The following is a 55,529-nucleotide window of genomic DNA, read 5'->3' as shown; positions in this document are numbered from 1 at the left end:
GGAGTCGTCGCCGGAGCCGGCGATGGCCTTCTGGAAGATGGTCGGGTTGGTGGTCACGCCCACCACGTGCTTGTTCTGCACCAGTTCGGCCAGGTTGCCGGAGTTCAGCCGCTTGCGGCTGAGGTCGTCCAGCCAGATCGCAACGCCTTCGTCGCTGAGGCGCTTCAGTGCGTCAGTCATGGTGCTTCAGTCCCTTGTTCTTGCTTCGTGGGGTGGTCGGGAGGGGGCCGCGTGCCCGCGTGCGGGCGGGCACGCGGCCCGGGGGCCGCTAGCGGTTGACGGCCTCGAGGGAGCGCAGGGCGTTGTGGGCCTCGGCCACCACGCGCTCGGTGGTGATGCCGAACTCCTCGAACAGCACCTTGTAGTCGGCGGAGGCGCCGAAGTGCTCCAGCGAGACGATCCGGCCGTGGTCGCCGACCAGCTCGCGCCAGCCCTGGGCGATGCCGGCCTCGACCGAGACACGGGCCTTGACCGACGGCGGCAGCACGCTGTCGCGGTAGGCCTGGTCCTGCTCCTGGAACCACTCGAAGGACGGCAGCGAGACCACCCGGGTGGCGATGCCCTCGGCCTCCAGCGCCTCGCGGGCCTGGACGGCCAGCTGGACCTCGGAGCCGGTGCCGAGCAGGATCACCTGCGGGTCGCCGGTGGAGGCCTCGGCCAGGATGTAGCCGCCCTTCGCGGTGCCCTCGGCGGAGCCGAAGACCTCGCGGTCGAAGGTCGGGACGCCCTGGCGGGTCAGCGCCAGGCCGACCGGGCCGGGGTGGCTGGTGTGGCGCTCGACGATGGTGCGCCAGGCGACGGCGGTCTCGTTGGCGTCGGCCGGGCGGACCATGGCCAGGCCCGGGATGGCGCGCAGCGAGGCCATGTGCTCGACCGGCTGGTGGGTCGGGCCGTCCTCGCCGAGGCCGATCGAGTCGTGCGTCCAGACGTAGGTGACCGGCAGCTTCATCAGCGCGGCCAGGCGGACGGCCGGGCGCATGTAGTCGGCGAAGACCAGGAAGGTGCCGCCGTAGACCCGGGTCTTCCCGTGCAGGGCGATGCCGTTCATGGTCGAGCCCATGGCGTGCTCGCGGATGCCGAAGTGGATCGTCCGGCCGTACGGGCTCGCCGACTTCAGCGGGTTGCCCTCGGGCAGGAAGGAGCTGTCCTCGTCGATGGTGGTGAGGTTGGACTCGGCGAGGTCGGCCGAGCCGCCCCACAGCTCCGGGATCACCGCGCCGATCGCCTTGAGGGTGTCGCCGGAGGCCTTGCGGGTGGCGACGTCCTTGCCGGCCGGGAAGGACGGGACGGCCTTCTTCCAGCCCTCGGGCAGCTCGCCGGCCTCGATGCGGTCGAACTCGGCCGCGCGGTGCGGGTTGGCGGCGCGCCAGGCCTCGAAGCCCTGCTGCCACTGGTCGCGGGCGGCCTTGCCGCGCTTGATGACCTGGCGGGCGTGCCCGATGACCTGGTCGCTGACCTCGAAGGTCTTCTCCGGGTCGAAGCCCAGGACCTTCTTGGTGGCGGCGATCTCGGCGGCGCCGAGCGCGGAGCCGTGGGCCTTGGCGGTGTTCTGGGCGTCCGGGGCCGGCCAGGCGATGATCGTCCGCATCGCGATCATCGACGGGCGGGAGGTCTCGGCCTTGGCCGCGGCCAGCGCCTCGGCCAGGGCGGCCACGTCGATGTCGCCGTTGGACTTCGGGGTGACGCGCTGGACGTGCCAGCCGTACGCCTCGTAGCGCTTGAGGACGTCCTCGGAGAAGGCGGTCTCGGTGTCGCCCTCGATCGAGATGTGGTTGTCGTCGTAGACGGCGACCAGGTTGCCCAGCTTCTGGTGGCCCGCCAGCGACGAGGCCTCGGCGGAGATGCCCTCCTCCAGGTCGCCGTCGGAGACGATCGCCCAGACCGTGTGGTCGAAGGGGGACTCGCCGGCCGGGGCCTCCGGGTCGAACAGGCCGCGCTCGTAGCGGGCGGCCATCGCCATGCCGACCGCGTTGGCGATGCCCTGGCCCAGCGGGCCGGTGGTGGTCTCCACACCCGCGGTGTGGCCGTGCTCGGGGTGGCCGGGGGTACGGCTGCCCGCGACGCGGAAGGCCTTCAGGTCGTCCAGCTCCAGGCCGTAGCCGGCGAGGTAGAGCTGGGTGTAGAGCGTCAGGCTGGTGTGGCCGGGGGAGAGGACGAAGCGGTCGCGTCCGACCCAGGACGGGTCGGTCGGGTCGTGGCGCAGGAACCGCTGGAAGATCAGGTACGCGGCCGGGGCCAGCGACATGGCCGTCCCGGGGTGTCCGTTACCGACCTTCTGGACAGCGTCCATGGCCAGGACGCGCGCCGTGTCAACGGTGCGCTCATCCAGATCGGTCCACTCGAATGCGTTCGTCGGCGCAGTGCTCACCCTGTCTCAGGGCTCCTTCCATTGTGAAGAGTGACCCCGTGAATGGGGACCGGGTCGGCCACGGCGCTGTGGTCCCGACGCTGGGTGGTGCCGGTCACGGAGGGTAGATCCCGCTTCTGTCCGCGAGCCTACCGTCCGGGGTGCGGCTCACCCTCCGTGCTGGGACAACCGGCAATTCCGCATGCAGATTCCCACTGGAGCGGTGCGGATGGATTTGTCCCAGACTCTCCCGGTTCGCGCCGTCGCGCCGCTCCGGTGGTCAGGACGGGCTAGCGGACCCGCCGGAGGCGCTCGACGGCCCCGCCCGGGCGGTTCACCCGGGGGTGTGCGTTCCGCCTCGCCGGGGGACCCCGGAGCCGGATGGGATATATGGAACGTCTATGGTGTCGTGGTACGCGCAGAGCGGACGATTCGGGACCCTTCGTTCCTGTGGACGCCTGCGAAGATTCATCTTCAGTTGGGGTGTTAGTGACCGCCGTCGAAACCCGTCCCGCCGGGGTCACCGGGGCGACTCCTGCGCACCGGCCGTTCGGGGCCCGTGTCGGCGCGTTCGTCGCATTGACCAAGCCGCGGATCATCGAGCTGCTGCTGATGAGCACCGTGCCGGTGATGTTCCTGGCCCAGCAGGGCGTGCCGAACATGCTGTTGGTGCTGAAGGTCGTCGTCGGCGGCTACCTCTCGGCCGGCGGCGCCAACGCCCTCAACATGTACATCGACCGCGACATCGACGCGGTCATGTCGCGCACCGAGCGGCGTCCGATCGTCACCGGGATGGTGTCGCCGCGCGAGGCGCTGGTGTTCGGCATCGTCCTCGCCGTCGTCTCGACGCTTCTGCTGGGCTTCGGGGTCAACTGGCTGTCGGCCTGGCTGGCGCTCGGCGCGCTGCTGTTCTACGTGTTCGTCTACACGCTCGGGCTCAAGCGGCGCACCTCGCAGAACATCGTCTGGGGCGGCATCGCCGGCTGCATGCCCGTCCTGATCGGCTGGTCCTCGGTGACCAACTCGGTGTCCTGGGCCGCGGTGATGCTGTTCCTGGTCGTGTTCTTCTGGACGCCGCCGCACACCTGGGTGCTGTCGATGAAGGTCCGCGACGACTACGAGCGGGCCGGCGTGCCGATGCTGCCGGTCGTCAAGGGCAACGTGGCCGTCGGCAAGCAGGTCGTCGCCTACTCCTGGGTGATGGTGGCGGTCTCGCTGGCGGTCTGGCCGCTGGGCCACATGAGCTGGCTGTACCCGGTCGCCGCGGTGCTGCTGGGCGGGGCCTGGCTGCGCGAGGCGCACGCGCTGTACGGGCGGGCCAAGGCCGGGATCGTGGGCGCGAAGCTCAAGGAGATGCGGCTGTTCCACTGGTCGATCACCTACCTGTCGCTGCTGATGGTGGTCTGCGCGATCGACCCGTTCGTCAAGTAGAGGCTTACGAAGTAGAGGCTTACGCGAAGAGCCCCGGTCCGGGCGGACCGGGGCTCTTCGCGTTCTCAGCGGGCGGGCAGCTCGGAGGGGCCGACGTGGCCGTCCAGCCAGTCCCGCAGCGGCTGGGAGGCGTGCAGGAAGCCGGCGATCCGGGTGTGGGCGGCGCGGGTGCCCAGCCACTTCGCGGGCTCCCACTCCTGCCAGGCCACCAGGCCCTTGTGGCGCAGCAGCCCGATCCGGGGGTGGTCCTTGGGGTAGCCGCGCGGGGCCGACTTGAGGGAGTCCCGGCCCACGACCAGCGGGCCCTGCTGCTCCACCCGGGCGATCACGCGCTCCAGCTCCGCGCCGGTGACGTCCTCCGCGACGGCGGCGCGGTAGCGCTCCAGCTGGTCGGGGGCGAGCTGGTAGAGGCCGTTGCCGCAGGCCAGTCCGTCGGCGGAGAGCTGGATGTAGCCGCCGCTCTCCAGATGGGCGCCGATGTGGGTCTTGTACGGGGACTTGTCGGCGCTGAACCGGACGTCGCGGTTGGGCCGGAAGATCTTCCCCGGCCCGAACTCCGGCTCCAGCTCGGCGAGCAGCAGCTCCATCGGGGCCCGGACGACGCCGTCGTAGACGTCCTTGTGGGCCTGCCAGAAGGTCTTGGAGTTGTCGGCTTCCAGGTGCTCGTAGAAGTCGAGCGCCTCGGCCGGCCAGCCGGAGAAGGTCACCCCTCCAGTATGTGGCCCGGTGCACAGGGCGCTCCCGTCGCCAGCGGCGCTACCGGTGGGTAGCATGCGGGACATGAGCAGCGCAGAGACCGCCACCGCCGCGCCGGACGCCCGCACCGAGCGCCGCGCCAAGCGCATCGCCAAGCACCTCACCAGCTTCGCCCGCGAGCACGGGGGCGGCGACGCCGTCGTCGAGTACGTCGGCTCCGTGGCCACCCGCATCGTGGTCGTCGGCGCGGACGGCGCCTGGGGCGACCAGGTGGCCCCCAGCTACGCCGTGGGCAAGCGCGCCGCCGAGCTGGCCGGGCTGACCCTGCACGACGACTTCGAGGGCGAGCTGGGCCTCAAGGTCAAGACCGGCGCGTACGAGTGGAAGCGGATGGCCGGCATCCAGATCTGACCGGCATCTCGGTGTCACGACGGCCCGGTTCCCCCGTGCGGGGGAACCGGGCCGTCGGCATGACCTGGCCGCCCGGTGGCGCCGCTGTCGTAGGGCACTGACGCACCGCGTCTACGGGATGGGCGCGCTGGAAGTCGGCGGGGTCGACTTCTTGTGCTTGGCGGCCTGGGTGCGGCAGTGGGCGAGGGCGTACGCGAGGCGGGTGTCGGGGTGAGGGGTGGTGGTGAGGAGTTCACCGGCGGTGACGAGGGTCTCCCAGTAGAGGACGGGGCTGCCGGTGCGGGGCATGGGCCGGACGGCGGTGAGGGAGAGGTAGGCGGTGGTGAGGTTGCCGGTGGTGAACCAGCGCTGCAACCCGTGCCGGTGGCCGGGGCGGATGCCGCCCATGGCGTCGATGGCGACCAGGAAGTGTTCGACGACGGCGAGTTCGGCGTCGGTGAGCGACTTCGGGATGTCGAAGACGCCGAGGGCTTCGAGGAGTTCGCCGGTGTCGGTCTCGGAGTCGGGTCGGGGGTCGGCGAGCAGGGCGTCGTAGCAGTCGTCGAGGCGGCGGGTGGTTTCGGCGAGGGGGATGGTGAGGGCGAGGCAGACGGCGCGGGCGGAGGGGAGGGGCTCGCGGGTGCGCTTGGCGAGGAGGGCGTACGTCTCGGAGGGGGTGCGGCCGCGGGAGAGGGCGTGCCGGGCCAGGGTGGCGAGGTTCATGGGTGGTCGGACTTTCAGGTGAGGGTGGGGGCGGCGACGGCCCAGACGATCGGGGCGAGGCGGAGGAGGACGGCCGGGCATCGGCTGGATCGGCCGATGCAAGGCCGTAGTCGGCCTGGCGGCGCGGACGGGAAGAGCTTCAGCGGGAGCGGTTGAGCGGCGTGGGCGTCGTGAGGTCGGCGTGGACGACCTTCCCGAACGGGAGGAGCGTGACGCCCCAGTGGCCATGGGTGAGCCGGTGGACCATTGCGAGACCCCGGCCGGACGTGGCGTCGGGCCCGGCCTGGATCATTACGGGCATCGACCGGGAGCCGTCACCGACGAGGATGCGGACGATGCGGTCGGTCGGACGGCGGACGCCGACGAGCATGCGGGTATGGCAGCCGGTCTTGGAGGAGTTGGTGGCCAACTCGCTGACGATCACGGCAGAGTCGTCCACCAGATCGTCCAGCCCCCACTCCCGCAGCTTCACGCGGATGAAGCGGCGAGCAGCGCTCACCGACTCGGGCCGATAAGGCAGGCAGATCGTCGCCGGCGTGGTGAGTCGATCGGCAGCAGGCACTGATGCTTCCCCGGTGTTGTCGATCACCCGGGGCGGCACGGCAGTGGGTTGAGGCATCGGACTGGCTCCCGTAGATGGATCAGGGCGGCTGATCCTCATTCAAGGCCGCGCCGATGTTCCCAAGAGACTCCAAGTAGGTGACTCCAAAACGGAGTCAGGATTCGCTCCATGAGCCTACGATCGATACGCATCGTGAGGAGAGTGAAACGATGGGTTCCCAGCCGGGTCTGCATGAGGTGATCGCAGGTCTGCTCCAGGACCAGCGTCTGCTGAGAGCATGTGGGGCTCGCGACATGGGCGCCGTGTTCCGGCTCCTCAACGTGCGCGGTGTCAGTACCCGGCGCATTGCCGCAGCCGTGGAGATCAGCCAAGGGCGGCTGTACGACTACATGAATGGTAAGACCAGGGTCGAGAAGTTGGCGCTGTTCGAGCAGATTGCCGACGCCTTCCACATCCCCGGAGAGTTGCTTGGTCTTGCCCGCAGGTCCTGGGAACCAGATCTCGCTTTCGAGCCCCCAAGTCCTGCACCGGCTCCGCCAGAGGCTGCGGGTGGCGCCGACTTGGCCACTGTGGAGGCCTTCCGTCGCGCAGATCGGCAGACGGGAGGTGGGCGCCTGTACTCGGCTGTGATCCACCATCTCTCGGGCCAGGTGGCGCCGCGTCTGGTTGATGTCGAGAGCGGCCCACACGTCTTCGCCGCAGCTGCTGCGCTCACCGAGATGGCCGGTTGGATGGCTCACGACTCCGGCCGTGACGACCTTGCCGCTCGGCACTTCGCCCATGCGCTACCCCTCGCGCGTGCCTCCGGTGACCTGCCGTTGACGGCGCACGTGGCAGCCAGCACCAGCCATCTGTCCCTTCAGACCGGCGACCCGGCGAAGGCCGTGCACTGGGCCACCGTCGGTATTGAACTGGTCGGTCGGGGCCCGCACTTGCCAGGCCTCATGGCTCGACTGAACACCATGCTGGCCCGAGCCCTGGCAGCCTCCCTGCATCACGGTCCGGCAGCGCAGGCGCTCGATCATGCTCAGGCCGCTCTTGTGGCTGGAGCTGATGACGAGCATCCGTGGTTGAGCCCGTTCGACGACGCCACCCTTGCCAGCGAGTCGGCGCTGGCGTTCAGTGACCTCGGCCGGTCCAAGGAGGCTCTTCGCCAGGGGGAGCAGGCAGTGGCACTGCGGGAGGAAGGCCGCACGCGTTCGCTCACCTTCAGTCGCATCACCCTTGCGCGTATCCATGTCGATTGTGGCGACTTGGATTCCGCGATCGGCGTCGGAGCCGAGCTTCTCGACACCAGTCCCACACTCGGGTCTGTCCGGGTCGTTCATCAGATGGATGACCTCCGTGAACTCCTCGGGAGGCACCGCGACTACGGACCGGTCGGTGAGTACCTGGCACGATTCGATGAGGCGTGCAGAGCCCGGCAGCTCTTGCTCGCTGACATCGTCCCGTTGCCTCGGGGAGGTTCAACATGAGGCCCGTTTCCACCGATACCGAAGCCTGGAACGCCTACCTTGCCGAGGGGAATGCCAGGCAAGCCCGCAAGCGTGTCTCAGCGGACGTGATCCTGCGCGACCGGGGTGGTCGTATCCTGACCGTCAACCCTACCTACAAGGAGGGTTGGGACCTCCCTGGCGGAATGGCTGAGGCCAACGAGCCACCGGATGAGGCCGCAGTGCGGGAACTGCGCGAGGAATTGGGCTTGGACATCACCATCCGCCGCCTGTTGGTCGTGGACTGGGTTGCGCCGCACGGCCCGTGGGACGACCAGATCGCGTTCATCTTCGACGCGGGAACCCTCTCACCCGCTCGGGCCGCGAGGGTTCGCCCACACGACGACGAACTGTCCGAGGCCGTCTTCCTCCCCGTATCGGAGGTCGCCAACCGACTGCGGATTCGCCAGCGGAACCGGCTGGACGCCGCTGTCAGGGCAATCGCAGACGGCGGCGCACGGTATCTGCGTGACGGGGCGGAGGTCTGGTGACGCCAGGGGCAGTGAACGGGGCAGAAGGGTGGCGAGGAGCATGCGGGTTTGGCAGCCCGTCTTGAAGGAGTTGGTGACCAACTCGCTGACGATTACGGCAGAGTCGTCCACCAGATCGTCCAGCCCCCACTCCCGCAGCTGCGCACACAGGTGGCGGAATGTGTTCCTGCGAACAGGAGTTCAGGTTTGACCGAGCATCATGAGCCGTTCCTCTACGTCATCGTCTGTGCCTCGGGAATCGCTGACGGCGTGAGCGGACTGATCACTGCCGCCCATGCCGAGGGATGGAAGGTCGGGGTGATCGCCACTCCCAACGCACTCGGCTTCCTGGATCAAGAAGCCATCGAGGCCCAGACCGGCTATCCGATCCGCTCGGCCTGGCGTACGCCCGGCAGTTCTCGGCCGCTGCCGGAGGCCGATGCCGTCGTGGTCGTCTCCGCGACCTTCAACACCATCAACAAGTGGGCCCTCGGGATCGCTGACACGCTCGCGTTGGGCATCCTCTGCGAGTCGTACGGGCTGGGCATTCCTGTCGTCGTCCAGCCCTATGTCAACTCCGCCCTGGCGGCCCACCCGGCCTATTCGGAGAGCCTGGCCCGGCTGCGCTCGATGGGCGTCCTGGTCGGTGACTCCGTTCCCCACAGGCCCAAGTCCGGCGGAGCGCGCGACGAGTACAACTGGACCCATGTCCTCGACGTGCTTCGTCCTACCCTCGGCAGCCGTTCGAAGCCGACCGCGTGACGGGCGATTCCGCGAGGCGAGATCCACAGGAGGTGGGGATGCCGCCGCCGTCCCACTCGGTGTCCGTCGCGGGGGTGGTGGTGCGCGAGGACGGCCGGGGGCCGGCGATTCGGCTCTTGGACGGCGGGGAGGCGGTCGAGCTGGAGGGCCAGTTGAAGGAGGTGTTCGCGGAGGCGTTTGCGGAGCCTCCCTACGGCGAGGGGCCGAGCGATGTGGAGCGGGCGTTCCGCCGGTTCCGCTCGCAGGCGCGTCGGCGGGGGTTCCGGGCCGCGATCGCCTTCGACGGCGACTCCGTTGTGGGTATGGCGTACGGCTACCCGCTGTCGGCGGACACCGGATGGTGGGACACCCTGGTCGATCCCGTGCCGGGGGATCTCAGGCTCGAGGACGGAAGGCGCACGTTCGGTCTCTTCGAGCTGGCGGTCCGGCCTCGATGGCGCCGCCAGGGGATCGCCACCCGTATGCATCGCGTCCTCATCGACGGAATCGACAACGTCCGGGTGATGCTGAACACGCAGCCGGAGGCGACTGCGGCCCAGGCGTCCTACCGAGCGTGGGGCTATACGCGCGTCGGGTCGGCGATCCCGTGGGAGGGCGCGGCCCGGCACGACGTGATGCTGCTCGAACTGGCCCGCCCGGTGGCGTGAGCGTGAGATTCCAGGTTGTGCTGCGGGGTGGCACGACATCGAGCGCCCGGACGTACGACGGGCGACGGCTGCTGTGACGACACGGCGAAGGCCCCCATCGTGGGATGGGGGCCTTCGCCTGTGTCCTGCTTCTGCTCAGACCGAGGCGGGCTGCGGGGTCTGGGCGGGGAGCTGGTCGGTGACCGCCTCGGCCCCGCGGGTGCGCAGGGCGAGGGGGACGCGCAGGGCGGCGATCCAGGTCAGTGCCGCGAGGAGCATGTGGAGGCCGACCATCAGCTCGGGGGCGTCGGTGAAGTACTGGATGAAGCCCAGGACGCCCTGGAGGAGGAGGACGGCCAGCAGCTCCTTGGTGCGGGACCTGGCCGCCTGGGGGGCCTTCACGGCGGCGAGGACGAAGATCACCGCGATGGCCAGGCCCACGGACACGAACGCGAAGTCGGCGTGGAACTGGGCGAGGCGGTCGTAGTCGATCGGGATGCGCGGGACGATCTTGTTGTCCTTGGGCGTGCCGGGGTGGTGGCCGGCGCCGGTCACCAGGGTGCCGGCCGCGACGAGCAGGCCGATCACGGTGACCAGGACGTAGGACAGCTGGTGGACCGGACGGGGCACCACGAGCGTCGGCGGGCCGTCGCCCTCCTTGGACCGCTCCCACATCAGCAGCGCGACCCAGACCAGGGCCATCGCGGCGATCATGTGCAGCGCCACGGTGTACGGGTTGAGGCCGGTCAGCACGGTGATGCCGCCGAGCACGGCGTTGCTCATCACCAGCCAGAACTGGGCCCAGCCGAGCCGGGTCATGCTGTGCCGCCAGGGCCGGTGGCAGCGGGCGGCCAGGATGGCCCAGCCGACGGCGGCGCTCAGCACGTAGGTGAGCATCCGGTTGGTGAACTCGACGATGCCGTGGAAGCCCATCTCGGCGGTGGGCGTCAGGCTCTCGTCGGTGCACCGGGGCCAGGTCGTACAGCCGAGGCCGGAGGCGGTGAGGCGGACGGCGCCGCCGGTGACGACGATCACCACGCTCATCACCAGCGCGGCGAACGTGGCACGCCGGACCATCTCGGCGGATGGCTGCCAGCGCTCGGCGAGCAGGGAGAAGGGATTAGGCACGCGGTCAATCGTAGGCGGCCTTACAGGCGATCTTGGGGCGGGGCACGGGCCGCGCGGCGGTGTGGCGCGGGTGGTGCGGCGGGAGGCGGCGGAGCCGGCGGGCGGCGACACGCTGGGGTGCGACACGCGGACAAACCGGGGTGGTTCGGTCAAGGAGGTTATTGGTCTTGACCAATCACCCGTTTGGCCGAAAGAGTGCGGATTGGTCCATACCTTTTTGAGGACCCCTCCCCCCATCTACGCCCGCACGCAAGCGGAGACCTGCACATGCGCATACCCATTTCCGCCGCCGCGCTCGCGGTAGGCGGCTCGCTCGCACTGGCCGGGCTCGTCGCGCCGGCCGCCCAGGCCGTCGGCACCGACCAGGAGTGCCGCAGCCTCGGGGTCGCCAACCTCTACGGCGAGTTCATCGAGGGCGACGACACCCACACCCCCGACGCCGAGGGCGCGGTCGCGGTCGGCGGCAACGCCGACTTCACCGGCGGCTTCTCGGTCGGCCAGGAGCTCACCCAGGCCCAGGTCGACGCGCTGCCGGGCAAGAACGCCCTGGTCGTGGCCGGCAAGCTCACCGGCCACAACACCCAGGTGATGAAGGGCAACGGCGTCTTCGGCTCCAAGGCCGACGGCGCGGTGGCCCAGGCCCACGCCGGCACCGTCAACCAGGGCCCCTCGCCGATCGACTTCAAGGCCGAGTTCGCCAAGCTGCGCGCCGCCGCCACCTCGCTGGCCGCCGTCCCGCAGACCGCCGGCGCCACCGTCCAGGCCGAGGGCGCCAAGCTCACGCTCACCGGCGGCGACGCGAAGTACAACAGCTTCACCGTCGACGCGGCGAAGCTGCAGGGCGCCAAGGACGTCTACCTCAAGGTGCCGGCCGGCTCGGTGACGGTGGTCAACGTCACCGGCGGCTCGTACGACATGGCGGCGGCCGGGACCACCGGCTTCCACCTGTGGGACGAGGGCAAGAAGGCCTTCGTGCTGGACGACAAGCTCCAGAGCGCCGCAGGCGGGGCGATCCGGTCCAGGCTGCTCTGGAACTTCCCGACCGCCACCAAGGTGGTCAAGAACAGCCAGGCCGCCTGGGCCGGCACCGTGCTCGCGCCGAACGCCGCCTTCGACCTCGGCAGCGGCGGCCCGGTCAACGGCTCGGTGATCGCCGCCTCGCTGACCGGCAAGGGCGGTGCCGAGACGCACCACTACCCCTTCACCGGCTGCCTGCCGGGCACCACCGTCCCGACGCCGTCCGGCACCCCGACGGTGCCGCCGACCGTCCCGCCGACCGTGCCGAGCGGCTCGCCGTCGGCCACGCCGAGCGCGTCGACCGCCCCGAGCGGTTCGGCGAGCCCCTCGGGCGGCCCGTCCGCGTCGACGAGCGGCAAGCCCGGCGCGAGCGGCAGCCCGTCGGCCGGCGGCTCGACGGCCGCTCCGACGGCCTCGGGCAGCCCGTCCGCCCAGCCGGACGCCGGGGGCAACCTGGCGCACACCGGTTCCGGTCCGGTGCTGCCGCTGGCGATCGGCGGCGCGGTCGTGCTCGCGGCCGGCGGCGCGATCGTGGTGGCCGCCCGGCGCAAGGCGGCCCGGAAGGCCTGAACCGGCTGAGCCCGGCGATCCGGACGGGAACGCCGGAAACGCGGGCGCGTCGGGGGCACGGGAGTGTCGGAAAGAACGGAAAGGTCGGAAACGACGGAAAGGCCGGAATGGCCCGGCGTTCGTCGGCTGACCGAATCGGAGCCCTCGGTGATTGAACCTGATCACCGGGGGCTCCGTTCTTCCCTGAAGTGGCGAAGTCCATTCAGGTTTGCCGAATCCGCGTTCTGCGAGGTGACGGCTGTGATGGGCTGGCCCAAGCACATCGGAAGACGGACGGACAGTCGATATCCGGTCGTGCGGCGGGGTGTGGCGGGGTGCGGGAGTGCCGGTAGAGTCCCCCGGACAGTCGTAGCGGGCCACCGCGTACCACTCAACACGCCTGCTGCGCACGACCGTTCGGAGGGGAACAAAGTAATGGCGCGACAGCAGCGGCACTTCGCGATCGGCGCGACGGCACTCGCCGGCACGGCTGCGGCCGGTTTTCTCCTGCCTCTGGCACTGGCCACCAATGCCTCGGCGCACGTGCCGAGTTGGTCGGTGACCTGCGACAAGATCGTGATCGATCTGATCAACTACAGCCCCAAGGCCGACGTGAAGAACACCGTCAGCCTCACCATCGACGGCGAGAAGGTCCTGGACGCCAAGGCCTTCCCCGCGGAGTTCCACGGCTCCTTCCCGGTGAAGGACCACGATGCCCCGATCAAGGCGAACCTGGTGGTCACCACCACGGAGAACCCGAACGAGAAGGGCTGGAACATCAACGAGACCAAGACCATCGAGCCGTGCCACACGCCGACTCCGACCCCGACCCCGACCCCCACCAAGACCCCGACCCCGACTCCCACCCCGACGCCCACCGCGACCCCGACTCCCACCCCGTCGGCGACGCCCCCGGCCACCCCGACCCCGTCGGTCACCCACACCCCGAGCAAGACCCCGACCCCGTCGCCCTCCGCCAGCGCGCCGGCGCTCGCCCAGACCGGTAGCAGCGACGCGACCCCGATGATCGCGGCGGCCGGCGGCGGCGTGCTGCTGGTCGGCGGCGCGCTCGTGCTGCTCGCCCGCAAGCGCCGTGGCGGCAGCGAGAGCTGACGCCAGGTCAGCCGACTACGGCAACGCCCCCCGGCCGCCAAGTGGCCGGGGGGCGTTGTGCGTTGCCGCCGCCGGTCACTCCCAGCGGAAGAAGCGGGCGGCCGCGGCCAGGCCGAGCACCGACCAGCCGGCCAGGATGCCGAGGTCCGCCCACGGCACCCCGGCGCCGGCCTGGAGTACCGACCGCAGGCCGTCCGAGAGCGCCGAGATCGGCAGCAGCTCCAGCACCGGGCGCACCGCGTCGGGGAACTTGCCCAGCGGCACGACCACCCCGCCGGCGAGCAGCAGCAGGATGAACACCAGGTTGGCGCCGGCCAGGGTGGCCTCGGCCTTCAGGGTGCCGGCCATCAGCAGGCCGAGCCCGGAGAAGGCGGCGGTGCCGAGGACCAGCAGCGCGGCGACCGTCAGGGGGTTGCCCTGCGGGGACCAGCCGAGGGCCAGGGCGATCACCGACAGCAGCGCGACCTGCAGCGCCTCCGTCACCAGGACGCAGCCGGTCTTGGCGGTCAGCAGCGCCCAGCGCGGCAGCGGGCTGGCGCCGAGCCGCTTCAGCACGCCGTAGCGGCGCTCGAAGCCGGTGGCGATGGCCTGGCCGGTGAAGGCGGTGGACATCACGGCCAGCGCGAGCAGGCCGGGGGCCAGGAAGTCGACCCGCTTGCCGGGGCCCTCGACCGCGACGATGTCCACGGCGGAGAACAGCACCAGCAGCACGGTCGGGATGACCACGGTGAGCAGCAGCTGCTCGCCGTTGCGCAGCAGCATCCGGGTCTCGAACGCCGTCTGGGCGAGCAGCATCCGGCCGACGGGAGCGGGGCCCGGTTTGGGGGAGTAGTCCGTCGTGGCGGCGCTCATGGTTCCCTCACTGCGTTCGCTCATGAGCGGAGCTCCCGTCCGGTCAGGTCGAGGAAGACGTCCTCCAGGCTGCGGCGCTGGACGGACAGCCGTTCGGGCAGGATGCCGGAGGCCGCGCACCAGCCGGTGACGGCGGCCACCAGCTGCGGGTCGACGGGCGCCTCGACGCGGTAGTTGCCGGGGGCGGTCTCGGTGGCGGTGGCGCCCTCGGGCAGCTCCTTGAGCAGCGGGCCGAGGTCGAGCCCGGGCGGGCCGTCGAAGTGCAGCGCGCTCTCGGCGCCGCCGCGGCACAGCTCCTCGGTGGTGCCGTCGGCGATCACCTTGCCGCGGTCGACGATGGCGACCCGGTCGGCGAGCTGCTCGGCCTCGTCCATGTGGTGGGTGGTGACGACCACGGTGACGCCGTCCCGGCGCAGGTCGCGCACCAGCTCCCAGGTGGCCCGGCGGGCCTGCGGGTCGAGGCCGGCGGTGGGCTCGTCCAGGAAGACCAGCTCGGGGCGGCCGACCACGGCCATCGCCAGGGCGAGCCGCTGCTGCTGGCCGCCGGACAGCCGGCGGTAGGTGGTGCGGCCGCAGGAGCCGAGGCCGAGGCGTTCGACCAGGGCGTCCACGTCCAGCGGGTGGGCGTGCAGCTTGGCGGTGTGCCGCAGCATCTCGACGGCGCGCGCGCCCGCGTACACGCCGCCGGACTGCAACATGACGCCGATCCGTGGCCGCAGCGCGGCGCCCTGGGTGACCGGGTCGAGGCCGAGGACGCGGACGGTGCCGCCGTCCGGACGGCGGTACCCCTCGCAGGTCTCGATGGTGGTGGTCTTGCCGGCGCCGTTGGGGCCGAGGACGGCGGTGATCGCGCCGGCCGGGATGGTGAGGTCGAGGCCGTCCACCGCGAGCTTGTCGTCGTAGCGTTTGACCAGCCCGGCGATCTGGACCGCGGGTTCGGAGTGCATACCGGCGAGTGTAAGAGGGCCTGACGCGCCGGCCGGACGGCGGCTCGGTGATCGTTTTCCCAGGTCAGGTAAGGCTAACCTGCGTGACAGATGACACCGGTGAGGCCTGGGTCACGGCTTGTCCCGGCGGAAGTAATTACGCAACACTGGTGTTGTGAAAAACATGCGCGAGCACGCCCAGCAGCGGGAGGCCGAGTCGGCCTCCTCCTGTGACGTGCCCGTGACGGCGGCCGAGGTGCTGCTGGAGGGCCACCGGGCCACCCGGGACCGGGTCGCGCGGTCGATCCTGGACCACGGCCCGTCGTCCGCCGCCGACCTGGCGAACCGGCTCGGCCTCACCGCCGCCGCCGTCCGCCGCCACCTCGACGGCCTGGTCGCCACCGGTCTGGTCGAGTCCCGCGAACAGCGGGTCTACGGCAGCCGCGGCCGGGGCCGTCCGGCCAAGGTCTTCGCCCTCACCGACGCCGGCCGGGACGCCTTCTACCAGGCGTACGACCAGCTCGCCGCCGACGCGCTGCGCTGGATCGCGGACTCGGTGGGCGGCGGCAAGGCGGGCGAGGAGGCGGTCGCCGCCTTCGCCCGCGCCCGGTTCGGCAAGCAGGCCGAGAAGTACCTGGAGGCCCTGCGCCTGGCCGCCGCCGGAGAGCGCCCCGAGGCGCTGGCCCAGGCGCTCAGCGCGGACGGGTACGCTGCCACGGTGCGGCGTGTCCCGTCGGCCGCGGCCAAGGCCCCGGCGGGCGCCCAGCTCTGCCAGCACCACTGCCCGGTCGCGCACATCGCCGAGCAGTTCCCGCAGCTCTGCGAGGCGGAGACCGAGGTCTTCTCCCAGCTCCTGGGCACCCATGTGCAACGGCTGGCCACGATCGCCCACGGCGACGGGGTCTGCACCACCTATGTGCCGGCACCCGGTGCCGCATCGTCGTCCGCCCAGCCCCCGGCGGGACGCGGCTCCGATGCGATGCCGACTGCCAGTACATGAAAAATTCCGTGTCCACCGAAGATTCAGCGTCCGCGCGTTAGGAAGCTCGCATGACTGACACCGTTTCGCACCCCGAGCTCGAAGGCCTCGGCAATTACGAGTACGGCTGGGCCGACCCGGACACCGCCGGTGCCGCGGCCAAGCGCGGGCTCAGCGAGGACGTCGTCCGCGACATCTCGGCGAAGAAGAACGAGTCCGAGTGGATGCTGAACCTGCGGCTCAAGGGCCTGAAGCTGTTCGGCAAGAAGCCCATGCCGACCTGGGGCTCCGACCTCACCGGCATCGACTTCGACAACATCAAGTACTTCGTCCGCTCCACCGAGAAGCAGGCCGAGTCCTGGGAGGACCTGCCGGCGGACATCAAGGCGACGTACGACAAGCTCGGCATCCCGGAGGCGGAGAAGCAGCGCCTGGTCGCCGGCGTCGCCGCCCAGTACGAGTCCGAGGTCGTCTACCACCAGATCCGCGAGGACCTGGAGGAGCAGGGCGTCATCTTCCTGGACACCGACACCGCGCTGCGCGAGCACCCGGAGATCTTCAAGGAGTACTTCGGCACGGTGATCCCGGCCGGCGACAACAAGTTCGCCGCGCTGAACACCGCGGTGTGGTCCGGCGGCTCGTTCATCTACGTGCCGAAGGGCGTGCACGTCGACATCCCGCTGCAGGCCTACTTCCGGATCAACACCGAGAACATGGGCCAGTTCGAGCGGACGCTGATCATCGTCGACGAGGACGCCTACGTCCACTACGTCGAGGGCTGCACCGCCCCGATCTACTCCTCCGACTCGCTGCACTCGGCGGTCGTGGAGATCATCGTCAAGAAGGGCGGCCGCTGCCGCTACACGACCATCCAGAACTGGTCGAACAACGTCTACAACCTGGTCACCAAGCGTGCCGTGGCGTACGAGGGCGCGACCATGGAGTGGGTCGACGGCAACATCGGCTCCAAGGTCACCATGAAGTACCCGGCCGTCTACCTGATGGGCGAGCACGCCAAGGGCGAGACCCTCTCGATCGCCTTCGCGGGCGAGGGCCAGCACCAGGACGCCGGCGCCAAGATGGTGCACATGGCGCCGAACACCTCGTCCAACATCGTCTCCAAGTCGGTGGCGCGCGGCGGCGGCCGGACCTCCTACCGCGGTCTGATCGAGATCGGCGAGGGCTCCAAGGGCGCCAAGTCCAACGTGCTGTGCGACGCGCTGCTGGTGGACACCATCTCCCGCTCGGACACCTACCCGTACGTGGACGTCCGCGAGGACGACGTGTCCATGGGCCACGAGGCGACCGTCTCCAAGGTCAGCGAGGACCAGCTCTTCTACCTGATGAGCCGCGGCATGACCGAGTTCGAGGCGATGGCGATGATCGTCCGTGGCTTCGTCGAGCCGATCGCGCGCGAGCTGCCGATGGAGTACGCGCTGGAGCTCAACCGGCTGATCGAGCTGCAGATGGAGGGCGCGGTCGGCTGACCTCCGGCCGCCGCCGTCCACTCATTTCCGAGGAAGAGAGCACTACGAACAGCCATGGCTGAGCAGAACACCACCGGCTCCACCACCGCCGGTTCGATCGAGGTCGGCACGGCCGGCGCGGGCGCGCAGCTCGCCGGCCCCGGCACCGGCCGCACCACGGTCCAGCAGCCGATCGACGCGCGCGTCGCGGTCAAGCCGTCCTTCGACGTGAACGACTTCCCGGTGCCCACCGGCCGCGAGGAGGACTGGCGGTTCACCCCGCTGCACCGCCTCGGCGGGCTGCACGACGGCACCGCCGCCGCTGCCGAGCGCGGCGAGGACAAGGTCGAGTTCACGCTGCCGGACGGCGTCACCGCCGAGACCGTCGGCCGGGACGACGCCCGCCTGGGCAAGGCCGGCAAGCCGGTCGACCGGGTCGCCGCGCAGGCGTTCAGCGCCTTCGACCAGGCCCTGGTCGTCACCGTCCCCAAGGAGTCGGTGCTGGCCGAGCCGGTCCGGATCGACGTGCGCGGCGAGGGCGGGGTCCGCTTCGCCCACGTGGTGATCGACGTCAAGCCGTTCGCCGAGGCCGTCGTGGTGCTCAACCACGCGGGCACCGGGACCCGGGCCGCCAACGTCGAGCTGCTGGTCGGCGAGGGCGCCAAGCTCACCTTCGTCTCCGTCCAGGACTGGGACCGCGACGCCGTCCACGTCGCCCAGCACAACGCGCTGGTCGGCCGGGACGCCTCCTACAAGTCCGTGGTCGTCACCTTCGGCGGCGACCTGGTCCGGCTGCACCCGCGGGTCAACTACGCCGGCCCCGGCGGCGAGGCCGAGCTGTTCGGCCTCTACTTCGCCGACGCCGGCCAGCACCTGGAGCACCGCCTGGTCGTCGACCACGACACGCCGCACTGCCGGTCGAACGTGGCGTACAAGGGCGCGCTCCAGGGCCAGGACGCCCACGCGGTCTGGGTCGGCGACGTGCTGATCCGCGCCGCCGCGCTCGGCACCGACACCTACGAGCTCAACCGGAACCTGGTGCTCACCGACGGCGCCCGGGTCGACTCGATCCCGAACCTGGAGATCGAGACCGGCGAGATCGTCGGCGCCGGCCACGCCTCGGCGACCGGCCGCTTCGACGACGAGCAGCTGTTCTACCTGCAGGCCCGCGGCATCCCGGCCGACGAGGCCCGCCGCCTGGTGGTGCGCGGCTTCTTCGCCGAGCTGCTCCAGCAGATCGGCGTGGCCGAGGTCCAGGACCAGCTCATGGAGAAGATCGACGCCGAGCTGGAATCGGCGGTCTGAGCCCGATGACCTTCCTCCGTGCCTGCGCGCTGAACGACCTCCAGGAGGACGTTCCCAAGCGCGTGGACCTCAACGGCGTGCCGGTCTCCGTCGTCCGCACCGACGAGGGGGTGTTCGCGATCAACGACACCTGCTCGCACGCGAACGTCTCGCTCTCCGAGGGCGAGGTCGAGGACTGCATGATCGAGTGCTGGCTGCACGGCTCCAGCTTCGACCTGCGCACCGGCAAGCCGTCCGGCCTGCCCGCCACCAAGCCGGTCGCTGTCTACCCCGTAAAGATCGAAGGGGACGATGTGCTCGTCTCCGTCAACCAGGAGTCCTGAGTACACATGGCAACCCTTGAAATCCGCGACCTGCACGTCTCCGTGGACGCCGAGAACGGCCCGCGCGAGATCCTGAAGGGCGTGGACCTGACCGTGAAGCAGGGCGAGACCCACGCCATCATGGGTCCGAACGGCTCGGGCAAGTCCACCCTCGCCTACTCGCTGGCCGGTCACCCCAAGTACACCGTCACCGGCGGCTCGGTGCTGCTCGACGGCGAGGACGTCCTGGAGATGTCCGTCGACGAGCGCGCCAAGGCCGGCGTCTTCCTGGCCATGCAGTACCCCGTCGAGGTCCCGGGCGTCTCGGTCTCCAACTTCCTGCGCACCGCCGCCACCGCCGTCCGCGGCGAGGCCCCCAAGCTGCGGCTGTGGGTGAAGGAGGTCAAGGAGGCGATGGCCGCCCTCCAGATGGACCCGGCCTTCGCCGAGCGCAACGTCAACGAGGGCTTCTCCGGCGGCGAGAAGAAGCGCCACGAGATCCTCCAGCTGGAGCTGCTCAAGCCGAAGATCGCGATCCTCGACGAGACCGACTCCGGCCTGGACGTCGACGCGCTGCGGATCGTCTCCGAGGGCATCAACCGGGTCCGCTCGACCGGCGAGGTCGGCACCCTGCTGGTGACCCACTACACCCGCATCCTGCGGTACATCAAGCCCGACTACGTCCACGTCTTCGCGGGCGGCCGCATCGTCGAGTCCGGCGGCGCCGAGCTGGCCGACAAGCTGGAGAACGAGGGCTACGAGGCGTATGTGAAGGGGGGCGCGTCCGAGTGACGCATCCGTTCGCGGGACTGCTCGACACCGACGCGATCCGAAAGGACTTCCCGGTCCTCCAGCGGGTGCTGCACGACGACAAGCCGCTGGTCTACCTGGACAACGCGGCGACCTCGCAGAAGCCGCGCCAGGTGCTGGAGGCGCTGAACGCCTACTACGAGCGGCACAACGCCAACGTCCACCGCGGCGTGCACGTGCTCGCCGAGGAGGCCACGGCGCTGTACGAGGGCGCCCGGGACAAGGTCGCGGCGTTCGTCAACGCGCCGAGCCGCAACGAGGTGATCTTCACCAAGAACGCCTCGGAGTCGCTCAACCTCGTCGCCAACATGCTGGCCTGGGCCGACGAGCCGTACCGGGTGGACGCCGACTCCGAGATCGTCATCACGGAGATGGAGCACCACTCCAACATCGTCCCGTGGCAGCTGCTCTCGCAGCGCAGCGGTGCGAAGCTCAAGTGGTTCGGGCTGACCGACGAGGGCCGGCTCGACCTGTCGAACATCGACGAGCTGATCACCGAGAAGACCAAGGTGGTCTCCTTCACCCTGGTCTCCAACCTGCTCGGCACCGTCAACCCGGTCGAGACGATCGTCCGCAAGGCCCAGTCGGTCGGCGCGCTGGTCGTCATCGACGCCTCGCAGGCCGCGCCGCACATGGTGCTGGACGTGCAGGCGCTGGAAGCCGACTTCGTCGCCTTCACCGGGCACAAGATGCTGGCCCCGACCGGCATCGGCGTGCTCTGGGGCCGCCAGGAGCTGCTGGAGGACCTCCCGCCGTTCCTCGGCGGCGGCGAGATGATCGAGACCGTCACCATGGGCTCGTCCACCTACGCCCCGGCGCCCCACAAGTTCGAGGCCGGCACCCCGCCGATCGCCCAGGCGGTCGGACTCGGCGCGGCCATCGACTACCTCCAGGGCATCGGCATGGAGAAGATCGCGGCGCACGAGCACGCGATCACCGAGTACGCCGTCGAGCGGCTGCTGGAGGTCCCGGACCTGCGGATCATCGGCCCGCGCACGGCCGTGGACCGCGGCGCCGCGATCTCCTTCACCCTCGGCGACATCCACCCGCACGACGTGGGCCAGGTGCTGGACGAGCAGGGCATCGCCGTGCGCGTCGGCCACCACTGCGCGCGGCCGGTGTGCCTGCGGTACGGAATTCCGGCGACCACGCGGGCGTCGTTCTATCTGTACTCGACGCCGGGCGAGGTCGACGCGCTGATCGACGGCCTGCACCACGTCCGGAACTTCTTCGGCTGAGGGACGGGGCAGGACGACCATGAAGCTCGACTCGATGTACCAGGACATCATCCTGGACCACTACCGCAACCCGAAGGGCAAGGGGCTGCGGGACGGCGACGCCGAGGTGCACCACGTCAACCCGACGTGTGGCGACGAGATCACCCTGCGGGTGAAGCTCGACGGCGCCAAGGTCACCGACGTCTCGTACGAGTCCCAGGGCTGTTCGATCAGCCAGGCCAGCGCCTCGGTGCTGAACGAGCTGGTGGTCGGCAAGACCGTCGGCGAGGCGCAGGCCGTCCAGGAGGCCTTCCTGGAGCTGATGCAGAGCAAGGGCCAGGGCGAGGGCGACGAGGAGGTGCTGGAGGACGCGGTCGCGTTCGCCGGCGTCTCCAAGTACCCGGCCCGGGTCAAGTGCGCCCTGCTCAGCTGGATGGCCTGGAAGGACGCCACCGCCCAGGCGCTCGCCAAGAACCCCGCCGTGAACGACTGACCCGCAGAGGAGGACAAGACCATGAGTGACGAAACCCCCTCCACTGCGGAGGAGCAGACCGGCACCGTCATCGTCGGCACCACCGCCGGCACCGTCTCGGTCGAGGACCTGACCGAGGCCCTGATGGACGTCGTCGACCCCGAACTGGGCATCGACGTCGTCAACCTGGGCCTGATCTACGGCATCCACATCGACGAGTCCGACGTGGCCACCATCGACATGACGCTCACCTCGGCGGCCTGCCCGCTGACCGACGTCATCGAGGACCAGGCCAAGACGGCCACCGACGGCCTGGTGCAGGACCTGCGCATCAACTGGGTCTGGATGCCGCCGTGGGGCCCCGACAAGATCACCGACGACGGCCGCGACCAGCTCCGCGCCCTCGGCTTCAACGTCTGAGGCCTGCCGTACGGTACGCCGCTGCCGCGCGAACCCTTGGGGGTCGTGCGGCAGCGGCGTTTTTGCGCAAACACCCGCGCGCCATCTGCTGTGCTGCACAGGTCCCCCGCCGTTCCCCACCATCCACCCCCCACCCGCCTGCCGGCGGGTGCCCGCCCCCGCCCTGCGCTGTGCGCCGCCGGGCCGGGCAGCGCGCGGCGCAGATGGAGCAGGGCGGCTACCTGCCGGAGTCCCTTCGGGCCGGTGGGACAGCGTGTCTCAGGCGGCGATGTGTGCAGGCCGACTGCCGGTCATCGCGGAGCGCAGAGCGGTTCGGACTCGGGCAGCACCTGCGGCTGCCACGTCCGCTCCCTGGCCGACCGTGAGGGTTCGGGTGGCCAGGCCGGCGCACGGGCGGCAGATGCCCGGTCGGGGCACGGGGTCGTGGCACTTGGCGCACTCGGCGTACCGGGCCGGTGGCCGTGCGGCGGGCCGGGCGGGTGGCAGCTTGTGCTCCAGGCGGTAGCGGAGCACGGCGGCTGCCGAGTGCATCGGGGTGGGCAGGCCCGGAAGCAGGGCGTGGGCCAGGTCGGCGGCGGTGCTGCCGCGGGCCAGCCACTGGGCGACCAGGGGAGCGAGTTCGCGTGCTTCGGTCTCGCCGAGGCGCAGGCGGGGTTCGGGTCGGATCACCCGGAACAGGGTGGCCACCGCTTCGCGGACCTCTTCGGTCTCGGAATCCTCCTCCTGTCCTTTCGACGTGAGGTCATCGGCCGGACTCGCGGGGAGGGTGGGTTCTTGCTGCCGGTCCTTTACAACAGGGCTGCCAGCAGCGCCGGTTGCCGCTCCACCGGGCGCCGGACGGGTGGCATCCGGCGCGAACCATGGTGTGTCGTACACGTGGGTCTCGGTGCGGATCGTGCCGTCCGGCATGCGGATCTTCTCGACCCGGTAGTAGCCGGCCTCGGTCAGCTCCTTCAGGGCCCTGCGGACGGCGCCGCGCCCCTGGGGACTGGTGTCGGCCATGTGTCGACCGTCCTCGCGCCAACCATCGGGGCGGGAGAGGAGGTCCGCGAGCAGGCCGCGGGCCGTGTAGGAGAGCCGTCGGTACTGCAGGACGGCGTTGGGCAGCACGGTGAAGTTGCGCACGGGGGCGCTACGATGGACGCGCATCGGGAGGTTGGACTCCTGTTGCCGGACCCCGGGGTGTTCCAGCACCGCCGGGGTCGCCTGTTTTCGATTGGATTACAGAACGTATCACGGCAATTGACACTGCGTGAGACGTTTGGGGTTGGTGGGTAGCTGCCGGCTGCGGCTACCTGGTGGCCGGGAGGATCCCGCGTTCGACGGCCGCGCGCAGGACGCTGGCGAAGTCCTGGGGCAGGAGGTTGACCGCGTCGAGGGCTTCGGCGGTGAGGGGGATCTCTTCGAGGATGTACTCGCCTCGGCCTTCCTGGCTGAACTCGGGGCCGGTGCGGTCCTCGAAGCTCCACTTGTCGACGGTGGCGAGGTAGAAGTCCTGGCGCTCGTCGTCGGTTTGGATGGTGTGGAGGAGGCCGACGATCTCGGCTTCGCCGGCGATCTCCTCACGGACCTCGCGCAGCAGGGCCTCCTCGGGGCCGGCGTCGGTGGGCTCGATCTTGCCGCCGACGATCACCCAGTACGGGGCGATGCCGGGGCGGATGCGCTTGATCAGCAGCATGGTGTCGTTCGGGGTGAGGAGGACGGCGCGGACGCGGTGCTGCATGGTGGGCTGCTTCCTGTTCGATGGGACGGGCGGTCAGTGGAGGAGCCAGCAGCCGTCGACGTGCAACGACTGGCCGGCGATGAAGGACGCGCTGGGGCCTGCGAGGAAGGCGACGGCGCGGGACGCACTGACGGCGGATCTGGTCCTCGGGTCGGGCGTCAGGGGTGGTGGTCCGACGAATCGATTGTGGATGTTCGGCATCGTCCGCCCCTCGATGAGCTCGTCGTCTCAGCGGGGGAATCCGAGGATGTGGTTGCGTGCGGCACGGGCGAGGGTGGCCTGATGCGGGGTGGGGATCGCGGCGCGGTTCCAGTGGAAGGCGATCATGTGCGCGAGGACGTCGCGCAGTCCACGGGTGAGGCTTCCACACAGCGCGAGGTCGGCCAATTCACGGCCCGCGCGGGCGAAGGCGTGGACGCGATCGGTTTCTGCGTGGATGGCTTGGCCGGGGGCGCTCATGGTGAGGGTGTCGGCGGACAGCAGCACTCGGATCCTATCGGTGACCGGTTGCGGTGGCTCTGCTGGTGCCGGGCGCATGGCGGCGACCCGGGCCCAGATGTCGCCCTGTTCCGTCCACTCCTGGCCGGCGGCACGGAGCATGGTGCTGCACAGGAGGATGGATAGTTCTCGCCGCCCGACGCGCCGGGTGACCGGCCGATGGCCTTCGGCCAGGATGGCACGGCTGTCGGCGTGGAAGAGGGCGTGTGCGGCGTCGATGCCCAACGGACCGCCGAGGGCTTCGGTTTCGGGTTCGTAGATGCCGGGTGACCAGGACGTGATCGTGCCCTGGTGCCGGAGTCGGTCCAACTGCTCGGCCAGGTGGGTACGAAGGGCGGGACGGTCTGTGTGCAGGCGCAGCCGCCAGTGCGGGTGCTTGCGGACGTACCACCAGGAGGTGACAGCGCCTCGGGTCTCGGCGTCGCGCAGCGTGGGGGCGAGATGGGCGGCCATGGTGGCCTCGGCGGTGTGCCAGTCAGTGGGCTGGATGTTGACCTGGACCCAGGCGTCGGAAGGGGTTGAGATGGCGGAGCGTCCGGCGGCGCGGTAGGTCTCGGCGGCGGTGGCCAGGTCGGCGGCGTCGATGCCGAGGCTGGCGGCGGCTCGAGTGGTGTCGGCTCCGGTAAGGACGGCGAGGATCGCCTGTTCCAGATGCGGGTGTTCGCCGTGGCGTGCCATGGGTGGTTCAGCCGAGGAGCAGGCAGGCGTCCCAACCGGTGGCGGGGGCGCCGCCGCGGTCGGCCGCGTGCAGGGCCAAGCGCACTCCGGTGGTTCCGTTGAGGAATCCCGGTTCGCGGGCGGAGAGCCGGGCGTGGAGGAGGGCGCGCAGGGCGGGCAGGTGGGCGGTGAACTGGTCCGGACTGGTGGCGTCGTGGGCGACGCGGTGGACGCTGTGCAGGAGGCCGGCGGCTCCGTGACACAGGCCGGCATCGGTGACCTGGTCGAGTTGGGCGGGGTCGGCGATGCAACGCAGTAGGGCGTGTTCGGCGGAGCGTTTGCGATGGGGGTCGCCGAGGGCGATGGCGGCGAGTTGCTGGGCGCGGGCCTGGCCGGGAATGCCGTAGCACCAGCTGGGCCGGGGCGGGCCTTCTTGGAGGACCGCGCCGAGGCGGTGTTCGTCGGCGGTGACCCATTGCGGCCACCAGGGCCCTCCGGAGCGGCCGGGCTGGCGGAGGGCGTCGAGCCAGCTGAGGATGCGCAGCATGGCGTCGGTGTGTCCTTCGACGGTGGCACCTGCGCGCTTGGCGAGGGCGAGGAGGGCGAGGGGGCCGGTGATGCCGTGGGCGAGGCCGAGGTTGCCGTGGCCGTCGGGGAAAGCGGCGGAGGTTCGTCCGGCGGGGTCATAGCGCACCCACCAGCCGGGTAGGTCGGTGCCGGGCAGCGGCTGGGTCAGGCGGACGAGGTAGGTGAGGACATCGTGCAGGGAGTCGCCGCGCGGGTCGCGTTTGAGCAGATGGGCGCCGAGGCCGGTGAGCCCGTACAGCAGGTCGTACTCGGCGGCGCGGGCGAACTCGCCGGAGTCGATGCGGGCGTGGGCCCGGTCGAGACGGCAGCGGACGAGCTTGTGGATGGCCCGGTCCAGGGTGAGCAGTGTCTTCGCGTAGCGCTCGCTGCCTGCGGCGGCGGTGTGGAGGGTGAAGGCCAGGGCCGGTGCGCCGATGAACAGGGCGGCGTCGCCGGAGCCGATGAGGGCCTGGCCGGTCACGCCGGTCAGCCAGTTCTGGACGGTGCGCCAGGAGGTGTACCCGAGTGCGGCGCGTTCGGCATGGAGCAGGGTGATACCGACGGCGCCGGCGGCCAGGGACTGGGCGGCGCCCGCGTCGGCGGGGCCGCACGGCGCGGCCCTGCGGGTGGTGGCGGGGTTCATCGGGGGCGGCATCCTTGGTGTCGGTGGACGAGGGTGAGCGCGGTGGCGCGGGCGAGGCGGAGGCAGTCGCGCTCGCTGTCCTGGTCGATCCCGGCGGCACGGATGTGGTGCATGTGCAGGAACGAGGCCAGGATGGAATCCGGGTCGGGCCCGGCGTGGGCGTGCAGGGCGGCACGGTAGGCGCGCACGGCTGTGCGGCGTATCGCCCAGGCACGGGCGATCTCGGTTCCGGTCTCGGCGCGCAGCCCTGCCCAGGCGTTGGCCGGTTCGGCGAGGCGAAGCGTCTGCGCGAGTACGGCTCGATCGAGGCCCGGCGCGCCGTCGGCGCGGGTGATGCGTTCGACCAGCCAGGCAGCGCCGGTCCTGGTGTCGCCGGTGAAGGCGGCGGCGAGGTCGATGAAGCCGGCGGCGATGAGGGCCTGCCGGGGCAGGCGGCCCGGGCCGGTGTGGCGTTGCTGGGCGAGGGCGACCGTGGAATCGGCGACGAAGACGGATTCGGCCAGTTCGAGGAGGCGGCCGGTCCCGTAGCGTCCGGTCTCGGGCTGGTAGGTGTCCCACTGGAGGCGGCCGGGGGCCAGGCCGGCGGCGTGCAGTCCGCTGGTCCAGGCGGCGAGCTTCCGGGTGAGGTCTTCGAACGGGCCGCGCAGGCGGAAGCGTAGGCGCAGGTGCGGGTCCGGGTCGCGGTAGGGGACGAACCAGCAGTCCGGGTCTGCGAGGGTGGCGAGCAGTTCGGGGAGGCGGGCCAGGATCGCGCTGTGCCGGGCCGACTGCGCGTAGACCTTGGCGAACGCCCAACGCGTCTGCGGATCGGCCGGGTGCTCGCCGGGAGACTCGGCGACGGCCGCCAGGTTCACTGCCGGTGGCCGGTGTGCTTCCCGGACACAGACGAGTGGCAGGACGATCTCCGTTGCCCGGCCGTCTGCCCACCCGAGGTCCGTCGGCTCGGGGGCCTGCCGTAGGACGGCCTTGCCGCTGCGGTTGAGGTGGGCGCGAAGCAACTGCCGGTGTGGGCGCTGGTCGAGGTCGATCCGTAGGCGCTGGTCACCGTCACCGAGGTCGACGTGCGCGGGGATCCGCAGGCGGTGCCGTACGCCGTCGAAGGCCCGCTCCCACTCCAGCGGGCCGTGTCCCTGGGCGGGGAGATCGGCGGCGTTGAGCCGCCACCGGGCGGTGGCCAGGATGATGCGTCCGTGCCGGACGGCCGGCAGCACCGGTAGGGCCTCGGCCATCGCACCCCAGGAGAACGGTGCGAGGACGGCGGCGCGAGCGCGGGGCAGCTCGGAGAGGAACCGGGCAAGCGGATGGGTGAAGTTCACCGCCTCGACGGCGTTGAACACCGTCGGCTCGATCACGTGCCCGCTGGTCCTGGAGACCAGGTGCATTCGCCGGGCGTCGGAGGTCACCAGCAGGTCCCGCAGAGGCAAGGCCTCGGGTGCGTGCTCGGCGACGGCGATCACGTCGTCCAGGACCCGGGGTGCGCGGGCGACATTGTCGGTGCCGACCCACAACGGAGGGCAGGAGACCTGGGCGCGGCGGGCGCCGGCGGTCACGGTGGGGGCGCCGCGCAGCTGGGCCGAGAGACAGTGCAGGTCGGCATGGGGAAGGTGCAGGAACCGGCCGATGGTGGTGCCCGCGCCCTGCGACAGGCCGGTGACCACGAGCCGGAAGTCGCGGTTGTCAAGGTGCTGTCGGCTGGTGGCGTGTATCTGGACGCACATGTCCAGGTGGGGCGGCAGGTGGTCGGCCTGTTCCGCGCCGAGACCGGGCGCCAGCACGGCGAGGTCGACGGAGTCCGTCGCGTCGAGGGCGGCGAGGTGCGCGGCCTGGAGCAGGTGCCTGTCGCGGGTCGTGACCGGGGCGGTTGGCGGCTCCTGGGTGCTGGTGCGATACCCGGCAGGGAAGCCCAGTCCGGTATCGGGGTTCACCAGGTCCAACACCGGTACGAGCGCGCCGATGCCGTACCGCTCCAGGAACCGGAGCTGGTAGTCGCGCCAGGCCGGGGAGCCGCTCGGGTGGGGGCTGGCCCGGACGAGCAGCACGGCAGCGGTCTCTGCTGCGCGGGCCACCGTGTGCGGGATGGCCAGGTCGACATCGAGCTGGAGGTCGACGGCGAGAGTGGGACGCCCGGCTCCGTCGGTCGACTCCCGCAGGCGGGCGCGCTCCTCCCGCTGCGCGCGGCTCGGAGCCACGTTGTGTTCGACGATCCTGCGGCCGAGGTCGCAGAGCAACTGGGCAAGGCCTGCAACCGTGGGAATCGACTCGGCTTCGGCTTCCGTGAGCCGCTCCCAGACGTGGTTGAGCGGGTCACGCGCGTCCATCGGGGGCCGCAGGGCGGTGATGAGGACGCCGTGGTGGACGAGCTGTGTCAGCATGCGGTGGGCCTGTTCGGGAGCGGCGCCCGGGTGGGCGTCGAGCACGAGCTCGGCCAGGCGGTCGAGGCGGATCGGCTGCCTGGCCGCATCGATCGCGGTACGGACGGGTCCAGTGCGTCGCACGGCGACTTCGGCGGGTGCTGCGGCGGGCTGGCGCTGGCCGACTCGGCGAAGCGGTACCACCACGTGGTCGCCACGCACCGTGCAGGTCTGATCGACTGTTACGGGCAGGCGCCGCAGCAGCTCCGGGTCGCGCTCGAGTCGGTCCACCACATCGGTGAGCCACCGGGCGTCCGGCCGGGCGATCGCGCGGTGGTCCGTGCTCCAGACGCCCTCCAGCGTGCGGCCGATCCGGACCGGGGCGACGCCGGCGAACATGCCGAAGGGAGTGGCGCGGTGGCGTTGGCGCAGCAGGTAACGGGCGAGCGTTCCAGCGGCCTTGCGAACGACACGAGGGGCGCGTACCCGGCCGTCGATGATGTCCTCGACGCGCGCGGCGTAGGCGGGATTGGCCAGCTGGACGGCCTCGGCGAGTTGCGGGTCCGCCCAGGTGTCGGACATCCAGGACCGCCATGCCTCCGTCGCATTCGGGCCGGCGTCGAGGTCCGGCCACGGGCGGACTTCGGGCGTGCCGGTGTGCGCGGCGGCGCGTAACAGCGCCATGTCCAGAGCCCGGTACATACGCGCCTTCCTCTCGGGGCCGGTGGGGTTGTGCCCGCCTTGGTGCCGGGGCCGTTGTGGGCCCCGGCACCAAGGTGCGGGTGTGGGTCAGGCGATGCAGCCGCTGTTGGAGCAGGCGGACTGGCAGGTCTCGCCGCAGCCGTCATCGGTGCTACTCATCAGCTCGCCGATCACAGGGCCCTGCTCGATGATCGTGACGTCCAGCTCGAAGCCGTTGTCCTGGTCCTGAGCCATGGCTCGTACCTCCTGGAGGAGTTGGGGATGGGTGAGGTGGTGCTTCACCTGGCATCGGGGCCGGTCACGGCTTTTCCGGGCCAGGAGATGGTGATGCGGGTGTGGGTCTTGTCAACCACACGGCCCGCAGGCAGCCGGTCGTCCGGAGTTCCGGCCGGGTGGACCTCGAACTGGGCGCCGGGGCCGTCCCGGTGCTCCTGGTCCCAGACACGGATCTCGTGGACGAGGCGAGCAGCGGCGGCACCGGCGGCCGGGCCGTGCCCGTACGCGCCGAGTTCGAAACGGGTGCGGGTCCCGTCGGCGGGGCGGACGGTGCGGTAGGCGAGAGTGCCGCCCGCCACGACCGTGGCCACGCCCAGGGGCGAGGCGGACGCGACGATCCCCTTGGCCCGGGCGGCCGGTGTCGCGGTCAGCCGTGTGTGGCCGTCCAGCGCGGTGGCCAGCCACAGGTCCAGGTCGTCGATCGGCTCCTCGCCCCCGACCGTCACGCCCGACCACACCTCCTGGTGGGGCGTGGCCAGCGCCGCGCGCAGAGCTGCGACATCCACCTGGTCGCCGTCGTCCAAGCGCAGCCCGACCTCCTCGCCGGGCTCGTCGTGCAACAGCACCAGGTGTTCGCGGCTCTCCGCCGCACCTTGCATCGGCACGAACCCGCACAGCTCGTACCCGGTGCTCACCAGGTGGTCGCCGGCACGGACGAGGGCCACCGAGCGCGTCAGGCCGCGAACGCGCAGCGGCACGACGATCCGCCCATCGGGGAGTAGCTGTTGAACCCAGGCCGATGGGATGTCCGGGGCTCCGACAGTGACCATGATCAGGTCGAACGGGGCGTGTTCCGGGAGACCGAACGCGCCGTCCGCGGTGACGACCCGCACGTGTTCGTAGCCCGCGTCGTCGAGCAGCCGACGGGCCCGGCTGGTGACTTCCGGGTCGATGTCCATGGTGGTGACCGCGCCGTCGGAGGCGACGAGTTCGGCCAGATAGGCGGCGAACATGCCGCCGGAGCCGATCTCCAGGACGTTCTCTCCGGGCCGGGGGTCGGCCTGCTCCAGCATGAACGCCTGGATGCGTGCGGCGGAGACGGAGCTGATCGCGAGGCCGTCCTTGTCGCGCTTGGTCACCACGGCGCGCTCCGGATCGTATGCGTCGGCGATCTGTGCCCCGGGGACGAAGAGCTCGCGCGGGACGCGGCCCATGGTCTTGGCGATGCGTGCGGTACGGATCGTCCCGTCCTCGCGCAGCGCCGCCACCATGGCGGCGCGCAGGGTCTCCGGCGTTTCCCGGGCGGGTTCGGTGGTCACGATGTCTCCTTGGTGTTGGTGCGCGTTACAGGCAGCGGGGGCGGCCCAGGGCGTCGGCGACTCGAACGCTCGCCCAGACCTTCTTGGTGGTGGCCGCCAACTCCTCTCCCATGGCGTGCGCCAGGCTCCGGACGAGGAGCAGCCCGCGGCCATGCTCGTCGTTGCCGCCGGCCTGAACCGCCAACAGAGGCAGGTCGGGGCGGGAGTCCAGGACCTCGATGCGGCAGTAGCCGTCGGTCTCGTCAAGCAGCACCCGGACGACGTCGCCCGGCTTGCTGGCGTGCCGGATCGCGTTCGTCGTCAACTCGGCGAAGACGAGCAGGACATCGAGAGCCGGCTCGTCGTCCACGTCCCAGCCCCACTCCACGAGTTTGGCCTGCACGACGCGACGTGCCGTGGGAATCGCGGTCACGTCTGCCGGGAAAGCGGCCTTCCAACGCCGGAGAGGCCACGCTTGCTCGACGGCCACCATGTGCATCGCTCCGATCGGCAGGAGCGCTCGAACGCCCCGTTCCTGGTTGCCTGCGGGGATCAACCTTGGCCTGGCGGCGAGGACAGAACTACTGGCAAACCTTGGACACTTGCTCCCCTTCGGGGTGACCGGTGGGGACAATCGCGGACAGTTCGGAGACACTTCCGCGTGACCCGCACGATCTCTCTGCCGGCGGTGGTAGGCAGGGAGCGGACGCAGTTCACACCGGGCTGCGGCGAAGGGATCCGCGATGAACCTGTTCGATGCCTTGGTCGCCGAGTCCGGCATGGACTTCCGCGGTTTCCTGGCCGAGTACAGGCGGGCCGCCGCGCTGCTCCACGAGAGGACCGGCGATCTCGCCTACAGGAACGTCGACCTGACGGACAAGAGCTTCACACGGTGGCGCTCCGGTCAGGTCACGCGACCCCACCACCCGGCGCCCGCGATCCTCAAGCAGATCTTCGGTAGGCCGGTGGACGAGCTCCTGGCTCCTCGGAGTGACGAGCAGGTCCGATCGCTGCTCGCAGTGGTGGACCCTGTGCTCGATGAAAGAGAGATGGCCGTGACTGCACGAGATGCCCGCGCCCACGCCGCCGATGCGGCTGCTCGACTCCTGCCGGACCTCAGCCTCGACCAGCTCGAAGACGACCTGGTACGCCTGGCCCGGGACACTGGTGCCAAACCGCCGCATCTGATCTTCATGTCAGCGAAGGAACTGCTTGGGGTCGCGACGGTTCAGCTGGATCGTACCCAGGTGTTGTCGCAGCGGGGACGTCTCTACCGCGTGGCCGGCCTGGCCTCGGCACTTCTGGCCGCTTGTGCCTTCGACCTCGGCGCCATGCCCTACGCGTTCGAACTGACGCGGGCAGCAGCCCTGTACGGCCAGGTTGCCGAGCACCAGCCCCTGCGGGCGTACGCCCACGGCTACCTGGCTGTCCTGTACTACTGGAGCGGTAACCCCGCCCAAGCCGTCCGCAAGATCGAGGAGGCTCGGTCGTTCTCCGGCATCGGTGCCACGGGCAGGGCACGACTGGCTGCGATCGCGGCCCGCGCGTACGCGCATCGAGGCCGGGCCGACGAAGCTCACCGGGCGATACTGGAGAGTGTGGCCGAGCGCGGGCGTGCCGAGGATGACCTGCACGACGGCGTGGGTGGCGAGTTCGACTTCGACCTGGAGCGGGTCGAGATGAGTAACAGCGCCAGCTTGTTGCTCCTGCGGGACGGCCATGGCGCCGAGGCCTCTGCCCGGCGGTCGCTGGAACTGATCGCTGCCCGCTCCGCGAACTCCAATCGTCTTGTCATCGCTCCCCAGGCCCGGGCCGATCTGGCTTCTGCCCTCCTGATGCGCCATGATCTGGACGGCGCTGCTGACGCGCTCTCCCCGGTGCTCTCCCTCCCCCGGGAGTGGCGTGGCGCGGGCCTTACGGGCAGGGTCAACGCGGTCCGGACCGAGTTGGCATTGCCGGCCTTCCGCAGCGCCCAGCTCGCGCGGGATCTTGCGGACCGGATTGACGACTTCACCCTGGTGGCTCCGCCCCAGGTTCTCGGGCCCGGTACGACGCGGATCGCTCTCGGTGGAGGCAATGACTAGCGCACGCTGTCCAGGATGGCCTGCTCCTTGGCCGGGTCGATACCGTGCTTGGCCCAACGCCTGTGCGGGACCGGCGTGTTGCCTTGGCTCAGCCAGTGCCACGTGTCGGCCACGGTCTCTGCGAGCGGCCGGCTGTGGAAGCCGGCCGCGACCGCCGAGGACGAGTCGATGACGGACACACCAGGGTGGTTCCACCACAGCGGAAGCTCGGTCCACTGCCGCAGACCGTGGCGGAGCAAGATCTCGTCCTCCACCCAGAACAGTTCCCCGGTGCTGCCGGTCACGTCCACGCACGCCTGGAGGAAGCCGCCCATCGTCTCCCGGCCGATCGGGGTAGCGAGGTTGTGGACCTGGTGACCGACGTGCAGGACCTGGTCGAGTGCGAAAGTGGCGACATCCCGAACATCGACCGCTTGGACCCGTCTCGTGGGGTCCCCAGGCGCGAGGATCGCTCCGCCCCGCTCGGCTCGGCCCAGCCACCACGGCAGTCGGCCGACGTACTCCCCGGGGCCGAGGATCACGACTGGCCTGAGAAGGCTCGTTCGGGCGAGACCGAATGCCTCGGTCACCGCATACTCGGTACCGGCCTTCCGCCGCCCGTAGTCGGGGTTGATGCCCGAGGCGCTGTCCGATGACTGAGTAGTGCCTGGCCCTGCACCGGCCGGGGCCTCCAGTACCGGTGAGTCCACGCTCAGAGGCTCATGGGGCCATCCCTCGTACACCGAAACGGTGGAGACGTAGACGTACCGGCCGACGACCGGTTCCAGGGCCCGGGTGCCCGCCAGGACAACACGGGGCGACAGCTCCGAGGCCGAGGTGTCGATCACGGCGTCCCACGGACCGTGATCGGCCAGACGCGCCAGGTCCTCGGGGCGCTCCCGGTCGCCGTGCACGGCGACCGCTCCGGGCACCGGGGTACCGGACAGTCCGCGCGTGAACGTGGTCACCGCCCAGCCCCGTTCCAGCGCGCCGCTCACGACCGCGCGACCCAGGAACCAGCCGCCGCCCAGCACGAGAATCCTCATGTGCTGATCCTGCCAGCAGCGCACCCTTCGTCCGGAGATGAGTCGTCAATCTCCCACTGCTCAAACCTCTCCTTCGGCGGAAAGAACTGTGTGCCGCTGGTACGGCTGCTCGCGGCCGGTGAAGGTGGGGCTCATGTCGTCTGTTGTTGCGCTCGGGCAGTGGGTCTTGCCCGAATCGCCATACGCGCTTTGGGCTCGGGGCGAGCTCGATGAGCAGCTGGGGCTACCCGAAGTGCTGCGGGTTGAGGTGATCGGCGGGGAGTTCGCTGTGACTCCGTATCCGCCGGTGAATCATGCCTTGATGCTGCGGGACATCCACGAGTGGCTGTTCCGTGCCGAGTCCAGAGATGGGGGCTTCCCGTGGCGGGTAGTGCAGCACGTCGGCGTCGATCTTGCGGAGATCGGTGACGGGTACAGCCCTGACCTCATTGTGGTGACCGCTGAGGTGGACCTGTTGGCGAGGGCGGAGGACCGGTACCTCAGCCCGAACGAGATCAGCTTGGTGGCCGAGGTCACCGCGTATCCCAGCGCGCACAACGACCGGCGCCCTGTATCGGGCAATCCCACCAAGTGGAGCGGGTACGCGCGCACCGGAGTGCCGTACTACCTGCTGGTGGACCGCGACCCGCGGCAGTCCGGTGTCACCCTGTTCGGGGAGCCGAACCGGGGCGAGGGGATGTACGAGGTGCTGGGCGAGTGGAAGTTCGGTGAGACCGTCCGGCTGCCGGAGCCGTTCGACGTCGAGATCGCAACCGACGCCTGGAAGCCCTGGAGCGTCTGAGGCCTGCCGCGCGGCCCGGGACTTCTTCGGAAGTCCCGGGCAGTGGCATCTTCGTGCCTCAGCACGCGAGGGGTTCGCCCGCCGCCGGGTGAACCCCTCGCGCCGTCTGGCCGGGCGGCTACAGTCGCGGCCATGAGCGACTCCCCGTCTCCCGAGGTCGTGGCCCAGCCCCGCACCGCCGCCGGCGTGCTCTTCTTCGACGAGGAGGACGACCGTGTCCTCCTCGTGAAGCCGACCTACAAGCCCGGCTGGGAGATTCCCGGCGGCTACCTGCACGCCGGCGAGACACCGAGCGAGGGCGCGGCCCGGGAGGTCAAGGAGGAGCTCGGTATCACCCCGCCGATCGGGCGCCTGCTCGTCGCCGACTGGGCTCCCCACCCCACCGAGGGTGACAAGCTCCTCTTCGTCTTCGACGGTGGCGTCCTCTCCACCGACGAGCTCGACAGCATCACCATCGACCAGGTGGAGATCGGCGAGTACGCCTTCCATACCATCGGCCAGCTCGACGAAGTCCTCATCCCACGCCTTGCCCGCCGGGTCCACGCCGCCTGTGCGGCCAGGATGCAGTCCGAGACCGTCTACCTGGAGCACGGAGCGACCCGCCCGTAAGGCAACGCCACGGCGCTTCGATGTGACAGGCGGGACGGCGTGCGGTGAGGGCGGGGGCGGGCACCCGCCGGCAGGCGGGTGGGGGGTGGATGGTGGGGAACGGTGGTGAACCAACTCAACAAGGGGATGATGCGCGGGTGTTCACCCGGCGGCGGGCGAAGTGGGGGTGGGAAGACGCCGCTGCCCGGGACTTCTTCGGAAGTCCCGGGCAGCGGCGTTCTGTGTGCGGGCCGTCAGGCGGTGGGCTTGGGTTTGCGGGCGACGGCGATGGCGAGGGCGGTGCAGGCGAGGGCGGCGAGGGCGGCGAAGCCGCTGACGGAGGGGAGGAGGCCGTAGGTCTGGACGAGGGCGCCGAGGGCGATGATGGGGGCGGAGCTGCCGAGGTAGACGATGACCCAGAGGGCGCTCAGTTCGGAGCCGCGGCGTTCCGGGTTCATCGCGGTGACGGCGCTGGTGAACAGGGAACGGAAGGCGACGCCCTGGGAGACGCCGCCGAGGACGCTGCCGATGAAGAGCAGTGCCGGGGTGCCGGTGTACTGGGCGGCGACGACCAGGCCGAGGCCGGTGGCCAGGCCGGTCATGCCGAGGGCGGTCACCACGCGGTCGGAGGTCGGCGGGACGAGCAGCTGGGTGGCGGCGGAGGAGCCGAGCAGGAGGGCGGCCACGATCGCGCCGACCAGCTTGGAGTCGGTGTGCAGCAGCTTGGCGGCGAAGGCCGGGGCCAGGCTGAGGTAGACGCCGAAGACCGCGTAGGAGATGAAGCCGGCGGTGGCGGCGAGCAGGAACTCGTGGCGCCCGGTGCGCGGCAGCCGCAGGCGCTGGGGGCGCAGGTGGGCCGGGGTGGTGATGCGGGGCGGGGAGGCCGGCGGGCGGCTGCGGCCGGGCATCCGGGGGTGGAGGAGGGCCAGCGGCACGCAGAGCGCGAGCAGGGCGATGGCGTGCAGCAGGAAGGGGGTCAGCAGCGGGTCGGAGCCGCCGGCCAGCAGGGCGCCGACCACCGGGCCGAGGGCGACGCCGCCTGCGGAGCAGGCCAGGGTGATCTTGGCGGCCAGGGTCGGGTGGTCGGGCAGCAGGTCGCCGAGGGCGGCTCCGGCGGCGCCGGTGGACAGGCCGACGGCGATGCCCTGGACGGCCCGGCCGGCGGCGAGCTGCCAGAAGCTGTCGGAGGTGGCGAACACGACGTCGCCGACGGCGGACAGCGCGACGGCGGGCAGGATCAGGGCGCGGCGGCCGAGGTGGTCGGACCAGTGGCCGACCACGGCCAGTACCGGGACCAGCGCCAGCACGTAGATCGCGAACAGGACGGTGGTGTCGAGCGCGGTGAGGTGCAGCCGCTGCTGGAGGAGCGAGTAGATCGGCGTGGCCAGGTTGGCGCCGATCAGCATCAGCAGCAGGGCGGCGGCCACCAGGCCGACGCGGACGCCGCGCAGCGCGTTCCAGCGGCTGATCGCGGCGAGCCGGAGCTGGGCGCGCGGCGCGAGCTCCGGGGGAAGCAGGGCCTCCGACAGTCGGCGTCCGTCGAGCTGCGCGGTGCGCAGGCCGGAGCCGGCGGGGGAGAGGTCCGCCATGGCAGGGGTCTCCTGTGGCCGGGCACCACCGGGGTCGGCGGGGTGTGCCGGCGCGCCCGTCCGGAGGCGCTGTGGTGGTGGCCGAGGGTACGGGCTCCCTGGTGGGGCGAGGTGAGCTGAAGAGGGCCCCTCCGGCCCGGGGTCGGGCGGAGGGCGGTTGGGCTTCGTTGCCCCGGTGGCACGCGCGGGGTGTGCGCGGTACCAGACCGAAGGATAAGGGGTGGGCGTACGCCCATGGCGCGCGCCCCTGGGTGCGCCCCGTACGGCCGGGCGTCGGGGGTGCCCGGCCTATACGCTGAGGTGATGGATCGGTACGCGGCGCTGTTGGGCTGACCGCTGGGCTGAGGGAGAGCGCACAACGATGGCCGGACGACGTCGCAAGAACACCGGGGCTTCGACGGGTGAGGGCGCGGCCGAGGCGGTGCTGCCCGCCGACCTGGAGCTCCAGGACCTCTACGGGGCGTTCGCCGCGCACGGGCTGGACGACGAGGACCTGGACGACGCGGCCGTCCTGGTCCCGCCGGTGAAGCTGCCCGCCGAGCGCGAGCTGGCCGAGCAGGCGAAGGCCGTACCGATGTTCGGGTACGCGCTGGCGCTGGCCCGCTGGTCCGCCCCGCACCGGGAGGTGGACGAGTTCGGCGACCTGGTCGAGGCGGACCGGGCGCCCGCGGCCCGGCTGCTGGGCCTGGCCCCGGCCGAGGGCGAGGTGCCCGAGGAGGCCGAGATCGAGGCGCTGCGGGCCTGGTCGCTGGCCTGCGACCTGGACCTGGTGGAGCTCGGTACGACCGCGGAGGGCGAGCACGTCGCCGTCCCCGGCCCGGACCTGGAGCCCGCCGAGCAGGGCGACCCGGAGACCGTCCTGGAGCTGTGGCTGACCGCCGCCGGGATCGTCCGGGAGCTGGCCGTCGAGGCGGACTCCGTCCCGGAGGAGGGCGCCGGGGAGGCCGGGGCCGAGGGCGAGGAGGACGAGGACGCGCTCTCCGAGGTCGAGGAGGCCCGTGACGAGGCCGCCGAGCTGCTGGACGAGGCCCTGCAGGTGCTCTACGAGACCACCGCCTTCGCCGAGCCCGGCAACGAGACCGTGCCGCTGGGCGTGCTGGCCGCGCTGCTGGTCGTCCCGGAGGGCGAGGAGCCCAGCGAGGAACTGCTCGGCGACATCACGGACGTGATGGTCGCGCTGGACCCGATGCTGGGCGACCTCGCCGAGCTCGGCCTGCTGGACTACCGCCCGATCGACCCCGAGCTGTTCGACGAGGAGGACGGCGAGGAGCCCGCCGTGGTCGGCGAGGAGCCGCTGGACGAGGAGGAGTCGGCCCGCTTCGGGCTGGTCCGGCTCACCCCGCTCGGCCAGTACGGCATCCGGCAGTGGCTGCTGGAGGACGGCTACGACGCGCCGCTGGTCGGCGACCTGGCCAAGGGGGACGCGGCCGAGCTGCTGCGCGGGGTGTGCGAGTCGGCCAACGTGCTGCCGGAGGAGGAGCTGCGGGCGTGGACCGCCGACCGGGAGCCGGTGGCGGCGGCGCGCGAGCTGCTCGCGGCGGCGCGCGGCTCCGACGGCTACGGCCCGCTGCGCCGGATGCTCGGCGTCTCGGCGCTCAACCTGCTCGGGCCGGGCGCGGAGCCGGCCGCCCGGGAGGTCATGGACGACCCGGAGCTGGGCGGTGCGGTGCGGGCCTGGCTGACCGCGCAGGGGGCGACGGACGTCCCGGTGCCGGACCGGGCGATGGCGCTGTGGACGGTGGTCGACACCTTCGCCGCCCAGCTGCTGGACAACGGCGGGGACGCCGAGCTGCTGGGCGAGCTGGTCGCCGACCTGCCGGTGAACGGCGATCCGGCGGGGTGGTTCGGCGAGCTGTGGCGGGTCGACCACCCGTACACGGCGGACGTCCTGGAGGCGATCGGGGAGCTGCACCCGGACCGGGCGCTGGCCAAGGAGGCGCGCAAGGCGGCGTTCAAGGCGCGCTCCAGGAGCTGAGCCCTCCGAGCGCACCGTATGGCGGTCTAGGGAAGGTCCAGTGAGCCGTCCTCGGTGAAGGGGAAGAACGGGTTGTGGGCCAGCTCCCAGAGGTGGCCGTCCGGGTCCTCGAAGTAGCCGGAGTAGCCGCCCCAGTCGGTCGGGACCGGCGGCTTGACCACCACGGCGCCGGCCTCGACCGCCGTCCGCAGCGCGGCGTCCACCAGCGCGGGGGACTCCAGGTTCACCGCGAGGGTGACGCCGCGGAAGGAGGGCTCGCCGGTGGCGGGCACGCCCGCGTCGGCGGCCAGCTCGTCGGTGGGGAAGAGGCCGAGCACCGAGTCGGCGGTGCGGAACCAGACGATCTCCGGGCTGGAGGCGGTGGAGCGCTTCCAGCCGAGCGCCTCGTAGAAGCGGGCGCTCTCGTCGAGGTCGGTCACCCCGAGGGTGACGATGCTGATCCGGGCGGGGAAGGCGCCCTGCCCGGTGCGGTCCTGTGCTGCGTCGTTCTGTGCTGTCATGCCGCCAGGTTAGGGAGGGCGGCTGACAACCGGGCGCCCTGACACGGCCACCACCCCCGTCCGGGGGCCGAGCTGATGACCCGGCAGCTGCGGCCACGTAAGGTGGCGTCAGCGGTGCGGGTGCGAGGTCTCGGGGGTGCGGCACAGGATGATGCGGGAGAGCGGCGGCAGGCACCAGAAGCGGGACGCCGGGCCCTCGGGGTCCGCCCCGGCCCCGGACCGGCCGGTCCGGGAGGACCGTTTCGCCGGGCGGCCCGCGGACCGGTCACTGGACCGGTCGGCCGAGCAGGGTGCCGGTCGGCCCGCGGGCAGGCCCGTCGACCGGTTCGCCGACCAGGAGGAGTTCTCCCGCCGGACCCTGGCGGCGGCCGACTTCCCGGTGTACGGCGTGGCCGCGGGGCAGGCCCCCGCGGGCGGGGTCCCCGTGGACGGGACGATGACGGCCGACGGGGCGTTGGCCGGTGAGGCGCTGGCCGCCTTCGAGACCTCCGGCGGCGAGCTGCGCTGGGTCGAGGTCCAGTGCGGCGACTGGCGCTCGGCGGCCGGCCCGTACGTGACCGTGCGCACCTACCGGCCGGGGGCCGAACCGGGCGAGCGGCTGCCCGAGCTGGAGGACCTGGTCGAGGACGAACGGGACCGCGTCTACGAGCAGTTGGGCGTCGACGAGGGCGACGGGCCGGGCCGGGTACGGGCGTTGCGCGCGTGGATCACGGTGGACGGCGAGCCCTGCGCGGTGGAGGTGCACGAGGACCGGCCGGTGCCGGAGCCCGGCGCCCCGGCGGCGGACGGTCCGGAGCCGGTGTGGGCCGGGCGGCTGCGGGTCGGCGGGCTGACCGTGACGGTGTGCGCGCGCGGGGTGGCCCCCGGCGCGGTGGAGCTCGGCGCTATCGGCGACTTCGAGGGCTGCCTGCGCGGCCGCACCGAGCTGCTGCGCGACCTGGCCGCCCGGCGGGCCCGCCGGGTGCCGGTCGAGGAGCGTGAACTGCCGCCCGCCGTCGGGATGGAGGCGCACCGGGCGCTGATCGCGCAGAGCGTCGCCGAGTCCGCCGCGATCGAGGCGCAGGTGCGGGTGGGGCGCACGCCGAGGCTGCCGCGCGGGCTGCGCGGGGAGGTCGGCGCGGTGCGCTGGGAGGCGGCGGTGCGCCAGCAGATGCGGCTGGCCACCGAGACCCGGGAGGAGGCCGCGGCGGCGGTGACCTCGATGGTGAACCACCTCAACCGGCTGTCCCAGCAGACGCACTGGCTGGTCGGCACGGCGGAGGGGGAGGCGGCCGTCGAGGAGGTCGTCCGGTACACGGTGTTCGCGAGCGAGGTGGCGAGCCTGCCGGCGCAGCGGGCCTGGGCGCAGCTGTGGCGGGAGCGGCCGGGCGGCGGCGGGGCGGGGGTCTGGGAGGAGCAGCGGCTGGCCGAGCAGCTGTGGCTGTCGGCCTGGGAGCAGTGGCGGGCGGCGCGGCGCTGACGGGTCGGGCGGGTCGGCGGGGGCCTCAGTAAAGCACAGGTCATGTGAAGGTCATCGGTCGGCAAATGGCCGCCTGGGCGTGAGGTGGGCGTCATGCCGGGTTCACCCGCCCGGCGGAGCCTGCTGGGCGTCGGCATCCCGCACCGGCGCCCCCGCTCATCCTCAGGAGTTGCTGCCATGTCGCTGTCCCGCCGGGACTTCGTCAACCGTTCCACCCTCGTCGGGGCCGGCGTGCTGATCGCCGGCGGCGCCGAGGCGCTGGCCAGCGCCCCGGGCGCGATCGCCGCCCCGGTCGGCGGCGAGGCCCCGGTCGCCGCGGCCGCCGGGACCAACTCGGCCGGCGGCACCGCCGTCGGCTACGGCCAGCTGGTCCAGGACCCGGCCGGCCTGCTCTCCCTGCCGAAGGGCTTCTCGTACAAGGTCCTCAACCGGGCCGGCGTCACCAAGCTGCGCACCGGCGAGTTCACCCCGAGCAACCACGACGGCACCTCCGCCTTCGAGGACGAGCGCGGCGGCAACCTGATGGTCGTCAACCACGAGCTGGCCGGCGCCCGCGCCAACTGGCCGCACCCGGTGCCGCTGACCGAGGGCCACATCTACGACCCGGGCGCGGCCGGCGGCTGCACCATCGTGCACGCCAAGCGGGACGGCTCGGTCGAGCAGTGGGTCGGCATCGCCGGCACCGCCACCAACTGCGCGGGCGGCGTGACCCCGTGGGGCACCTGGCTGTCCGGCGAGGAGACCGAGGACAAGGCCGGCAAGAACGGCTTCACCAAGGACCACGGCTACATCTTCGAGGTCGACCCCTTCGACGACGACTACAACCGGGACCCGCAGCCGGTGAAGGCCTTCGGCCGCTACGCGCACGAGGCCGTGGTCGTGGACCCGAAGCGCGGCCAGGTCTACCTGACCGAGGACGCCTCGAACCCGAACGGCCTGCTGTTCCGCTGGACCCCGCCGGGCGGCTTCAAGCACGGCCGCTACCAGCTGCGCAAGCTCGCCGCCGACGCCGGTGTGCTGGAGGCCTTCAAGGTCTTCGACGCCCAGGGCAAGTTCGTCGACGACCTCTCCCGCGCCACCAAGGTCGGCACCACCTACGGCGTGGACTGGGTCAAGGTCCAGGACCGCGACGCCAGGACCGTCTCGGTGCGCAAGCAGTTCAAGGACGGCGAGGTCAGCCGCGCCCGCAAGCTGGAGGGCATGTGGTGGGGTGACGGCGGCTTCTACTTCGTCTCCAGCTTCGCCCGTTCGGAGAGCCCGCTCCAGCACGACGGCCAGGTCTGGTTCTACAACCCGGCCCGCCGCACCATCACCCTGAAGGTGCTGCTGGGCGTCAACACCGACGTCTGGGGCGACCACGACAACTTCGACGGCCCGGACAACATCACCGTCTCGCCGTACGGCGGCATCGTGATCTGCGAGGACGGCGAGGGCGTCTCGCACCTGTTCGGCGCCACCGAGGACGGGCTGGTCTACCCGATCGCCCGCAACGAGCTGAACATCGGCACCGCCGAGAAGCCCGAGTTCAGCGAGTTCACCGGGGTGACCTTCTCGGACGACGGCAAGACCCTGTTCGCCAACATCCAGACCCCGGGCATCCAGCTGGCGATCAGCGGCCCGTGGCGCCGGCTGAACGAGCACAAGCGCGGCCAGGGCTACGGCGAGTGACGAACCGTCAGGAATGACCGAGCGGCTGCCCGCGGACTACTCGTCCGCGGGCAGCCGCAGTTGCAGCATCGCCAGCAGCCGCTGCTGCGGCTGGGCGAGGTCGATGCCGGTCAACTGCTCGGCGCGGCGCACCCGGTAGCGCAGGGTGTTGGGGTGGATGTGCAGGGCGTCCGCGGCCACCCGGACCTCGCCGAGCGCGTCCAGCCAGGCCAGCACCGACTCGGCGAGCCGGGTGCCGTGCCGCCGGTCGTACGCGGTGAGCGCGGTCAGCCGCGGGTCGCGCAGGCCGGTGCGCTCCTGGAGCAGCGCGAGCATCTCGCTGACCAGCACCTCCGCCTGGACGTCGATCAGCGCCGCGACGTCGAGGTCCACGCCGCCGCGGCCCATCGCGTCCAGGATGCGGTCCGCCTGCGCGCGGGAGTCGGGGACCTGGGCCAGGCCGTCGACGGTCGAGCCGATCGCGGCGCGCAGCGGGACGCCGAGGTGCTCCCGGGCGGCCGCCACCACCTCGAAGGCCCAGTCGCGCACGGTGGTCATCGGCAGGCCGGGCGGCAGCTCGGGCAGCAGCACGTACACCCGGGACTCGATCGGGGCGAGCAGCGCGGTGCGGTGCCGGGCGGCGGTGTGCACCGAGATCAGGCCGGTGACGTCGGAGCGGTGCAGCACGTCGGTGGTGCGCGCGCTGTAGGCCAGCACGGTGGCCGGGCGGCGCAGGTCCAGGCCGAGGTGGGTGGCGAGCGACTGGGGGCCGGTGGAGCCCTCCAGCAGGCCGGTCAGCAGCGTCTGGGTGAGCCGGACGTCGGCGGACAGCTCCCGGCGGCGGCGCACCAGCTGGGCGGCCGCGACCCGGGCGGCGCCGACCAGGGACTGCTCGGCCAGCGGGGCCAGCGGCTGGGCGCCCTCCTGTACCCAGATGGTGCCGAGCGGCTGCGCCCCGGCCCGGATGCCGACCGCGAGGCGGCGGCGCAGGCCCAGTTCGGGGTGCGGCTCGACCGCGATCGGGGTGTCCGAGCTGCGCAGGTGCTGGAAGATGCCCCACTCGCGGAGCTTGGACAGGTACGGCTCCGGGCCCTGCCAGCCGAGGATGGACAGCCGGCGCAGGTCGTCGACCTCGTCGGAGTCGGAGGAGCGGGAGTAGGCCAGCACCCGGCTGGAGGTGTCCTCGATCGAGACGATGCCGTTGGTGAGGACGGCGACGGTCTGGGCGAGGGAGAAGAGGTCGCCCGCGTTGGGCTCGGGGGCGCCGGGGGCGTCCGGGGCGTCAGGGCCGGCGATGATCGCCCGGGCCAGCGAGTCGAGGTGCTCCCAGCGGGTCTCGCGGCGCACCGAGAGCAGGGCGACGCCCGCGTCGGTGGCGGCCTCGCGCAGCGCGTCGGCCTGGCCGGGGCCGTCCAGCTTCACCGCGACGGCGGCGGCCCCGGCCCGGCCGGCCGCGCGAAGGGCGGGCAGGGCGGCGCGGCCGCGGGCGCCGATCGCGAGCACCAGCTCGCCGGGGGCGGCGGTCGGCGGGTCCTCCGGGTCGAGGATCGCGACGTCGCGCACCGGGACGTCCAGGCCCAGCGGGGCGGCCTGCAGCTCGACCAGCGGTTCGCCGAGGGACATCAGGAGTTGACGGAGCGGCAGGCCGGGGGTGGTCACGCCGGTCCTCCTTCATCCGCTCGGACAACGTTTCGCGGTCGATTTTAGCCGGACGGACAGAGATTCGGCGTGGCCGCCGGACCGCGGCCCGGCGCGCGGGCGCGCCGGGGCCAGCCGACGGGCACCGGCGTGCGAGCCGCCTTCGCGGGCCGGGGGCGTGAGCCCGGAGGCGCGAGGTGGCGCGGGGTGGTGTGAAAGGTGGGGCGATCGGGGACGGTTCGTGACCGCGGCGTGACCGACTTCGTCGGGCCGGACAACGCCGTACGGGGGAATTTAGCCGCGCGGCCAATCAAGTCGCCCGGTGGCCAGGAATAGCGTTCGTGCTGTGGTCGGCGTGCAACCCGCGCCGGCAATCCCCCCGCACTGAACGAAGGAGAGCGTGCGCTCTATGGACGCTGTGACCCAGGTCCCCGCGCCGGTGAACGAGCCGGTCCACAGCTACGCCCCCGGGAGCCCGGAACGGGCCCGTCTGGAGGCCAAGCTGAAGGAGCTGGGCGGCCAGGAGCCGGTTCAGCTGACCATGACGATCAACGGTGAGCGCCGGATGGGCGGCGGCACCGAGATCCACGTCGTCCAGCCGCACAACCACGCGGCTCGGCTCGGCACCCTGCGCAACGCCACCCAGGCCGACGCGCAGGAGGCCATCGACACTGCCCTGGCCGCAGCCGAGGCCTGGCAGGCGCTCTCCTTCGACTCCCGCGCCGCGATCTTCCTCAAGGCCGCCGACCTGCTGGCCGGCCCCTGGCGCGAGACCCTGGCCGCCGCCACCATGCTCGGCCAGTCCAAGACCGCGCAGCAGGCCGAGATCGACACCCCCTGCGAGCTGGTCGACTTCCTGCGCTTCAACGTGCACTTCGCCCGCCAGATCATGGCCGAGCAGCCGATCTCCTCGGACGGCGTGTGGAACCGCAGCGACCACCGCCCGCTCGAGGGCTTCGTCTACGCGATCACCCCGTTCAACTTCACCGCGATCGCCGGCAACCTGCCGACCGCGCCCGCGCTGATGGGCAACGTGGTGCTGTGGAAGCCGTCCCCGACCCAGCAGTTCTCCGCGCACCTGCTGATGCAGCTGCTGGAGGAGGCCGGCCTGCCCAAGGGCGTCATCAACATGGTGACCGGCGACGGCCTGGCCGTCTCCGAGGTCGCGCTCAAGCACCCGGCGCTGGCCGGCATCCACTTCACCGGCTCCACCGCCACCTTCCAGCACCTGTGGCGCGAGGTCGGCACCAACATCTCCGGCTACCGCACCTACCCGCGGATCGTCGGCGAGACCGGCGGCAAGGACTTCCTGGTCGCCCACCCGTCCGCCGACCCGAAGGTCCTGAAGACCGCGATGACCCGCGGCGCCTTCGAGTTCCAGGGCCAGAAGTGCTCGGCGCTGTCGCGGGCCTACGTCCCCGCCTCGCTCTGGGCCGGCCTCAAGGACGAGTTCGCCGCCGAGGTCGACGGCCTCACCATGGGCGACGTCAGCGACCTGTCCAACTTCATGTCGGCCGTCATCGACGAGCGCTCCTTCGCCAAGAACAAGGCCGCGATCGACCGCGCCCAGGCCGACCCGCAGGTCGAGGTCCTCGCCGGCGGCACCTACGACGACTCGGTCGGCTACTTCGTCCGCCCGACCGTCCTGGTCTGCCAGGACCCGGCCGCCGAGTACTTCAAGGACGAGTACTTCGGCCCGATCCTGGCCGTGTACGTCTACGAGGACGAGAAGTACGAGGAGATGCTGACCCAGATGGAGTCGGTGTCCCCGTACGGCCTGACCGGCTCGATCATCTCCCAGGACCGCGCCGCGGCCCAGGACGCGATGCACAAGCTGCGCTTCGCCGCCGGCAACTTCTACATCAACGACAAGCCGACCGGCGCCGTCGTCGGCCAGCAGCCCTTCGGCGGCGGCCGGGCCTCGGGCACCAACGACAAGGCCGGCGCCAAGCAGAACCTGGCGCGCTGGACCTCGACCCGCTCGGTCAAGGAGACCTTCGTCCCGCCGACGGACTACCGCTACCCGCACATGGGCTGACCAGCCCCCCTGACCAGCCGGCTCGTCCCGTAGCCACCGGTCACCCGCGACGCCCGGTCCCGCAGCCGGGCGCCGCCTCCCGGGGCGGCGGTGCCCCATCCCCGCACCGCCGCCCCGGCCCTTTCTGCCATCCTTAAGAAGCACCAGCTCCAGGAGTCACGATGCTCCGTTCCGCCCTTCTCGCGGCCTCCCGGTCCCCGCAGGTCCGCACCGTGGTCGAGAAGTTCCCGCCGACCCACGCGATAGTCGAGCGCTTCGTCGCCGGTGACGTCCTCGACGACGCCGTCACCGCCACCGACGACCTGATCGCCACCGGTCGCAAGGTCACCCTCGACCACCTCGGCGAGGACACCCAGGACGCCGCCCAGGCCGCGGGCACCGCCGAGGCCTACGAGCACCTGCTCAAGGCCCTCAAGGACACCGGCCTCGCGGCCGGCGCCGAGGTGTCGGTCAAGCTGTCGGCCGTCGGCCAGTTCCTCCCGGTGGACGGCGAGAAGATCGCGCTGGAGAACGCCCGCCGCATCTGCGAGGCCGCCGCCGAGGCCGGCACCACGGTGACCCTCGACATGGAGGACCACACCACCACCGACTCCACCCTCGCCATCGCGCGGGAGCTGCGGGCGGACTTCCCGTGGCTGGGCGTCGTGCTCCAGGCCTACCTGCGCCGCACCGAGGCCGACTGCCGCGACTTCTCCGGCGCCGGCTCGCGCGTGCGCCTGTGCAAGGGCGCCTACAAGGAGCCCGAGTCGGTCGCCTTCCAGGGCAAGCACGAGGTCGACCTCGCGTACGTCCGGGCCCTGAAGGTCCTGATGGCGGGCGAGGGCTACCCGATGATCGCCTCGCACGACCCCAACATGATCAAGATCGCCGGCCAGCTGGCCCAGTGGAACGGCCGCAAGCGGGACTCCTTCGAGTACCAGATGCTGTTCGGCATCCGCCCCGAGGAGCAGCTGCGCCTCGCCGCCGAGGGCAACACCATGCGGGTCTACCTCCCGTACGGCCAGGAGTGGTACGGCTACTTCATGCGCCGCCTCGCCGAGCGCCCCGCCAACCTGACCTTCTTCCTGCGCGCCATGGCCACCCGCGGCTGACCCGGCGCCCCAGGCCACGGCCCGCACCCCTGACGGGGGGTGCGGGCCGTCGCGCGTTGTCGACGTCAGAGGAACGGCTTCGTGTCGAGGTCGAAGTCGAACGGGGCAGGGAGCGCGAGCGGTTCGCCGAAGGCGGCGAGGTGCACCTCGGTGTACTCGTCGCGGTGCGGCTTGGCGAACAGACTGACCTGGGACTTCTCGCGGTCGATGAGGAGGTAGAGCGGGATGCCGGCCCGGGCGTAGCAGTGGCGCTTGGCGATGCGGTCCTGGTCGGGCTTGGCGGAGGTCACTTCCGCGACCATGGCGACGCCGTCCGGTTCCATCCAGGACGGTGCGCCCCGGAAGAGGCGGAGTTCCTCGGGAGCGAATGTGACGTCCGGGATGACGTGGTTCTTCGGACAGAGACCGCCGCTCACGAGGCGGAGGCCCTTGCCTCCGGAAACGCTCATATCGGTCTTGGAGCGCCGGATCACCTGCTTGAGCAGGTGGTTGATGTAGTCCTCGTGATCGCCGTCCGGCGGTGGTGCCACGATGATCTCTCCCTCGACGAGCTCGGCCCGGAAGCCTTCGGGGGAGTGCAGGCTCAGGAAGCTCTCCAGCAGGATGTCCGCCTGCGATGGGGAGCCCGTGATCGGTTGCTCATGCGCCACAGCACTCATGATGCCCCTCCTTCAGGTGGCCGTCACGCTACTGCGGTCCCGGAACGGGTTATGCCGCATATGGCATGGTTTCACTCGATGGTGTGAGTTTAAGTAGGACCTAGGATCTTCCTGCTGGTGAACTGGCTTTTCGAGTGGAGGAGTTGGGGATGCTGAAGGCTTTCGCGGAGCTGTCCACGCCGTTGGTGGCGGATGCCTGTGTGCGGCTCGGGGTGGGGGTGCGGGTGGCGCCGGCGGGGGTGGGGGCGGTGGTGGCCGGGGCCCGGGTGGCGGGGCGGGTGCTGCCGGTGCGGCACTACGGGAGCGTGGACGTGTTCCTGGAGGCGTACGGGGCGGCCCGGGACGGGGACGTGCTGGTGGTCGACAACGGCGGGCGGACCGACGAGGCCTGCATCGGGGACCTCGCGGTGCTGGAGGCGCGGGCCGCCGGGGTGGCCGGGATCGTGGTGTGGGGGCTGCACCGGGACACCCCCGAGCTGCGGGAGATCGGGCTGCCGGTGTTCAGCTACGGGGCGCTGCCGCTCGGCCCGGTGCGGTTGGACGACCGGGAGCCGGCGGCGCTGCTGACGGCCAAGTTCGGGCCGCACCCGGTGAGCGCGGAGGACGTGGTGTTCGCCGACCCGGACGGGGTGCTGTTCGTGCCCGGCGACCGGGTCGCGGAGGTGCTGGAGACGGCCGGCGGGATCGCCCGGACCGAGCGCGCGCAGGCCGCCCGGATCGCCTCCGGGGACACGCTGCGCCGGCAGACCTCCTTCGAGGAGTACCTGGAGCGGCGCGCCGCCGACCCGGCGTACAGCTTCCGGCGGCACCTGCGGCGGATCGGCGGGGCGATCGAGGAGTAGGAGCAGGGGTAAAGGCCTTACAGCTTCCGGTACATGACGTGCAGGCCGACGTAGCCGTCCACGGGGTGGTCGAAGGCCTCGGGGACGGTGCCGACGACCTCGAAGCCGAGCGACTCGTAGAGCCGCACGGCGTGGTGGTTGTTGGCGACCACGGCGTTGAACTGCATGGCGCGGAAGCCGGAGCGGCGGGCCCAGTCGAGGGTGTACTCGACCAGGGCCCGCCCGATCCCCCGGCCGTGGTGGGCCGGGTCGACCAGGTAGCTGGCGCTGGCCACGTGCGAGCCGTTGCCGGGGCGGTTGCGGTTCATGTTGGCGGTGCCGAGGATCCGCCCGTCCCCGTCCACCGCGACCACCGTGCGGTTCGGGGCGGCGAGCATCCACCACTCCCGGCCCAGCTCGGAGGACATGTCCAGGGGGTAGGGGAAGGTCTCGCCGGCGGCGACGACGGTGTGGAAGAACGGCCAGATGTCCGGCCAGTCCTCGGGGACGGCTTCGCGGATGCGGACGGGAGCGGGCACGGGCGCGGGCGTGGGCAGGGGCATCGGACCAGGATGATGCTCGAGGGGTGGGCGGGCCAGCGGTTTTCGGTCGGAGCGGCCGGTCAACCGCCGAGGACGGCCTTCTCGACCAGGGCGGCGGTGTGCGCCTGGCCGGTGGCGTTGGGGTGCATCACGGCGTACTCGAGGGGGAGGACGCTGGTCAGCACGCCGTCCAGCCAGTGGTCGGCGTCGCAGACGCTGTGGCCGGCGCTGGCGGGGTAGAGGTCCACGAAGGTGTCGCCGTGGGCGGCGGTGCTCCGGGCGACGAGCGCGTTGAGCGGTTCCACGATCGCGGTGCGGGCCCAGACGAGGTCGCCGCCGGTGAAGGTGCCGAACTGCAGGAGGTTGCCGAACTGGCAGAGCCCGGCGTTCTCGGGGACGAGGTGCGGGTAGCCGACGGTGAGGATCCTGGCGGACGGGGCCTTGGCGTGCAGCGCGGTCAGCATCCGGTCGTAGCCGTTGCGCAGCCGGGCGAAGCGGTCGGGCAGGCCCGCGTCGAACTTGTCCTTGCAGGGCGTGCCCCGGCCGAGCTGGACGGCGCCGAGTTCGATGCAGCTCTTGAGGATCTCGGCGAAGCCGAGGTCGTTGCCGCCGATCCCGACGGTGACCAGGCCGGTGGCCGGGTCGACGGCGTCGATCTGCGGCGGGACGGGCGGGTAGGGGCCGTTCGGGTCGGTGCCGAGCGGCGGGAGCGGGCGGCCGAGCGGGGCCTGCGCGGTCACGTCGACGCCGTCGGTGGTGGCGCCGCTGCAGCTGACGTTCCGCAGGTCGGCCAGGGAGCCGAGGTCGCGGCGGATGATCTCGGGGTAGGAGTCGACGGTCCGGGCGCAGCCGTCGCGGGGCGCGGTCTCGTCGCCGGTGGCCTCGATGACCCCGGCGGTGTAGGAGTCGCCGAGGGCCGTCCAGCTCAGTGCGCCGGCGCGGGTGCCCGGCCGGGCGGCGGCCTGGGAGGTGGTCGGGGTGATCAGCCCGGCGGCGAGCACGGTGGCGGTGCCGGCGACGGCGAGGCGGGACAGGAAGCGTGGCACGGCTCTCCTCCTGGGGATAGGGGGAGAGTGCGGTTTCACCCTCCTGAGAGTCAATCGAGTCGCTCTGTGGACGACTTGATGCCTCGGGAGGGTGAAACCACGGGCGGGACGGTGACGCCGGGTGTCAGAGCGTCGCGGCGGCGGGCTCGATCATCGCCCGCGCGGTCTTGCCGTCGACGTACTCGCCGAGCGCCGTCATCTCCCACTCGCCGCCCGGGCGGCGGACCAGCTTGCACATCATCACACCGGTGTGGGGCTCGGAGTTGGTGAGGTCGAAGCGGACCAGCTCCTCCTCCGTCCGGGCGTCCAGCAGGCGGCAGTAGGCGTCGCGCACCTCGGTGAACCTCTGGCCGGAGAAGGAGTTCACGACGAAGACCAGCGCGTGGACCTCGGCCGGCAGGCCCTCCAGGTGGACGGTGATCGCCTCGTCGTCGCCGCCCTCGCCGCCGACCAGGTTGTCGCCGGAGTGGGAGATCGCGCCGTTGAAGATGCTCAGCTTCATGAACCAGGCCGTCTCCAGCCGCTTGTGGCGGGCGTCGAAGGCGAGGCAGGAGGCGTCCAGGTCGATGTCGCGGCCGCGGGCGGCGGACTTCCAGCCGAGGGCCATCCGGACGGAGGAGAGGAAGGGGCGGCCGTTCTTGACCAGGGAGACCGAGCTGCCCTTGACCAGGTTGACCCGGCCCTTGTCCAGGGTGACCTTGCCGGGGGCGGCCGGGGCCGGGGGCGCGGCGGGCGCCGGGGGAGCCGCGGGCGGGGCAGGGACGGCGGTCTGGCCGGTGGCGAGGGCGATCCGCGGGTCGATCGGGGAGGCCGCCGGTGCGGGCGGCACGGGCGGGGCGGCCGGCGGGGCCGGGAGCTGGATGGTCCGGTCCATCGGGGCCGGCGGTGCGGCCGCTGCCACCGGGGCGGCGGGCGCGGGGGCCGGGGAGTCGTCGACGGTGACGCCGAAGTCGGTGGCGATGCCCGCGAGGCCGTCGGCGTAGCCCTGGCCGACCGCGCGCACCTTCCAGGCGCCGCCCCGCTGGTAGACCTCGACCACGATGAGCGCGGTCTCCAGGCCCAGCCGGGGCGGGGTGAAGGTGACCAGCACCTCGCCGGTGTCGGCGTCGCGGACGGTGGCGGTGGGCTCCGTCCCGGCGAAGGTGGAGACCTGGTCGGCGGGGCTCGCGGTGACCACGATCTTGGTGATCCCGGCCGGGACGGCCCGGGTGTCGACGGTGATCGCGTCGGGGGTGCCGGCGGAGGCCGGGCGGTGGCTGACGCCGGGGCCGTTCGGGGCGTTGAAGAAGACGAAGTCGTCGTCCGAGCGGACCTTTCCGGCATCGGTCAGCAGCAGGCCGGAGACGTCCAGCGCCTTGGGCGCGGTGACCTCGACGGTCACTCGCGCGGCGGTCAGCGGTGCGTTGCCGCCTTGGGTCAGGACGGTGGGCACGGACTCCTCCTCGGGTGCGGAACGGCGGCCCGGCCGGGGCCGTTGGGGGCGCCGGGCCGGGTGCTGCCCACAGTAACGAACGAGGGTGCGGGGATGCGCCCGTCCGGCGGGCCCGGCTGTCGGATCGTCGGACGATCGTCCGCTCCGGGCCGTCGGCGGCTCAGCGGGCCGCGGCGGTCGGGGTCGCGGCCGGGGTGGTGGCCGGTGCGGCGAGCGGCGTGGCGGCCGGGCTGCCGGGCGCGTACGGCTCGGCGGACGGCGGCGGCGGAGGCGGGCCGAAGGAGCCGAGCGCCGCGACCGCGCGGGGGCGGTCGAGGGCGAAGGCGGAGACGCTCCAGCTCTCCGCCGGGGCCGACTTGCGCACCACGGCGGACGGGTCGGCCGCCGGACGGGCGCCGCGGACGCCGAAGGTGTAGTGGCCGGGCCGGACGTCGGTGCCGGGCGGGGTGGTGAAGCGGTAGACGAGGGTGCCGCGCTCCTGCTGGACGGTCACCACGGCGCCCGGCAGGTCGGTCCAGGCGGAGCCGGGGCCGGGGGCCGACTCGCCCGGGACGAGCCGGAACTCGGCCTGGAACGCGGTGACCGGCTCGGTGGCCGCGAGGGTGAGCTGGTGGCGCAGGCCGTCGCGGCCCAGCGGGGAGACCCGGGCGGCGCCGGTCAGCGCGTGGTCGGTGTCCGCGCTGTCGTCGGTGCCATCGGTGCCGTCGGTGTCCGGGGTGCCGCCGGTGTCCGCCGCGTCGTCGGTGTCGGGGACGGGCAGGGCGGGCGGCGGCGCCGGGCGGCCGGGGGTGGGCGGGCCGAAGCCGGGCTGCTTGGCGCCCGGGGCCGGGACGGAGACGGAAGGGGAGGGCGAGGGGCCGGCCGGGGCCGTGGCGCCGAGCAGCCCGGCCTCGGTGCCCGCGAGCTGGGTGCCTGAGGCGGGTGCGTCCTGCCCGGCCGAGGCCTGGCCGCCGGTCTGGGGTGCGCCCGGGACCGTCGCGCGGGGCGCGGGCGGGGAGGCGGCGACCGGGGGGTCCACCGAGCGGTGCGTGGACGGGTGCGTCGAGGGCCGGTTCGCGGCGGGGGAGGACGACGGGCCGTCGGTCGGGGTCTGCGCCGAGACCGCCTCGGCCTCCTCGGTGGCGGCCGGCGTGGGCGGCGGGGTGCTGCCGACCCGGGCGACGCCGGCCCGGCGGCCGATCCCCTGCTGTTCGTTGAGCAGCAGGGTGGTCGCGATGCTGATGCCGACCACGGTGGACATCGCCATCGCGGCGCCGGAGAAGCGCAGGGTGGGCAGCCGGAACAGGCCGCCGAACGGGCGCGGCCGCCCGTGCCGACCCTGCCGTGCGGGCTCGTGCTGCACGTCCCGCGCGGTGTCCTCGCGCACAGCCACCGGACCCCTCCCTCCCCGAAGCCGCCGTCGCGTCGCCGTATTCTCCCACGCGCCGCCGCCGGGCCCGGCTCCGGCCGCGGAGGGCCGGTTCCACGCGGGCCCGCGTGGGGAGAGGGGAGAGCGTACCAGCGGACGGCCGCGGCCCGGTCGCACCCCCTCCACTTCGCGGACATCCGTGCGCCACACGGAAGTTGACGCTCCGTCTGATAAGCGCCGACAGGGGAAGGAAGGCCCGGCCGGGGGTTATTGCAACCCCCTTGCAACCCTTGCCCGCCGTACCGGGCGTGACGCAGGCTGAGGGCATCCCACGCCGTCCCGGAGAGACCGTCATGCCGTCCGACCCGCTGTCCGCAGCCTCCAGTGCACCCCTCGCCGCCACCCCCACGGGCGGCGATGGGGAGGTCTCCACCGCCGCTCCGGCGGCGGTGGAGGAGGTGCTGATCCTGCGGATCTCGCTGGGCGAGGAGGTGGTCGGCGAGGTGCGCACCCGGTTCCGGTTCACCGCCGAGCGCCCGTACGAGGTGCTGCTGACCTTCCACCTGGGGCGGCCGGACGAGGCGGACTGGGTGTTCTCGCGCGAACTGCTGCGCGACGGCCTGCGCGCGCTGAGCGGGCAGGGCGACGTCAAACTGTGGCCGGCGTACTGCCCGTGCCACGGCTCGACGCTGCACCTGGCGCTCGAATCCCCGCACGGCAGCGCGCTGCTGGAGGCCTCCAAGCCCCGGGTGCAGGCCTGGCTGGACCGCACCTACGCGCTGGTCTCCGAGCACCAGGAGCGCCACTGCGGCCCCACCGACGCCGAGCTGGCCGCGCTGCTCGCCGAGGGCTGAGGCTCCGCCCCCGGAAGCCGGGACAGACCGTCAGCGGCGCTCCGGCGGCCCGGCGGCGCACGGCGGCGCGAGGGGCGGCGCGCCGGGCAACCGGGCCGTCCCCGCCGCCAGCGCGGCCCGCAGCCGCCGGACGGCCGGGGCCGAGGAGGCGGGCAGCAGGTCGTACGGGTCGTCCGGCCCGTCCACGCTGACCAGCACCGACTCGGCGATCCGGTACGGCCGGTGGGCCAGCAGCCCGCCCAGGTAGCGGCGCAGCCGGGACAGCTCGGCGCGGACCGTCACCGTCCGGCCCGCGTCGCCGAACAGCGCCTCGGCGAGCTGGGCGGCGGTGCTGCCCTCGCGTCCGGTGGCGAGTAGGAGCAGCAGTTCGGCGTGGCGCGGGCTGAGCGGGTGCGACCAGCTGTCGGCCGCGCCCCGGACGGACAGCTCGGGGCGGTCCGGGCGGCGCAGGTCGAGCCGCAGGTGGGCGCCCTCGGCCTGTTCGGCGGTCACCGTGCCGGAGCCGTCCTCCTCGGGCGGCCGGACCGGGCGCACCAGCCAGCCGTCGGCGAGCGGCTCCAGCGCGCACTCGCCGAGGCCGGGCACCCAGTGCACGGTGGCCGGGGTCCAGCCCTCGCTGGGCACCCGGAGCCGGCTGGGCGGCGGCAGCCCGGCCGCGGCGGCGGTCCAGCCGGCCGCGTCGACCACCAGCGCCGGGCCGCCGACCCGGGCGAGCAGCGGGGCGGCCAGGGCGCGCAGCTGGTGCAGCGCCTCCAGCCGGTGGGCGCGCAGCTCGGCCTCGGCGAGCCGGGCGGCGGTGGCGGTGAGCTGGATCAGGAACGGGCGGACGCTGTGCGCCGGGCCGCTCAGGTTGATGGCGCCGACCAGCCGTCCGGTCCCGGGGTCGCGCACCGGCGCGGCCACGCAGGTCCAGGCGTGGTGGCTGCGCAGGTAGTGCTCGGCGGAGTGGACGTGCATCGGGCGCCGGGCGCGCAGCGCGACCGCGATGCCGTTGGTGCCGACGCTCTCCTCGATCCAGCGGGCGCCGGTGATGAAGCCGATCCGGTCGGCGCTGCGGCGCAGGCCGCGTTCGCCCTCCTGCCAGAGCACGTGGCCCTCGGCGTCGGCGACGGCCAGCAGCAGCGGGGCCGCCCCGCCCACCTCCAGCAGGGTCTCGCGCAGCACCGGCAGGACGGCGTCGAGTCCGCTGGTGCGGCGGCGCTGTTCGATTTCGCCGGGGCCCAGCAGGACGGCGGCGGCGCCGGTGTCGGGGTCGAGGCCGAGGCGGCGCAGCCGGGCCCAGGAGTCGCCGATCTCGGGGCGGGGTTCGAGCAGGCCGGGGCCGCCGGTCTCCTCGGTGAGGGCGGGAACGGCCAGTTCCCGGGCGGCGGCGTCGGCGAGGGTGCGGTCGTGGACCTTGGCCAGCTCCGACGCGGTCGGCGGGGTGCGGCGCTCGGGTCGTCGGGACTGCCGTCCGGTCTGCCGCACTCGCTTCGCTCCTCGCCGCCGTTCGAGGACGCGTCGGGGCCGACGCGCTGACGAAAGCGTACGGGGGCGGTGGGCCGCTGGGGATGGGGTCGGGCAAGTCGGCATACCGGGCGGTATGCAGAACGGTCTGGCTGCGCCAGGCCGAGGCGCTGGAACCGGCCGTCACGCACCTGATCGACGGCGCCGACGAACCCGGCGACGGCGCGTTCCCCGTGGTGTCGCCCCGCGACGGCC

General features: G+C 72.0%; 52 protein-coding genes (1 of these 52 running past the window's edge). 26 read left to right on the top strand and 26 right to left on the bottom strand.

Annotated features, from left to right (window positions below; genetic code table 11):
- Both tal and tkt read right to left on the bottom strand, forming a co-directional pair.
- Window positions 1-180 carry the 5' end (the start) of a transaldolase gene (gene tal / locus ACWDCZ_RS11150; RefSeq protein ID WP_074001674.1) on the bottom strand. It extends 963 nt beyond the left edge of the window, so only the first 180 of its 1,143 coding nucleotides appear in the window; the start codon lies at window positions 178-180; its stop codon lies off the left edge, out of view.
- An 88-nt stretch (window positions 181-268) separates the two neighbouring features.
- The gene (gene tkt / locus ACWDCZ_RS11145; protein WP_074001673.1) at window positions 269-2,368 is read right to left on the bottom strand and encodes a transketolase; all 2,100 of its coding nucleotides are present in this window, start codon (window positions 2,366-2,368) and stop codon (window positions 269-271) included.
- A 462-nt stretch (window positions 2,369-2,830) separates the two neighbouring features.
- On the opposite strand from tkt, the gene ACWDCZ_RS11140 reads away from it, so the two are divergent.
- Window positions 2,831-3,778, top strand: a complete 948-nt coding sequence (locus tag ACWDCZ_RS11140; protein WP_074001672.1) for a heme o synthase — start codon at window positions 2,831-2,833, stop codon at window positions 3,776-3,778.
- Window positions 3,779-3,843: 65 nt separating this feature from the next.
- On the opposite strand, the gene ACWDCZ_RS11135 is transcribed toward ACWDCZ_RS11140, so the two are convergent.
- Window positions 3,844-4,485: a DUF2461 domain-containing protein gene (locus ACWDCZ_RS11135; protein ID WP_049649621.1), complete on the bottom strand. Its 642-nt coding sequence runs from the start codon at window positions 4,483-4,485 to the stop codon at window positions 3,844-3,846.
- Between the two features lie 73 nt (window positions 4,486-4,558).
- Here ACWDCZ_RS11135 and ACWDCZ_RS11130 point away from each other — a divergent pair, with 73 nt between their 5' ends.
- A complete protein-coding gene (locus ACWDCZ_RS11130) occupies window positions 4,559-4,885 on the top strand; it encodes a hypothetical protein (RefSeq protein ID WP_053111946.1) in 327 nt (108 codons plus the stop codon).
- Between the two features lie 111 nt (window positions 4,886-4,996).
- Here the strand turns inward: ACWDCZ_RS11130 and ACWDCZ_RS11125 are convergent, their stop codons facing one another.
- Window positions 4,997-5,587 (bottom strand): hypothetical protein, encoded by a 591-nt coding sequence (locus ACWDCZ_RS11125; RefSeq protein ID WP_449815796.1) that lies wholly within the window; start codon window positions 5,585-5,587, stop codon window positions 4,997-4,999.
- 139 nt (window positions 5,588-5,726) lie between these two features.
- Entirely contained in the window at window positions 5,727-6,176 is a 450-nt protein-coding gene (locus tag ACWDCZ_RS11120; protein WP_449815795.1) for an ATP-binding protein, read from the bottom strand.
- Window positions 6,177-6,358: 182 nt separating this feature from the next.
- Between ACWDCZ_RS11120 and ACWDCZ_RS11115 the strand changes: the two genes are divergently transcribed.
- The 4 genes from ACWDCZ_RS11115 (at window position 6,359) to ACWDCZ_RS11100 (ending at window position 9,521) form a co-directional block, all read left to right on the top strand.
- Complete coding sequence (locus ACWDCZ_RS11115; RefSeq protein WP_449815794.1) at window positions 6,359-7,624, top strand: XRE family transcriptional regulator; 1,266 nt, start codon at window positions 6,359-6,361, stop codon at window positions 7,622-7,624.
- Window positions 7,621-8,133: an NUDIX domain-containing protein gene (locus ACWDCZ_RS11110; protein WP_449815793.1), complete on the top strand. Its 513-nt coding sequence runs from the start codon at window positions 7,621-7,623 to the stop codon at window positions 8,131-8,133. The genes ACWDCZ_RS11115 and ACWDCZ_RS11110 overlap by 4 nt, the downstream gene beginning before the upstream one ends.
- 186 nt (window positions 8,134-8,319) lie before the next feature.
- Window positions 8,320-8,874 carry a flavoprotein gene (locus ACWDCZ_RS11105; protein ID WP_449815792.1) on the top strand — a complete coding sequence of 185 codons (555 nt, stop codon included), beginning with the start codon at window positions 8,320-8,322 and terminating at the stop codon, window positions 8,872-8,874.
- A 38-nt stretch (window positions 8,875-8,912) separates the two neighbouring features.
- Window positions 8,913-9,521, top strand: a complete 609-nt coding sequence (locus ACWDCZ_RS11100; protein WP_449815791.1) for a GNAT family N-acetyltransferase — start codon at window positions 8,913-8,915, stop codon at window positions 9,519-9,521.
- A gap of 135 nt (window positions 9,522-9,656) precedes the next feature.
- Here the strand turns inward: ACWDCZ_RS11100 and ACWDCZ_RS11095 are convergent, their stop codons facing one another.
- Window positions 9,657-10,637: a COX15/CtaA family protein gene (locus ACWDCZ_RS11095; RefSeq protein ID WP_074002120.1), complete on the bottom strand. Its 981-nt coding sequence runs from the start codon at window positions 10,635-10,637 to the stop codon at window positions 9,657-9,659.
- A 258-nt stretch (window positions 10,638-10,895) separates the two neighbouring features.
- Here ACWDCZ_RS11095 and ACWDCZ_RS11090 point away from each other — a divergent pair, with 258 nt between their 5' ends.
- Window positions 10,896-12,215 carry a choice-of-anchor A family protein gene (locus ACWDCZ_RS11090; RefSeq protein WP_416874218.1) on the top strand — a complete coding sequence of 440 codons (1,320 nt, stop codon included), beginning with the start codon at window positions 10,896-10,898 and terminating at the stop codon, window positions 12,213-12,215.
- A 414-nt stretch (window positions 12,216-12,629) separates the two neighbouring features.
- Complete coding sequence (locus ACWDCZ_RS11085; protein WP_449815790.1) at window positions 12,630-13,307, top strand: LAETG motif-containing sortase-dependent surface protein; 678 nt, start codon at window positions 12,630-12,632, stop codon at window positions 13,305-13,307.
- A gap of 75 nt (window positions 13,308-13,382) precedes the next feature.
- Here ACWDCZ_RS11085 and ACWDCZ_RS11080 read toward each other — a convergent pair whose 3' ends face one another.
- Both ACWDCZ_RS11080 and ACWDCZ_RS11075 read right to left on the bottom strand, forming a co-directional pair.
- Window positions 13,383-14,159: an ABC transporter permease gene (locus ACWDCZ_RS11080; protein ID WP_449815799.1), complete on the bottom strand. Its 777-nt coding sequence runs from the start codon at window positions 14,157-14,159 to the stop codon at window positions 13,383-13,385.
- A gap of 20 nt (window positions 14,160-14,179) precedes the next feature.
- A complete protein-coding gene (locus ACWDCZ_RS11075; protein ID WP_449815789.1) occupies window positions 14,180-15,106 on the bottom strand; it encodes an ABC transporter ATP-binding protein in 927 nt (308 codons plus the stop codon).
- A 154-nt stretch (window positions 15,107-15,260) separates the two neighbouring features.
- Between ACWDCZ_RS11075 and ACWDCZ_RS11070 the strand changes: the two genes are divergently transcribed.
- Genes ACWDCZ_RS11070 through ACWDCZ_RS11035 form a run of 8 tightly spaced genes read left to right on the top strand, consistent with a single transcriptional unit; the run spans window position 15,261 to window position 22,056 of the window.
- Window positions 15,261-16,085: a helix-turn-helix transcriptional regulator gene (locus tag ACWDCZ_RS11070; protein ID WP_259316761.1), complete on the top strand. Its 825-nt coding sequence runs from the start codon at window positions 15,261-15,263 to the stop codon at window positions 16,083-16,085.
- A 50-nt stretch (window positions 16,086-16,135) separates the two neighbouring features.
- The gene (sufB, locus tag ACWDCZ_RS11065) at window positions 16,136-17,551 is read left to right on the top strand and encodes a Fe-S cluster assembly protein SufB (protein ID WP_049650590.1); all 1,416 of its coding nucleotides are present in this window, start codon (window positions 16,136-16,138) and stop codon (window positions 17,549-17,551) included.
- A gap of 54 nt (window positions 17,552-17,605) precedes the next feature.
- On the top strand, window positions 17,606-18,835 hold the full coding sequence (gene sufD, locus ACWDCZ_RS11060) for a Fe-S cluster assembly protein SufD (protein WP_387825874.1): 1,230 nt from the start codon (window positions 17,606-17,608) through the stop codon (window positions 18,833-18,835).
- 5 nt (window positions 18,836-18,840) lie between these two features.
- Window positions 18,841-19,158, top strand: a complete 318-nt coding sequence (locus ACWDCZ_RS11055; protein WP_049650588.1) for a bifunctional 3-phenylpropionate/cinnamic acid dioxygenase ferredoxin subunit — start codon at window positions 18,841-18,843, stop codon at window positions 19,156-19,158.
- A gap of 6 nt (window positions 19,159-19,164) precedes the next feature.
- Window positions 19,165-19,929, top strand: coding sequence for a Fe-S cluster assembly ATPase SufC (gene sufC, locus ACWDCZ_RS11050; protein ID WP_049650587.1), 765 nt, complete (start codon window positions 19,165-19,167; stop codon window positions 19,927-19,929).
- Window positions 19,926-21,185, top strand: a complete 1,260-nt coding sequence (locus tag ACWDCZ_RS11045) for a cysteine desulfurase (protein ID WP_049650586.1) — start codon at window positions 19,926-19,928, stop codon at window positions 21,183-21,185. Before sufC ends, ACWDCZ_RS11045 begins: the two co-directional genes overlap by 4 nt.
- A 19-nt stretch (window positions 21,186-21,204) precedes the next feature.
- Window positions 21,205-21,657 carry a Fe-S cluster assembly sulfur transfer protein SufU gene (gene sufU, locus ACWDCZ_RS11040; protein ID WP_049650585.1) on the top strand — a complete coding sequence of 151 codons (453 nt, stop codon included), beginning with the start codon at window positions 21,205-21,207 and terminating at the stop codon, window positions 21,655-21,657.
- Window positions 21,658-21,678: 21 nt separating this feature from the next.
- On the top strand, window positions 21,679-22,056 hold the full coding sequence (locus ACWDCZ_RS11035) for a metal-sulfur cluster assembly factor (RefSeq protein ID WP_259316762.1): 378 nt from the start codon (window positions 21,679-21,681) through the stop codon (window positions 22,054-22,056).
- A 258-nt stretch (window positions 22,057-22,314) separates the two neighbouring features.
- On the opposite strand, the gene ACWDCZ_RS11030 is transcribed toward ACWDCZ_RS11035, so the two are convergent.
- From ACWDCZ_RS11030 to ACWDCZ_RS10995, 8 genes are all read right to left on the bottom strand, one after another.
- Window positions 22,315-23,205 carry a hypothetical protein gene (locus tag ACWDCZ_RS11030; protein WP_449815788.1) on the bottom strand — a complete coding sequence of 297 codons (891 nt, stop codon included), beginning with the start codon at window positions 23,203-23,205 and terminating at the stop codon, window positions 22,315-22,317.
- Between the two features lie 142 nt (window positions 23,206-23,347).
- The gene (locus ACWDCZ_RS11025; protein WP_449815787.1) at window positions 23,348-23,779 is read right to left on the bottom strand and encodes an NUDIX hydrolase; all 432 of its coding nucleotides are present in this window, start codon (window positions 23,777-23,779) and stop codon (window positions 23,348-23,350) included.
- Window positions 23,780-24,007: 228 nt separating this feature from the next.
- Complete coding sequence (locus ACWDCZ_RS11020) at window positions 24,008-24,955, bottom strand: thiopeptide-type bacteriocin biosynthesis protein (RefSeq protein WP_449815786.1); 948 nt, start codon at window positions 24,953-24,955, stop codon at window positions 24,008-24,010.
- Between the two features lie 7 nt (window positions 24,956-24,962).
- Window positions 24,963-26,144 carry a lanthionine synthetase C family protein gene (locus ACWDCZ_RS11015; protein WP_449815785.1) on the bottom strand — a complete coding sequence of 394 codons (1,182 nt, stop codon included), beginning with the start codon at window positions 26,142-26,144 and terminating at the stop codon, window positions 24,963-24,965.
- Complete coding sequence (locus ACWDCZ_RS11010; RefSeq protein ID WP_449815784.1) at window positions 26,141-29,197, bottom strand: lantibiotic dehydratase; 3,057 nt, start codon at window positions 29,195-29,197, stop codon at window positions 26,141-26,143. Before ACWDCZ_RS11010 ends, ACWDCZ_RS11015 begins: the two co-directional genes overlap by 4 nt.
- 87 nt (window positions 29,198-29,284) lie before the next feature.
- Window positions 29,285-29,431 carry an FxLD family lanthipeptide gene (locus tag ACWDCZ_RS11005; RefSeq protein ID WP_449815783.1) on the bottom strand — a complete coding sequence of 49 codons (147 nt, stop codon included), beginning with the start codon at window positions 29,429-29,431 and terminating at the stop codon, window positions 29,285-29,287.
- Window positions 29,432-29,475: 44 nt separating this feature from the next.
- Window positions 29,476-30,732, bottom strand: coding sequence for a methyltransferase, FxLD system (gene fxlM / locus ACWDCZ_RS11000; protein ID WP_449815782.1), 1,257 nt, complete (start codon window positions 30,730-30,732; stop codon window positions 29,476-29,478).
- A 25-nt stretch (window positions 30,733-30,757) separates the two neighbouring features.
- Window positions 30,758-31,204: an ATP-binding protein gene (locus ACWDCZ_RS10995; RefSeq protein WP_449815781.1), complete on the bottom strand. Its 447-nt coding sequence runs from the start codon at window positions 31,202-31,204 to the stop codon at window positions 30,758-30,760.
- A gap of 250 nt (window positions 31,205-31,454) precedes the next feature.
- Here ACWDCZ_RS10995 and ACWDCZ_RS10990 point away from each other — a divergent pair, with 250 nt between their 5' ends.
- Window positions 31,455-32,795, top strand: a complete 1,341-nt coding sequence (locus ACWDCZ_RS10990; RefSeq protein WP_449815780.1) for a hypothetical protein — start codon at window positions 31,455-31,457, stop codon at window positions 32,793-32,795.
- Here ACWDCZ_RS10990 and ACWDCZ_RS10985 read toward each other — a convergent pair.
- Entirely contained in the window at window positions 32,792-33,820 is a 1,029-nt protein-coding gene (locus ACWDCZ_RS10985) for an NAD-dependent epimerase/dehydratase family protein (RefSeq protein ID WP_449815779.1), read from the bottom strand. The two genes, ACWDCZ_RS10990 and ACWDCZ_RS10985, sit on opposite strands and share 4 nt — an antisense overlap.
- A 133-nt stretch (window positions 33,821-33,953) precedes the next feature.
- On the opposite strand from ACWDCZ_RS10985, the gene ACWDCZ_RS10980 reads away from it, so the two are divergent.
- Together ACWDCZ_RS10980 and ACWDCZ_RS10975 are read left to right on the top strand one after the other, a co-directional pair.
- Entirely contained in the window at window positions 33,954-34,601 is a 648-nt protein-coding gene (locus tag ACWDCZ_RS10980) for a Uma2 family endonuclease (RefSeq protein ID WP_449815778.1), read from the top strand.
- Between the two features lie 132 nt (window positions 34,602-34,733).
- Entirely contained in the window at window positions 34,734-35,210 is a 477-nt protein-coding gene (locus ACWDCZ_RS10975) for an NUDIX domain-containing protein (protein WP_449815777.1), read from the top strand.
- Between the two features lie 233 nt (window positions 35,211-35,443).
- On the opposite strand, the gene ACWDCZ_RS10970 is transcribed toward ACWDCZ_RS10975, so the two are convergent.
- Window positions 35,444-36,778: an MFS transporter gene (locus ACWDCZ_RS10970; RefSeq protein ID WP_449815776.1), complete on the bottom strand. Its 1,335-nt coding sequence runs from the start codon at window positions 36,776-36,778 to the stop codon at window positions 35,444-35,446.
- Between the two features lie 361 nt (window positions 36,779-37,139).
- Between ACWDCZ_RS10970 and ACWDCZ_RS10965 the strand changes: the two genes are divergently transcribed.
- Entirely contained in the window at window positions 37,140-38,753 is a 1,614-nt protein-coding gene (locus ACWDCZ_RS10965; RefSeq protein ID WP_449815775.1) for a hypothetical protein, read from the top strand.
- Window positions 38,754-38,779: 26 nt separating this feature from the next.
- Here ACWDCZ_RS10965 and ACWDCZ_RS10960 read toward each other — a convergent pair whose 3' ends face one another.
- A complete protein-coding gene (locus tag ACWDCZ_RS10960) occupies window positions 38,780-39,253 on the bottom strand; it encodes a VOC family protein (protein ID WP_049650575.1) in 474 nt (157 codons plus the stop codon).
- Window positions 39,254-39,401: 148 nt separating this feature from the next.
- Here ACWDCZ_RS10960 and ACWDCZ_RS10955 point away from each other — a divergent pair, with 148 nt between their 5' ends.
- Both ACWDCZ_RS10955 and ACWDCZ_RS10950 read left to right on the top strand, forming a co-directional pair.
- On the top strand, window positions 39,402-40,712 hold the full coding sequence (locus tag ACWDCZ_RS10955; protein ID WP_449815774.1) for a hypothetical protein: 1,311 nt from the start codon (window positions 39,402-39,404) through the stop codon (window positions 40,710-40,712).
- A 177-nt stretch (window positions 40,713-40,889) separates the two neighbouring features.
- The gene (locus ACWDCZ_RS10950) at window positions 40,890-42,380 is read left to right on the top strand and encodes an alkaline phosphatase PhoX (protein ID WP_449815773.1); all 1,491 of its coding nucleotides are present in this window, start codon (window positions 40,890-40,892) and stop codon (window positions 42,378-42,380) included.
- Window positions 42,381-42,416: 36 nt separating this feature from the next.
- On the opposite strand, the gene ACWDCZ_RS10945 is transcribed toward ACWDCZ_RS10950, so the two are convergent.
- Window positions 42,417-44,018, bottom strand: coding sequence for a PucR family transcriptional regulator (locus ACWDCZ_RS10945; RefSeq protein ID WP_449815772.1), 1,602 nt, complete (start codon window positions 44,016-44,018; stop codon window positions 42,417-42,419).
- Window positions 44,019-44,406: 388 nt separating this feature from the next.
- On the opposite strand from ACWDCZ_RS10945, the gene pruA reads away from it, so the two are divergent.
- Entirely contained in the window at window positions 44,407-46,035 is a 1,629-nt protein-coding gene (gene pruA, locus ACWDCZ_RS10940) for an L-glutamate gamma-semialdehyde dehydrogenase (RefSeq protein WP_049654997.1), read from the top strand.
- Window positions 46,036-46,196: 161 nt separating this feature from the next.
- Window positions 46,197-47,126, top strand: a complete 930-nt coding sequence (locus tag ACWDCZ_RS10935; RefSeq protein ID WP_049654995.1) for a proline dehydrogenase family protein — start codon at window positions 46,197-46,199, stop codon at window positions 47,124-47,126.
- Window positions 47,127-47,191: 65 nt separating this feature from the next.
- Here the strand turns inward: ACWDCZ_RS10935 and ACWDCZ_RS10930 are convergent, their stop codons facing one another.
- On the bottom strand, window positions 47,192-47,785 hold the full coding sequence (locus ACWDCZ_RS10930; protein ID WP_049654993.1) for a Uma2 family endonuclease: 594 nt from the start codon (window positions 47,783-47,785) through the stop codon (window positions 47,192-47,194).
- A gap of 149 nt (window positions 47,786-47,934) precedes the next feature.
- On the opposite strand from ACWDCZ_RS10930, the gene ACWDCZ_RS10925 reads away from it, so the two are divergent.
- A complete protein-coding gene (locus ACWDCZ_RS10925) occupies window positions 47,935-48,627 on the top strand; it encodes an RraA family protein (RefSeq protein WP_049654991.1) in 693 nt (230 codons plus the stop codon).
- Between the two features lie 17 nt (window positions 48,628-48,644).
- Here ACWDCZ_RS10925 and ACWDCZ_RS10920 read toward each other — a convergent pair whose 3' ends face one another.
- The 4 genes from ACWDCZ_RS10920 to ACWDCZ_RS10905 form a co-directional block, all read right to left on the bottom strand.
- Window positions 48,645-49,169: an N-acetyltransferase family protein gene (locus ACWDCZ_RS10920; RefSeq protein ID WP_449815771.1), complete on the bottom strand. Its 525-nt coding sequence runs from the start codon at window positions 49,167-49,169 to the stop codon at window positions 48,645-48,647.
- 59 nt (window positions 49,170-49,228) lie between these two features.
- Window positions 49,229-50,194 (bottom strand): SGNH/GDSL hydrolase family protein, encoded by a 966-nt coding sequence (locus ACWDCZ_RS10915; protein WP_449815770.1) that lies wholly within the window; start codon window positions 50,192-50,194, stop codon window positions 49,229-49,231.
- A 124-nt stretch (window positions 50,195-50,318) separates the two neighbouring features.
- Window positions 50,319-51,614: a TerD family protein gene (locus ACWDCZ_RS10910; RefSeq protein WP_074002111.1), complete on the bottom strand. Its 1,296-nt coding sequence runs from the start codon at window positions 51,612-51,614 to the stop codon at window positions 50,319-50,321.
- Between the two features lie 172 nt (window positions 51,615-51,786).
- On the bottom strand, window positions 51,787-52,998 hold the full coding sequence (locus tag ACWDCZ_RS10905) for a hypothetical protein (RefSeq protein WP_449815769.1): 1,212 nt from the start codon (window positions 52,996-52,998) through the stop codon (window positions 51,787-51,789).
- Window positions 52,999-53,327: 329 nt separating this feature from the next.
- Between ACWDCZ_RS10905 and ACWDCZ_RS10900 the strand changes: the two genes are divergently transcribed.
- Window positions 53,328-53,828, top strand: coding sequence for an SsgA family sporulation/cell division regulator (locus tag ACWDCZ_RS10900; protein WP_449815768.1), 501 nt, complete (start codon window positions 53,328-53,330; stop codon window positions 53,826-53,828).
- A gap of 30 nt (window positions 53,829-53,858) precedes the next feature.
- Here the strand turns inward: ACWDCZ_RS10900 and ACWDCZ_RS10895 are convergent, their stop codons facing one another.
- Window positions 53,859-55,295: a helix-turn-helix domain-containing protein gene (locus ACWDCZ_RS10895; protein WP_220450064.1), complete on the bottom strand. Its 1,437-nt coding sequence runs from the start codon at window positions 55,293-55,295 to the stop codon at window positions 53,859-53,861.
- Window positions 55,296-55,529: the final 234 nt, after the last annotated feature.

The organism is Kitasatospora sp. NPDC001225 (genome assembly GCF_053597855.1).
Note: the sequence above shows the minus strand (reverse complement) of the source record. Positions and strands in the feature narration are given on the sequence as shown.

Excerpts from the sequence above, each read along its gene's own strand:
- ACWDCZ_RS11130 (WP_053111946.1), top strand. The coding sequence starts at position 4,559 with ATGAGCAGCGCAGAGACCGCCACCGCCGCGCCGGACGCCCGCACCGAG.
- ACWDCZ_RS11125 (WP_449815796.1), bottom strand. The coding sequence starts at position 5,587 with ATGAACCTCGCCACCCTGGCCCGGCACGCCCTCTCCCGCGGCCGCACC.
- ACWDCZ_RS11115 (WP_449815794.1), top strand. The coding sequence starts at position 6,359 with ATGGGTTCCCAGCCGGGTCTGCATGAGGTGATCGCAGGTCTGCTCCAG.
- ACWDCZ_RS11110 (WP_449815793.1), top strand. The coding sequence starts at position 7,621 with ATGAGGCCCGTTTCCACCGATACCGAAGCCTGGAACGCCTACCTTGCC.
- ACWDCZ_RS11100 (WP_449815791.1), top strand. The coding sequence starts at position 8,913 with ATGCCGCCGCCGTCCCACTCGGTGTCCGTCGCGGGGGTGGTGGTGCGC.
- ACWDCZ_RS11090 (WP_416874218.1), top strand. The coding sequence starts at position 10,896 with ATGCGCATACCCATTTCCGCCGCCGCGCTCGCGGTAGGCGGCTCGCTC.
- ACWDCZ_RS11085 (WP_449815790.1), top strand. The coding sequence starts at position 12,630 with ATGGCGCGACAGCAGCGGCACTTCGCGATCGGCGCGACGGCACTCGCC.
- ACWDCZ_RS11080 (WP_449815799.1), bottom strand. The coding sequence starts at position 14,159 with ATGAGCGCCGCCACGACGGACTACTCCCCCAAACCGGGCCCCGCTCCC.
- ACWDCZ_RS11075 (WP_449815789.1), bottom strand. The coding sequence starts at position 15,106 with ATGCACTCCGAACCCGCGGTCCAGATCGCCGGGCTGGTCAAACGCTAC.
- sufB (WP_049650590.1), top strand. The coding sequence starts at position 16,136 with ATGACTGACACCGTTTCGCACCCCGAGCTCGAAGGCCTCGGCAATTAC.
- sufD (WP_387825874.1), top strand. The coding sequence starts at position 17,606 with ATGGCTGAGCAGAACACCACCGGCTCCACCACCGCCGGTTCGATCGAG.
- ACWDCZ_RS11055 (WP_049650588.1), top strand. The coding sequence starts at position 18,841 with ATGACCTTCCTCCGTGCCTGCGCGCTGAACGACCTCCAGGAGGACGTT.
- sufC (WP_049650587.1), top strand. The coding sequence starts at position 19,165 with ATGGCAACCCTTGAAATCCGCGACCTGCACGTCTCCGTGGACGCCGAG.
- sufU (WP_049650585.1), top strand. The coding sequence starts at position 21,205 with ATGAAGCTCGACTCGATGTACCAGGACATCATCCTGGACCACTACCGC.
- ACWDCZ_RS11035 (WP_259316762.1), top strand. The coding sequence starts at position 21,679 with ATGAGTGACGAAACCCCCTCCACTGCGGAGGAGCAGACCGGCACCGTC.
- ACWDCZ_RS11030 (WP_449815788.1), bottom strand. The coding sequence starts at position 23,205 with ATGCGCGTCCATCGTAGCGCCCCCGTGCGCAACTTCACCGTGCTGCCC.
- ACWDCZ_RS11025 (WP_449815787.1), bottom strand. The coding sequence starts at position 23,779 with ATGCAGCACCGCGTCCGCGCCGTCCTCCTCACCCCGAACGACACCATG.
- ACWDCZ_RS11020 (WP_449815786.1), bottom strand. The coding sequence starts at position 24,955 with ATGGCACGCCACGGCGAACACCCGCATCTGGAACAGGCGATCCTCGCC.
- ACWDCZ_RS11015 (WP_449815785.1), bottom strand. The coding sequence starts at position 26,144 with ATGAACCCCGCCACCACCCGCAGGGCCGCGCCGTGCGGCCCCGCCGAC.
- ACWDCZ_RS11010 (WP_449815784.1), bottom strand. The coding sequence starts at position 29,197 with ATGTACCGGGCTCTGGACATGGCGCTGTTACGCGCCGCCGCGCACACC.
- ACWDCZ_RS11005 (WP_449815783.1), bottom strand. The coding sequence starts at position 29,431 with ATGGCTCAGGACCAGGACAACGGCTTCGAGCTGGACGTCACGATCATC.
- ACWDCZ_RS10995 (WP_449815781.1), bottom strand. The coding sequence starts at position 31,204 with ATGGTGGCCGTCGAGCAAGCGTGGCCTCTCCGGCGTTGGAAGGCCGCT.
- ACWDCZ_RS10990 (WP_449815780.1), top strand. The coding sequence starts at position 31,455 with ATGAACCTGTTCGATGCCTTGGTCGCCGAGTCCGGCATGGACTTCCGC.
- ACWDCZ_RS10985 (WP_449815779.1), bottom strand. The coding sequence starts at position 33,820 with ATGAGGATTCTCGTGCTGGGCGGCGGCTGGTTCCTGGGTCGCGCGGTC.
- ACWDCZ_RS10980 (WP_449815778.1), top strand. The coding sequence starts at position 33,954 with ATGTCGTCTGTTGTTGCGCTCGGGCAGTGGGTCTTGCCCGAATCGCCA.
- ACWDCZ_RS10975 (WP_449815777.1), top strand. The coding sequence starts at position 34,734 with ATGAGCGACTCCCCGTCTCCCGAGGTCGTGGCCCAGCCCCGCACCGCC.
- ACWDCZ_RS10970 (WP_449815776.1), bottom strand. The coding sequence starts at position 36,778 with ATGGCGGACCTCTCCCCCGCCGGCTCCGGCCTGCGCACCGCGCAGCTC.
- ACWDCZ_RS10965 (WP_449815775.1), top strand. The coding sequence starts at position 37,140 with ATGGCCGGACGACGTCGCAAGAACACCGGGGCTTCGACGGGTGAGGGC.
- ACWDCZ_RS10960 (WP_049650575.1), bottom strand. The coding sequence starts at position 39,253 with ATGACAGCACAGAACGACGCAGCACAGGACCGCACCGGGCAGGGCGCC.
- ACWDCZ_RS10955 (WP_449815774.1), top strand. The coding sequence starts at position 39,402 with ATGATGCGGGAGAGCGGCGGCAGGCACCAGAAGCGGGACGCCGGGCCC.
- ACWDCZ_RS10950 (WP_449815773.1), top strand. The coding sequence starts at position 40,890 with ATGTCGCTGTCCCGCCGGGACTTCGTCAACCGTTCCACCCTCGTCGGG.
- pruA (WP_049654997.1), top strand. The coding sequence starts at position 44,407 with ATGGACGCTGTGACCCAGGTCCCCGCGCCGGTGAACGAGCCGGTCCAC.
- ACWDCZ_RS10935 (WP_049654995.1), top strand. The coding sequence starts at position 46,197 with ATGCTCCGTTCCGCCCTTCTCGCGGCCTCCCGGTCCCCGCAGGTCCGC.
- ACWDCZ_RS10930 (WP_049654993.1), bottom strand. The coding sequence starts at position 47,785 with ATGAGTGCTGTGGCGCATGAGCAACCGATCACGGGCTCCCCATCGCAG.
- ACWDCZ_RS10925 (WP_049654991.1), top strand. The coding sequence starts at position 47,935 with ATGCTGAAGGCTTTCGCGGAGCTGTCCACGCCGTTGGTGGCGGATGCC.
- ACWDCZ_RS10920 (WP_449815771.1), bottom strand. The coding sequence starts at position 49,169 with ATGCCCCTGCCCACGCCCGCGCCCGTGCCCGCTCCCGTCCGCATCCGC.
- ACWDCZ_RS10900 (WP_449815768.1), top strand. The coding sequence starts at position 53,328 with ATGCCGTCCGACCCGCTGTCCGCAGCCTCCAGTGCACCCCTCGCCGCC.